This window comes from Salipaludibacillus sp. CUR1, assembly GCF_021028955.1.
In the GTDB taxonomy this organism is placed as follows: Bacteria; Bacillota; Bacilli; order Bacillales; family Salisediminibacteriaceae; genus Salipaludibacillus.
This window is the reverse complement of the sequence record NZ_JAIWPE010000069.1, coordinates 115,344-173,014: the sequence shown is the minus strand read 5'-3', so window position 1 is coordinate 173,014 and position 57,671 is coordinate 115,344. Positions and strand designations below refer to the sequence as shown.

At 41.4% G+C, this 57,671-nt stretch carries 59 protein-coding genes and 1 pseudogene (2 of these 60 cut by a window edge); 18 read left to right on the top strand and 42 right to left on the bottom strand.

Annotated features, from left to right (window positions below; all coding sequences use genetic code 11):
* From K8O68_RS15075 to K8O68_RS15040, 8 genes are all read right to left on the bottom strand, one after another.
* On the bottom strand, positions 1-693 hold the 5' portion of the coding sequence (locus K8O68_RS15075) for a YebC/PmpR family DNA-binding transcriptional regulator (RefSeq protein WP_230897679.1). The gene continues 39 nt to the left of window position 1, outside the view; the window shows 693 of its 732 coding nt (coding positions 1-693); its start codon is at positions 691-693; the stop codon falls past the left edge of the window.
* Positions 694-839: 146 nt separating this feature from the next.
* Positions 840-1,814, bottom strand: a complete 975-nt coding sequence (locus K8O68_RS15070) for a YhcN/YlaJ family sporulation lipoprotein (protein WP_230897678.1) — start codon at positions 1,812-1,814, stop codon at positions 840-842.
* A 67-nt stretch (positions 1,815-1,881) separates the two neighbouring features.
* Positions 1,882-3,021 carry a SafA/ExsA family spore coat assembly protein gene (gene safA, locus K8O68_RS15065; protein WP_230897709.1) on the bottom strand — a complete coding sequence of 380 codons (1,140 nt, stop codon included), beginning with the start codon at positions 3,019-3,021 and terminating at the stop codon, positions 1,882-1,884.
* Between the two features lie 194 nt (positions 3,022-3,215).
* Positions 3,216-4,118, bottom strand: coding sequence for a prephenate dehydratase (gene pheA, locus K8O68_RS15060; RefSeq protein WP_230897677.1), 903 nt, complete (start codon positions 4,116-4,118; stop codon positions 3,216-3,218).
* Positions 4,119-4,152: 34 nt separating this feature from the next.
* Positions 4,153-4,602, bottom strand: coding sequence for an ACT domain-containing protein (locus K8O68_RS15055; RefSeq protein WP_255717255.1), 450 nt, complete (start codon positions 4,600-4,602; stop codon positions 4,153-4,155).
* A 172-nt stretch (positions 4,603-4,774) separates the two neighbouring features.
* Entirely contained in the window at positions 4,775-6,058 is a 1,284-nt protein-coding gene (gene obgE, locus K8O68_RS15050; RefSeq protein WP_230897676.1) for a GTPase ObgE, read from the bottom strand.
* 29 nt (positions 6,059-6,087) lie between these two features.
* The gene (locus tag K8O68_RS15045; RefSeq protein ID WP_230897675.1) at positions 6,088-6,666 is read right to left on the bottom strand and encodes a Spo0B C-terminal domain-containing protein; all 579 of its coding nucleotides are present in this window, start codon (positions 6,664-6,666) and stop codon (positions 6,088-6,090) included.
* Positions 6,667-6,823: 157 nt separating this feature from the next.
* Entirely contained in the window at positions 6,824-7,963 is a 1,140-nt protein-coding gene (locus K8O68_RS15040; RefSeq protein ID WP_230897674.1) for an ATP-binding protein, read from the bottom strand.
* 511 nt (positions 7,964-8,474) lie between these two features.
* On the opposite strand from K8O68_RS15040, the gene K8O68_RS15035 reads away from it, so the two are divergent.
* On the top strand, positions 8,475-9,434 hold the full coding sequence (locus K8O68_RS15035) for an agmatinase family protein (protein WP_230897673.1): 960 nt from the start codon (positions 8,475-8,477) through the stop codon (positions 9,432-9,434).
* Positions 9,435-9,719: 285 nt separating this feature from the next.
* Here K8O68_RS15035 and hemY read toward each other — a convergent pair whose 3' ends face one another.
* The 4 genes from hemY to K8O68_RS15015 all read right to left on the bottom strand — a co-directional run bounded on the left by hemY (position 9,720) and on the right by K8O68_RS15015 (position 15,500).
* Complete coding sequence (gene hemY, locus K8O68_RS15030; RefSeq protein WP_230897672.1) at positions 9,720-11,138, bottom strand: protoporphyrinogen oxidase; 1,419 nt, start codon at positions 11,136-11,138, stop codon at positions 9,720-9,722.
* A gap of 3 nt (positions 11,139-11,141) precedes the next feature.
* Complete coding sequence (gene hemH / locus K8O68_RS15025) at positions 11,142-12,074, bottom strand: ferrochelatase (protein WP_230897671.1); 933 nt, start codon at positions 12,072-12,074, stop codon at positions 11,142-11,144.
* Between the two features lie 12 nt (positions 12,075-12,086).
* Positions 12,087-13,139, bottom strand: a complete 1,053-nt coding sequence (gene hemE, locus K8O68_RS15020; RefSeq protein ID WP_230897670.1) for a uroporphyrinogen decarboxylase — start codon at positions 13,137-13,139, stop codon at positions 12,087-12,089.
* Between the two features lie 192 nt (positions 13,140-13,331).
* Positions 13,332-15,500 carry a transglycosylase domain-containing protein gene (locus tag K8O68_RS15015; protein WP_230897669.1) on the bottom strand — a complete coding sequence of 723 codons (2,169 nt, stop codon included), beginning with the start codon at positions 15,498-15,500 and terminating at the stop codon, positions 13,332-13,334.
* A gap of 197 nt (positions 15,501-15,697) precedes the next feature.
* Between K8O68_RS15015 and K8O68_RS15010 the strand changes: the two genes are divergently transcribed.
* The 4 genes from K8O68_RS15010 (at position 15,698) to K8O68_RS14995 (ending at position 19,517) form a co-directional block, all read left to right on the top strand.
* Positions 15,698-16,444, top strand: a complete 747-nt coding sequence (locus K8O68_RS15010; protein ID WP_230897668.1) for a cytochrome c biogenesis CcdA family protein — start codon at positions 15,698-15,700, stop codon at positions 16,442-16,444.
* Between the two features lie 136 nt (positions 16,445-16,580).
* Positions 16,581-17,759 carry a M20 family metallopeptidase gene (locus tag K8O68_RS15005; RefSeq protein WP_230897667.1) on the top strand — a complete coding sequence of 393 codons (1,179 nt, stop codon included), beginning with the start codon at positions 16,581-16,583 and terminating at the stop codon, positions 17,757-17,759.
* Between the two features lie 401 nt (positions 17,760-18,160).
* Positions 18,161-18,982, top strand: a complete 822-nt coding sequence (locus tag K8O68_RS15000; RefSeq protein WP_230897666.1) for a DUF4397 domain-containing protein — start codon at positions 18,161-18,163, stop codon at positions 18,980-18,982.
* Positions 18,983-19,022: 40 nt separating this feature from the next.
* Positions 19,023-19,517: a class F sortase gene (locus tag K8O68_RS14995; protein ID WP_230897665.1), complete on the top strand. Its 495-nt coding sequence runs from the start codon at positions 19,023-19,025 to the stop codon at positions 19,515-19,517.
* 78 nt (positions 19,518-19,595) lie between these two features.
* Here K8O68_RS14995 and K8O68_RS14990 read toward each other — a convergent pair whose 3' ends face one another.
* Genes K8O68_RS14990 through K8O68_RS14980 form a run of 3 tightly spaced genes read right to left on the bottom strand, consistent with a single transcriptional unit; the run spans position 19,596 to position 22,321 of the window.
* Positions 19,596-20,327 (bottom strand): EcsC family protein, encoded by a 732-nt coding sequence (locus K8O68_RS14990; RefSeq protein ID WP_230897664.1) that lies wholly within the window; start codon positions 20,325-20,327, stop codon positions 19,596-19,598.
* 28 nt (positions 20,328-20,355) lie between these two features.
* A complete protein-coding gene (locus K8O68_RS14985; RefSeq protein ID WP_230897663.1) occupies positions 20,356-21,582 on the bottom strand; it encodes an ABC transporter permease in 1,227 nt (408 codons plus the stop codon).
* Positions 21,575-22,321 (bottom strand): ABC transporter ATP-binding protein, encoded by a 747-nt coding sequence (locus tag K8O68_RS14980; RefSeq protein ID WP_230897662.1) that lies wholly within the window; start codon positions 22,319-22,321, stop codon positions 21,575-21,577. Before K8O68_RS14980 ends, K8O68_RS14985 begins: the two co-directional genes overlap by 8 nt.
* Positions 22,322-22,615: 294 nt before the next feature.
* Here K8O68_RS14980 and K8O68_RS14975 point away from each other — a divergent pair, with 294 nt between their 5' ends.
* The 4 genes from K8O68_RS14975 (at position 22,616) to K8O68_RS14960 (ending at position 26,238) form a co-directional block, all read left to right on the top strand.
* Positions 22,616-23,044: an HIT family protein gene (locus K8O68_RS14975; RefSeq protein ID WP_230897661.1), complete on the top strand. Its 429-nt coding sequence runs from the start codon at positions 22,616-22,618 to the stop codon at positions 23,042-23,044.
* A gap of 192 nt (positions 23,045-23,236) precedes the next feature.
* Positions 23,237-24,322, top strand: coding sequence for a 3-phosphoserine/phosphohydroxythreonine transaminase (gene serC, locus K8O68_RS14970; protein ID WP_230897660.1), 1,086 nt, complete (start codon positions 23,237-23,239; stop codon positions 24,320-24,322).
* Positions 24,323-24,659: 337 nt separating this feature from the next.
* On the top strand, positions 24,660-25,241 hold the full coding sequence (locus tag K8O68_RS14965; RefSeq protein WP_230897659.1) for an HTH-type transcriptional regulator Hpr: 582 nt from the start codon (positions 24,660-24,662) through the stop codon (positions 25,239-25,241).
* A gap of 433 nt (positions 25,242-25,674) precedes the next feature.
* A complete protein-coding gene (locus tag K8O68_RS14960) occupies positions 25,675-26,238 on the top strand; it encodes a DUF3267 domain-containing protein (RefSeq protein ID WP_230897658.1) in 564 nt (187 codons plus the stop codon).
* Positions 26,239-27,019: 781 nt separating this feature from the next.
* On the opposite strand, the gene K8O68_RS14955 is transcribed toward K8O68_RS14960, so the two are convergent.
* On the bottom strand, positions 27,020-27,604 hold the full coding sequence (locus K8O68_RS14955; protein ID WP_230897657.1) for a YpmS family protein: 585 nt from the start codon (positions 27,602-27,604) through the stop codon (positions 27,020-27,022).
* Positions 27,605-27,894: 290 nt separating this feature from the next.
* Between K8O68_RS14955 and K8O68_RS14950 the strand changes: the two genes are divergently transcribed.
* The gene (locus tag K8O68_RS14950) at positions 27,895-28,074 is read left to right on the top strand and encodes a hypothetical protein (RefSeq protein ID WP_093048148.1); all 180 of its coding nucleotides are present in this window, start codon (positions 27,895-27,897) and stop codon (positions 28,072-28,074) included.
* Here K8O68_RS14950 and K8O68_RS21480 read toward each other — a convergent pair.
* From K8O68_RS21480 to K8O68_RS14940, 3 genes are read right to left on the bottom strand one after another with little or no spacing between them, the layout of a single operon-like run.
* Positions 28,066-28,191, bottom strand: a complete 126-nt coding sequence (locus K8O68_RS21480) for a hypothetical protein (protein ID WP_255717241.1) — start codon at positions 28,189-28,191, stop codon at positions 28,066-28,068. The genes K8O68_RS14950 and K8O68_RS21480 overlap by 9 nt on opposite strands.
* A gap of 1 nt (position 28,192) precedes the next feature.
* Entirely contained in the window at positions 28,193-28,279 is an 87-nt protein-coding gene (locus K8O68_RS14945) for a YjcZ family sporulation protein (RefSeq protein ID WP_093048151.1), read from the bottom strand.
* A gap of 42 nt (positions 28,280-28,321) precedes the next feature.
* Positions 28,322-28,408, bottom strand: a complete 87-nt coding sequence (locus K8O68_RS14940) for a YjcZ family sporulation protein (RefSeq protein WP_093048154.1) — start codon at positions 28,406-28,408, stop codon at positions 28,322-28,324.
* A gap of 198 nt (positions 28,409-28,606) precedes the next feature.
* On the opposite strand from K8O68_RS14940, the gene K8O68_RS14935 reads away from it, so the two are divergent.
* Both K8O68_RS14935 and K8O68_RS14930 read left to right on the top strand, forming a co-directional pair.
* On the top strand, positions 28,607-29,515 hold the full coding sequence (locus K8O68_RS14935) for a peptidylprolyl isomerase (RefSeq protein WP_230897656.1): 909 nt from the start codon (positions 28,607-28,609) through the stop codon (positions 29,513-29,515).
* Positions 29,516-29,693: 178 nt separating this feature from the next.
* On the top strand, positions 29,694-29,792 hold the full coding sequence (locus tag K8O68_RS14930; RefSeq protein ID WP_230897655.1) for a YjcZ family sporulation protein: 99 nt from the start codon (positions 29,694-29,696) through the stop codon (positions 29,790-29,792).
* A gap of 66 nt (positions 29,793-29,858) precedes the next feature.
* Here the strand turns inward: K8O68_RS14930 and K8O68_RS14925 are convergent.
* Positions 29,859-29,990 (bottom strand): annotated as a pseudogene (locus K8O68_RS14925) (sporulation YhaL family protein); the annotation flags it as partial.
* A 179-nt stretch (positions 29,991-30,169) separates the two neighbouring features.
* Here K8O68_RS14925 and K8O68_RS14920 point away from each other — a divergent pair.
* Positions 30,170-30,493, top strand: coding sequence for a hypothetical protein (locus K8O68_RS14920; RefSeq protein WP_230897654.1), 324 nt, complete (start codon positions 30,170-30,172; stop codon positions 30,491-30,493).
* A gap of 114 nt (positions 30,494-30,607) precedes the next feature.
* On the opposite strand, the gene yhaM is transcribed toward K8O68_RS14920, so the two are convergent.
* The 6 genes from yhaM to K8O68_RS14890 form a co-directional block, all read right to left on the bottom strand.
* Positions 30,608-31,567, bottom strand: a complete 960-nt coding sequence (gene yhaM / locus K8O68_RS14915; RefSeq protein WP_230897653.1) for a 3'-5' exoribonuclease YhaM — start codon at positions 31,565-31,567, stop codon at positions 30,608-30,610.
* Positions 31,568-31,871: 304 nt separating this feature from the next.
* Entirely contained in the window at positions 31,872-33,248 is a 1,377-nt protein-coding gene (locus K8O68_RS14910; RefSeq protein ID WP_230897652.1) for a sensor histidine kinase, read from the bottom strand.
* On the bottom strand, positions 33,245-33,916 hold the full coding sequence (locus K8O68_RS14905; protein ID WP_230897651.1) for a response regulator transcription factor: 672 nt from the start codon (positions 33,914-33,916) through the stop codon (positions 33,245-33,247). Before K8O68_RS14905 ends, K8O68_RS14910 begins: the two co-directional genes overlap by 4 nt.
* 176 nt (positions 33,917-34,092) lie before the next feature.
* Entirely contained in the window at positions 34,093-37,110 is a 3,018-nt protein-coding gene (locus tag K8O68_RS14900) for an AAA family ATPase (RefSeq protein ID WP_230897650.1), read from the bottom strand.
* Complete coding sequence (locus K8O68_RS14895; RefSeq protein ID WP_230897649.1) at positions 37,110-38,339, bottom strand: metallophosphoesterase family protein; 1,230 nt, start codon at positions 38,337-38,339, stop codon at positions 37,110-37,112. The genes K8O68_RS14900 and K8O68_RS14895 overlap by 1 nt, the downstream gene beginning before the upstream one ends.
* Before the next feature lie 167 nt (positions 38,340-38,506).
* Positions 38,507-38,899, bottom strand: coding sequence for a hypothetical protein (locus K8O68_RS14890; protein ID WP_230897648.1), 393 nt, complete (start codon positions 38,897-38,899; stop codon positions 38,507-38,509).
* A gap of 202 nt (positions 38,900-39,101) precedes the next feature.
* Here K8O68_RS14890 and K8O68_RS14885 point away from each other — a divergent pair, with 202 nt between their 5' ends.
* Positions 39,102-39,287: a YhzD family protein gene (locus tag K8O68_RS14885; protein WP_230897647.1), complete on the top strand. Its 186-nt coding sequence runs from the start codon at positions 39,102-39,104 to the stop codon at positions 39,285-39,287.
* Between the two features lie 54 nt (positions 39,288-39,341).
* Here the strand turns inward: K8O68_RS14885 and K8O68_RS14880 are convergent, their stop codons facing one another.
* The 4 genes from K8O68_RS14880 to K8O68_RS14865 form a co-directional block, all read right to left on the bottom strand.
* Positions 39,342-39,767, bottom strand: a complete 426-nt coding sequence (locus K8O68_RS14880) for a PaaI family thioesterase (RefSeq protein WP_230897646.1) — start codon at positions 39,765-39,767, stop codon at positions 39,342-39,344.
* Between the two features lie 327 nt (positions 39,768-40,094).
* Positions 40,095-40,949, bottom strand: coding sequence for an HAD family hydrolase (locus K8O68_RS14875; RefSeq protein WP_230897645.1), 855 nt, complete (start codon positions 40,947-40,949; stop codon positions 40,095-40,097).
* Positions 40,950-41,057: 108 nt separating this feature from the next.
* Positions 41,058-41,417: a YlbF/YmcA family competence regulator gene (locus K8O68_RS14870; RefSeq protein WP_093048182.1), complete on the bottom strand. Its 360-nt coding sequence runs from the start codon at positions 41,415-41,417 to the stop codon at positions 41,058-41,060.
* A 127-nt stretch (positions 41,418-41,544) separates the two neighbouring features.
* Complete coding sequence (locus K8O68_RS14865) at positions 41,545-42,687, bottom strand: DUF445 domain-containing protein (RefSeq protein WP_230897644.1); 1,143 nt, start codon at positions 42,685-42,687, stop codon at positions 41,545-41,547.
* Positions 42,688-42,867: 180 nt separating this feature from the next.
* Between K8O68_RS14865 and K8O68_RS14860 the strand changes: the two genes are divergently transcribed.
* The 3 genes from K8O68_RS14860 to K8O68_RS14850 all read left to right on the top strand — a co-directional run bounded on the left by K8O68_RS14860 (position 42,868) and on the right by K8O68_RS14850 (position 45,335).
* Positions 42,868-43,086: a DUF5342 family protein gene (locus tag K8O68_RS14860; protein ID WP_230897643.1), complete on the top strand. Its 219-nt coding sequence runs from the start codon at positions 42,868-42,870 to the stop codon at positions 43,084-43,086.
* A 30-nt stretch (positions 43,087-43,116) separates the two neighbouring features.
* The gene (locus K8O68_RS14855; protein ID WP_230897642.1) at positions 43,117-44,013 is read left to right on the top strand and encodes a PucR family transcriptional regulator; all 897 of its coding nucleotides are present in this window, start codon (positions 43,117-43,119) and stop codon (positions 44,011-44,013) included.
* 230 nt (positions 44,014-44,243) lie between these two features.
* The gene (locus K8O68_RS14850; RefSeq protein ID WP_230897641.1) at positions 44,244-45,335 is read left to right on the top strand and encodes an ABC transporter ATP-binding protein; all 1,092 of its coding nucleotides are present in this window, start codon (positions 44,244-44,246) and stop codon (positions 45,333-45,335) included.
* Positions 45,336-45,501: 166 nt separating this feature from the next.
* On the opposite strand, the gene K8O68_RS14845 is transcribed toward K8O68_RS14850, so the two are convergent.
* The 12 genes from K8O68_RS14845 to nadB form a co-directional block, all read right to left on the bottom strand.
* Positions 45,502-45,720 (bottom strand): alpha/beta-type small acid-soluble spore protein, encoded by a 219-nt coding sequence (locus K8O68_RS14845; protein WP_230897640.1) that lies wholly within the window; start codon positions 45,718-45,720, stop codon positions 45,502-45,504.
* Positions 45,721-45,879: 159 nt separating this feature from the next.
* Positions 45,880-46,530: a 3-oxoacid CoA-transferase subunit B gene (locus K8O68_RS14840; RefSeq protein WP_230897639.1), complete on the bottom strand. Its 651-nt coding sequence runs from the start codon at positions 46,528-46,530 to the stop codon at positions 45,880-45,882.
* Positions 46,531-46,546: 16 nt separating this feature from the next.
* A complete protein-coding gene (locus tag K8O68_RS14835) occupies positions 46,547-47,239 on the bottom strand; it encodes a CoA transferase subunit A (RefSeq protein ID WP_230897638.1) in 693 nt (230 codons plus the stop codon).
* A 16-nt stretch (positions 47,240-47,255) separates the two neighbouring features.
* A complete protein-coding gene (locus K8O68_RS14830) occupies positions 47,256-48,785 on the bottom strand; it encodes an acyl-CoA carboxylase subunit beta (RefSeq protein WP_230897637.1) in 1,530 nt (509 codons plus the stop codon).
* Positions 48,786-48,813: 28 nt separating this feature from the next.
* Positions 48,814-49,590: an enoyl-CoA hydratase-related protein gene (locus K8O68_RS14825; RefSeq protein WP_235788513.1), complete on the bottom strand. Its 777-nt coding sequence runs from the start codon at positions 49,588-49,590 to the stop codon at positions 48,814-48,816.
* 2 nt (positions 49,591-49,592) lie between these two features.
* Positions 49,593-50,495 carry a hydroxymethylglutaryl-CoA lyase gene (locus tag K8O68_RS14820; RefSeq protein ID WP_230897636.1) on the bottom strand — a complete coding sequence of 301 codons (903 nt, stop codon included), beginning with the start codon at positions 50,493-50,495 and terminating at the stop codon, positions 49,593-49,595.
* 11 nt (positions 50,496-50,506) lie between these two features.
* On the bottom strand, positions 50,507-50,725 hold the full coding sequence (locus tag K8O68_RS14815; RefSeq protein WP_230897635.1) for an acetyl-CoA carboxylase biotin carboxyl carrier protein subunit: 219 nt from the start codon (positions 50,723-50,725) through the stop codon (positions 50,507-50,509).
* Between the two features lie 26 nt (positions 50,726-50,751).
* Positions 50,752-52,080 (bottom strand): acetyl-CoA carboxylase biotin carboxylase subunit, encoded by a 1,329-nt coding sequence (locus tag K8O68_RS14810; RefSeq protein ID WP_230897634.1) that lies wholly within the window; start codon positions 52,078-52,080, stop codon positions 50,752-50,754.
* A gap of 83 nt (positions 52,081-52,163) precedes the next feature.
* Entirely contained in the window at positions 52,164-53,312 is a 1,149-nt protein-coding gene (locus K8O68_RS14805; RefSeq protein WP_230897633.1) for an acyl-CoA dehydrogenase, read from the bottom strand.
* 184 nt (positions 53,313-53,496) lie between these two features.
* Entirely contained in the window at positions 53,497-54,600 is a 1,104-nt protein-coding gene (gene nadA / locus K8O68_RS14800) for a quinolinate synthase NadA (protein WP_230897632.1), read from the bottom strand.
* A complete protein-coding gene (gene nadC, locus K8O68_RS14795; RefSeq protein WP_230897631.1) occupies positions 54,593-55,441 on the bottom strand; it encodes a carboxylating nicotinate-nucleotide diphosphorylase in 849 nt (282 codons plus the stop codon). The genes nadA and nadC overlap by 8 nt, the downstream gene beginning before the upstream one ends.
* Positions 55,407-56,933: an L-aspartate oxidase gene (gene nadB, locus K8O68_RS14790; protein ID WP_230897630.1), complete on the bottom strand. Its 1,527-nt coding sequence runs from the start codon at positions 56,931-56,933 to the stop codon at positions 55,407-55,409. Before nadB ends, nadC begins: the two co-directional genes overlap by 35 nt.
* Positions 56,934-57,024: 91 nt before the next feature.
* Here nadB and K8O68_RS14785 point away from each other — a divergent pair, with 91 nt between their 5' ends.
* On the top strand, positions 57,025-57,671 hold the 5' portion of the coding sequence (locus K8O68_RS14785; protein WP_230897629.1) for an IscS subfamily cysteine desulfurase. It continues 484 nt past the right edge of the window; the window shows 647 of its 1,131 coding nt (coding positions 1-647); its start codon is at positions 57,025-57,027; its stop codon lies off the right edge, out of view.

Sequence of the window (57,671 nt, the reverse complement as noted above, 5' to 3'; positions counted from 1 at the left end):
GTCATCGTTATCTTCCAAAGCTTCAATAAGCTGAAGGACTTCTTCTGCCTGAGTCTCACTAACAGGAGTGTAAGTATCAGGAATCATAGAAACCTCCGACACCGAAGGATCCGTTTCCAAAGAATCAATTAGTGCTTTTCTTACTTGCTGCAATTCCTCAGGGGTGGTGTATACTTCAAACGCTTCTTCTGAAAATATCACATCTTCTGCACCGGCATCAATTGCTTCAAGCATAAATAATTCTCCGTCGAGGCTTTCATTTTTCTCAAATAAAAGTACTCCTTTTCTTTTGAACATGAAGCCGACACAGCCACTTTCACCGAGATTTCCATTATTTTTATTAAAAGCCAGCCTGACTTCTGCAGCTGTCCGGTTTTTATTATCAGTCAAAGCTTGCACGTAAACCGCTACTCCATGAGGCGCGTACCCTTCGTATGTAATCTCTTCATATACAACTCCTTCAACATTGCCAAGCGCTTTGTTTATCGTTCTTTCAATATTATCGTTTGGCATATTAGCTTGTTTCGCTTTATCTATAGCTAATCTTAAATTGTGGTTGGTTCCCGGGTCATCCCCGCCTTGTCTCACTGCCTGAAAAATTTCTTTAGATAATTTAGTAAATATTTTCCCTTTTTTGGCATCCTGCCGGCCTTTCCTGTGTTTAATATTACTCCATTTCGAATGTCCAGCCATCTTCCAATTCCCCCTTGCACCAGCTTAAACTCTTTTTTTCTGTTTTTACTATAGCACAACACGAAGAAAGTCAAAACTGGCAAAGCAAAGTAAAAGGGTATCTCCATTTTGTAAACGGGATACCCTTCACCTTTTGCAGTTTATAATTATCTGGTTCGTTCAAATGGACGCTGAATAGCATCTCCAAGGTCATCAAGCATCGCATTAAAAGTAGCACCGACTTCTTCAAATGGCTGGCCATCTCTCAGCCTGTCTTCCATGCCCTGAATTCGCTCCACACCTGAACGCTCGGTAACGACAAAGATTTGGTTATCGTCATCCATATTTGCTACAAGAGATCTTACTTCATCTTCGATTTGTTCGTTATTGCCTCTGGCTTCCACTGCGATTACAACATCATTGTCTCTGACAATCACGTTAGCGTCTCTAACGCCTTCAATATCTTCTACGCGATTCTCAATTTTTCTTGCGGCTCTTCCTTCATCAGTGTCAAAGTAACCTCTTCCGTCTTGCTGTTGAGTGCGCCCGGCCATGCCATCCATTTGGCCTCTGGTGCCTCTGTTCAATTGGCCGTCTGCCTGGTGCTGGTTGAAGCCTTCAGTTTGAGTAAAACCTTCAGTACGGTTTAAACCGCGAAGACGGCCGTTTATTAAGCCATTGCTGTCAACCATACCCGGTCTGTCATTACCTGTAATACCTCTGGAAAACCCTCCTGTAAAGCCTCTTCCACCTTGGCCTCTGCCAAAGAAACCTCCACGGCCGTCAGCAAATCCTTGCTGTCCGCCGAACTGGCCTCGGCCTTGGCCTTTGCCAAACATCCCGCCACGCTGATTAGCAGCTCCCTGGTACCCGGTCATTTGGTCTTGGCCTCCTGGAGTGTTCATGCCGTAACGCTCTGTTTCTCTGCCCATCATTCCGCGCTGGCCATAATTTGCACCACCCATGCCAGTGCCATCCATGCCAGTGCCACCCATGCGGTGGCCATCAAAACCTGTTTCATAACGGTTCTGACCGCCAAAACGTTGGCCTTCAGCGTTATTAGCATTGTCCATGTCTCCACAACCAGTAATACCTGTGAACATTAATGTAGCAAGTGATAAACATAAAGTCATCTTTTTCATTCATTCTCCTCCTTTCACCATTTAGGGTGATCGGAAAAGAATAAAATAATCCTGTTAAATAAAGGTATTAAGCCTCTTCATCCTCCTCATGTGCCTTTTGTTCTGTAAAAGTCCTCTGCAGAGGAGGATACGTCCACGGCATCATTCCGTAATAAGCGTCGTAAGGGGGAGGAGTATGCTGATATGAATAAGCAGGCGGAGTTCCCTGGCCATAGGCGTCATTTGTTAAATCGCCATATTCACTGTTAGTCCTCTCTTCTGTTTCGACCTGATCCTGACCTTCTTCACTGTCTGTATCATGCCTCATCTGAGTGTGGTGATCGTATTGCTGCTGATGGTGGTAAGGGTGTTGGAAATACGGCTGCTGCATATGCTGCGGATGAGGCATCTGATTCATCTGGTGCATTTGGTGCATAGGCATCATCGGCATCATTGGCTGCATACCCATCTGCATCATATGCTGCGGATAGTAAGGCTGCTGATACATACCATGCGTAGTTCCCTGAGCCCACATTCCGTGCGGGTGATAAGCACACAATTGTTCAGGAGATAAACACCCTTCCATTGGAGCCATAGGCATAGGCTTTGCATACGGCTGGGGCATTGGCTTTTTCATTTCGGGCTGCGGCATCGGCTTCTTCATTGCAGGCATAGGCGCTGGTTTAGGAGCCGGTGCTGGTTTTTTCTTTTCAGGCATTTTTTCCACTGGAGTTGGCATAACTATCTCTTTCGGCTTTGCTTTAGGCTTTTCTTTAACAGGCTTTTCTTTTGGCGGCTTTGGTGCCGGTGGTGGAGTTGGCATCTTTGGATAAGAAGGCTGCTTATATACATTGACATTCATTTTAGCCTGCTGCATGTGATAAGACGGCTGAGGCTTTGGCTTAGGTTTTGGCTTGGGCGGCGGCATTGGCGCCGGAGCCACTGCTTCAGGCTTTTTTTCTTCTTTTTTTACAGGTTTTTCTTTAACAGGCTTCTCTTTAACAGGCTTTTCTTTTGGCATTTCTTTTTTTACAGGGGCTTCTTTTGCCGGCGCTTTTACCTGCTCTTTTTTCATAGGCTTTCCGGCTGAAGGTATTTTAATCTTCATTCCCGGCATAATCATATCCGGATTAGCTAAATGAGTATTTGCCTGTTTAAGTTTTTCAAAGTCGACCCCGTACTTTTTCGATAACTTCCATAAGGTGTCACCTTTTTGGACGATATGCATTTTCACTTTAAAGATCCCTCCCATACTATGTCACTTTATCCTATGCACACTTGGGCGAATCGTCACTATAAATACGCCTATGACAGTTTACTTCACAAAAATATATGTACCATCCTGATGTAATAGAAGTGAAAATAAAAAAACTGTGACACCAAGGCTGTAAGCCGTGGCGTCACAGTCATCAAAAATGACGGTTAAGTAACTTCTTTTTTTATCATTTCTTTTTGAAACCTGCTTAACTCTTCCCATGTAAAGCATGGATAGCTTCCTAAAATTTGCACTTCACACCCTAAAGTTTTTAATTCCTCACAAACGGAAGGAATGAGAATGTCATCCTGCTTCATTGCAGCGTCGATAATGAAGAAGTAATTCCCTAAGCCTGTTTTAGTAGGCCTGGACTCTATTTTCGATAAATTAATTTTTCTCCAGGCAAACGCCGCAAGTACCTGATGGAGAGCTCCTGAATAGTCTGACGATAATCCTACCATCATAGTCGTTTTATAGTCTGTTTTAGCTGAAATAAACCCGTTTGTGAATGGAGCTTCTTCATTGGTAAAAAGCATAAACCGTGTCCGGTTATTTTCATAATCATTAATTTTTTTCTGTGCTATCTTAAGCCCGTACGCTTCTGCCGCAATATCATTCGCAATAGCTGCTGCATTTTCCAGCTGATTTTCCTGAATATATTTTGCGGCAGCTGCAGTTGAGTTGACGTAAGAAATTTCCGCATCAGGCAAGTATGTTCGTAAAAATTGATGGCACTGGGCAATGGCATGAGGATGGGAATAAACCTTTTTCACCCTGTCCCATGATTTTAGATGTGATGGAGCAACAAGTAAATGCTGCTCAATCGGAGCAGATATTTCAGCTGCCATATTCATCCTCTGATGATGAATAAAATAATCGAGAGTAATATTTACCGAGCCTTCAATAGCGTTTTCCATAGGTACAACAGCGCGGCTGACAGTCCCTTCTTTCACAGCATCCATTGTATCTGGAATAGAACGGAAAGGCACCCGTTCATCATTTGGTACAAGAGCCTTGGCTGCCGCTTCTGTAAATGATCCTTGCGGACCTAAATAACCTGTTCTTTCCACACCGTTCCACTCCTTTTACTGACTTGCAGATAATTTAAGCACCGGAACCTATAAGTTCAACTTTCACTACAGGTTCTAGCGATCCAAGTTTTTTTAATAACACCGTGACATCTGAATTCATAGCAGCTGTTTCAATAGTTAATGTAATCGTGGCTCTCCCCTGAAGAGGAATCGTCTGATTTATTGTTAAGACATTCGCGCCCGTTTGAGCAACCGTCGACAAAAGTTTGGAGAGTGCTCCCGATTGATCTTCCAGATGCACAGATAAAGTAATAATTTTCTCTTTTACCATTGTATGAAAGGGAAATATCCCGTCTTTATACTTATAAAAAGCACTGCGGCTTAAATCCACCTGCTTTACTACTTCATTAATTTTATACTGTTTCCCGCTGTCCAGAATTTTTTTGGCCTCTGCTGTCTTCAGCATAGCATCCGGCAGCATATCTTCTCTTACTAAATAAAACTGGTCTGTTCTTTTTTTCAAATTGTTCACCACCTGATAAGGAACCTATTTCACCATTATAAAGTCAGATTAAGAAGTTGACAACACTGGCACTAACGATTTCTGAATATTCAATTCAGCAATAATACATAAAAAGCCGTGACAGTCCCCTCGTACCTATAATAACAGTACTTAGGGCTGTTACGGCTATCTTCTATTCAATAAATTCAAATTCATAATTGAGGATGCGGACCGTATCGCCGTCTTCAGCACCTAAATCCCTCAGTGCCTGATCGATCCCCATCCGTCGCATCTTTCTGGAAAAGCGCTGAACTGAATCATGTCTGTTGAAATCAGTCATTTTAAATGATGTTTCAATTTCATGTCCTTCTATAGTAAACCCGCCATCATCATCTTTAATAATTTTGAACGGATCTTCTTTTTTAGTGTACTTATAAACGACACGCTGATCTATTTCTTCCTCTTCATACAAAGGAAACTCAGGTGTAGACTCTACTTTATCAGCGATGTTTCTCAACACTCCCGCAAGACCTTGTTTTGTAACTGCGGAGACAGGATAGATTTCAACATCTTCTCCAGCCATTTCCTTAAAAATTTCCAGGTTCTCTTCCGCTTCAGGAAGATCCATTTTATTAGCCACAATAATTTGCGGACGTTCTGTCAGCCTCATATTATATTGTTTTAATTCTTCATTAATTGTCTGGTAATCTTCATAAGGGTCCCGTCCTTCGATACCGCTCATATCAATGACATGCACAATGACTCTTGTCCTCTCAATATGGCGCAAAAACTGGTGTCCCAGTCCTACCCCGGAGTGAGCCCCTTCGATAAGCCCCGGAAGATCTGCAAGAACGAAACTCCTCTTGTCATCTGTTTCAACCACTCCCAGATTTGGAGCCAATGTAGTGAAATGGTAATCTGCAATTTTCGGTTTAGCAGCTGAGACTACGGACAGGAATGTAGACTTTCCAACACTTGGAAAACCGACAAGGCCTGCGTCTGCAAGAAGTTTCAGTTCCAGTACCAGCTCTTTTTCCTGGCCTGGTTCCCCGTTTTCAGCAATTTCAGGCGCCGGATTTGAAGGAGAAGCAAATCTTGAATTACCTCGACCGCCTCTTCCTCCTCTTACAACAGTGGCTCTCTGGCCGTGTTCTGTTAAATCAGCCAAGACCGCCCCAGTCTCTTCGTCTGTTACAGTTGTTCCCGGCGGGACTCTGACAGTCATTGCATCCCTGCTTTTGCCATGCTGGTTTTTCGGACGTCCGTTTTCACCGCGGTCAGCCTTAAAATGACGTTGGTAACGGAAATCCATTAGGGTTCTTAAACCTTCATCCACTTCAAATACGACGTCAGCCCCTTTACCTCCGTCGCCGCCAGCCGGACCGCCATCCGGAACGTATTTTTCTCTGCGGTAAGCGACAATTCCATTTCCACCGTCGCCAGCTTTTACATAAATCTTTACTTTATCAACAAACATACTATTCACCTCTTCATCCAATGCTGCTGTTAAGGCTGTGTATAGCCGCCTTCCGCGTACTTTCTCTGATTAACTCTTTCTACACAGAACCTTACATAACATTCGGACTCATTCCACTCAATTTCATCAATTTGCTGTCCATAAGCTTCTTCTAAACGGGTTAATTTCCTGTGCAAGTCGTTATCTACACAAAGACTGCCCTGAAAATCTATTTCCAATACTTTTTCTTCAATATCATTTATCATTAAGAAGACATTCTGGTCTTCGCCGAATTTAGTGTATTCATCAAACAGACTCATCAATTCCCGAAAAAAAGATACGATCATTTCTTCCCAGTAAGACCAATCATCCGCTTTAGAAAGCACCTCAAATTTTAAATGAAAAGAATGCGCTTCCCAGTTAAAGGTCAGCACTTCTTTTGCAAACTGATTCATATTTAAATTTGATAACTGGCTTTCATTCTTAGATTGTCGTACTAATTCGTCAATTAAACTTTGGACTTTTTCAACTTTCCCCATTGCTAAATAACCATTAATTAACTGAATATGGTTTAACAAATCGTGACGATAATGGCGTAAAATGCTGATAACATCCCATTCTTTCTGCATATGAACACTCCTAAATCATACTTGGCTGCTCTCTGTCTTTTACAGCCGCCCTGTGGTAGTCTTCTGGAAAAAAATTAGTGTGATTCGCCATTTATTTAGAATAAACCATAACGTTTATCATACCATATTTTCGACAGGAAAACTAATTAATTACTACTTACTGCGTGACTTCTTTCTCCACAGGGAAACGGAGTTTAAAAACGGTCCAACCTTCCTTTGAAGTATAATTAATATCTCCCTCGTGCTTTTTCATTAACTGCTTTGAAACCGCCAGTCCTAATCCTTTTCCCAGCTCTTTAGTGCCTACAAAAGGTTCAAACATCGATTGTCTGATTAGCGCCGGGACTGGAGGACCATTATTTGAAAAAGTAATGAGGGCATCAGCATCTTTTTCAGTAAGCCATATTTTCAAACACCTGTTTTTTTCTTTCATTATCAGGGCATCATGGGCGTTCTGCATTAATTTATAAAGTACAAGTTTAATTTGTTCTTCTATACCTAACGTGGTGACGTTTTCACATAAGTTCAGTTCCACATTTATTTTATTCTGATAAAACAGGGGCTGAAAATAGTCTACGGCGTCATATAACAATTGGTTTAAACTGACAGAAGTAAAATATATATCCTGATGATTTTTTTCATGAGACAAAAATAAAATCTGATTTACCTGCTGCTCGAGTTCTTCCATTTCATTATAAATATAACTAAAGTAGTTTTTTTCCTCCACCGGTGTCTCCATGCGCTGTTCAATCAATTTTATAAAACCTTTAATGGACGTTAACGGATTGCGGATTTCGTGAGCAAAACTCGACGACAGCTTGGAAAGTATCTCCATCCGGTCGTTTTTCAATTGGGAAAGCTGATCATCTTTATGTAGCAATTCTTTATTTTTTTGTTTAGCTGTTTCTAAATAAGCCTCTTTTTGAAGGTCCAGAAAAAACCGGTAAAGTTTTGCAATGGTTAATGTTTTGTTTGTTTCATCTACTGGCATTGAGGATATATGACTTTCCATGACCACCCTTATCTCATCAAACCTTGCAAGAAAGTCTTCCACTTCCATATCATACCGGGACATAAATTCCTGGACCCTTGCACCAAAATCAGCGGTATTCAAACAGGTATCTGACGAAATTTTCAGTAAAAAGAGATCAAACAAAAATGATATTCTTAATTTTAACGCTTCGAGATCTTCTTTACTGCGTAAAATATCTTTAAAAGGATACACCGTATCCTTTAAAATGTGTTCTTTTTTATCTCTTAACAGTTCTACCATGTGTCTAATTGCAAGCTTGTCCATAGTACAGTCCCCTCCCGTTCTGTTTCTTAATTAGTATAATTTACTACGGCAGTTTATCGCACAATGACTTTTAGACATTTTTCTTGCCCTGCACTCTTTTTTCGACTAATTTCAATATCAAATATGTCTATCTTTGCAGTATCTTTTTTAAACTAGGCAAAGCTCGACAAAAACATCATATTATTAGGTCAAATGATTTATACAGCTTCCTCTTGTTGAGTTTGCCTTTGATTTTTTGTGAAAAAATGACTACAAAAACAGGGTTTTTATGAATTGGTCAGGTTAAGTTTCTAAGTTATTTCCGGTTTATGGCTCTCTCACTTGCCGGGGGGCGTGCTGAGTGAACCTTATTACTTAATTAAAGCCGGAGAGGAGCCCTGGGCTTTTATACGGCTATGGAAAAAAAGCTCCAAGCTCATCCCCTGCAAAGCGTATTTTTAATAATTGGTTTAGCAGGTTTGAAAAAAGGAAAATTAACAGAGAGAGCACTTTTACAGAGGAGGATCTGATAATGTCTACACCTTTTATTTATGGTAATACACCCTGTTTTTTAGGCGCTGAAAATTTAGTCCGTCATCCCGACAAAGAAAAGGATATGGATGTGACTGTATATGGCGTTCCATGGGAAGGAGCGGTAACCTGGGGAGACTATACAGGCTGCGAACTGGGCCCTAAGGTCATCAGGCTAAGTTCAGCAAGGTACAGCGGCTATTTACCGGAATTGGACCACATAGATGTCTTTGAACATTTGAAGCTTGGTGATAAAGGGGATGTTGCCGTTACCCCTGCTGAACCGGAAGATACAATGAAAAAAATCCGGGAATTCTCTAAAAACATATGGGAAAAAGGCACCTTTCCTATTGCTTTTGGAGGCGATCACGGAATTACTTATCCTATTATGGAAGGGTACATCGAAGCGACCGGTAAAAAAGTCGGCATTATTCATTTAGATGCCCATTATGATAATAATAATGATTCAAATGGCGACCCATATGGAAGAGGAACCCCATTCGCGCGTCTTTACGAAACCGATGGAGTAGTAAATGAGTCTCTCGTTCACCTGGGAATCCACGGACCAAGAAACAAGCCTGAAAATGGCCGTTTAGCGCAAAAAGCCGGAACAACCACCTTAACAATTGAAGATATCCGGCAGGCTGACCATGTCAGGGAGATCGCTAAAAGATCATACGAGATTGCTTCTAAAAACACGGACGCAGTTTATCTCAGCATCTGCAGCGATGTGCTGGACCATGCCTTTAACCCGGGAGGCCCGGTAGACGGCAATGGACTAAACTCTTATGAGCTGTTAAACATTGTGCATGAAATTTGCTCCCTTGGTGTCATTGGAATGGATTTTGTTGAAGTCTATCCCCAGCAGGACGGCAATGACTTCAGTTCTCACTTCGCTTCATTCGTCGCCCTGTACGCATTGGCAGGTCATGTTACAAATATTAAAAATAAAAAAGTTTAAAAATAAGGTTTAATCATAAAATACGCGGGTATTTAATATTATATAACTCCCCCCACTTTCTCATATTTTCCTCTCCCTGTGGAAGCCGTACGTATTAAACGTACGGTCTTTTTTTGTCCCATGACAAACAGAGGCTAAGACTGGACTAACCCCCAAAAATAACCCAAAAATCCGAAGATATATCGTAAGTGAACTGCCCTCATGTCAAGTAGATACGGAGCAGTTCAACTCTCAAATATTTCTTCGGATTTCTTTAATGACTATTTTTTTGTTTCTGATTTCACTTTAATTTCCACCAGCTAATATATCCTCAACTGCTTTTTTACCCTGATCGACGCAATCAGGAAGACCGATACCGTGATAACTGGCACCTGTTAAAGTAACTTGCGGATAATGCTCAGCCAGTTTGGTCTTCACATAGTGAAGTTTCTCCACATGCCCGACCTCATATTGCGGCATTGATTCTTTCCAGCGCTTAATACGGTAAAAGTGGGGTTCCCCTTCAATGTCCATAATATGATTGATATCTTCTTTCACTTTAGCCAGGATCGATTCATCCGGCTGATCTACGATTGCATCATCGCCAGCTTTACCTACGTATGCCCGTAGTAAAGCATAATCTTCCGGAGCAGCATGTTCCCATTTCTTATGCGTCCACGTACAGGCGGTAATGGTATAGTCAGATTTTTTGGATACTACAAACCCTGTACCGTCAATATCTTTCTTAACAGCTTTTTTAGGATAGGCAAGTGCAATAGTTGCTACTGATGTCGAAGGCATGTCTCCTAAAGGCTTCATAAACCCGTGTCCGTTAAACAGCTCATAAGCGTGCTGATGAGGCGTAGTCAGTATAACTTCGTCCACTGTATCTTCTGTCCCGTCACTAAAAATAAGACGGCAACGCTCATCTTCATTTTTAATTTCTGTTAACGCTTTTCCTTTTTGAACGTTTTCGTTGTCCAAATGTTCTTCCATTCGGTCAACGAGCGACTGCAGACCGCTTTTGAAGGTTAAAAACATCCCGGACGGCTTTTTCACAGGTTCATTAGAAGAAGGAGAAGCACTTTGACGCTTGGCCATCGAAGTTTTCATTCCTACGATGAGACTGCGGTACTTTGCTTCAATTTGCCTGAATTGCGGGAAAGTCGCCTTAAGGCTTAGACGGTCGATGTCTCCTGCATAAATCCCTGATAAGAGAGGTTCAATTAAATGATCAACCACTTCGTTTCCCAGTCTTTTCCGGAAAAATCTTCCCAGAGACTGATCATCATCTCCTTCCGCTGTCCGCGGAATTACAAGGTCCATAGCCGCACGGGCTTTTCCTGCCGGCGAAAAAAGGCCTGTCTTAATAAATGGCATCCATTGGGTTGGAATACCCATTACGGCCCCTTCAGGCATAGGGTAGAGTTTATTATTATGAAGAATAAAAGAACCTGATTTATTATCAATTAAGTCGTCTTCCATTCCTAATTCCCGGGCAAGCTTAGTCATGCTTGTCTTTCTGGCTAAAAAAGAATCCGGTCCCTGCTCAATAATAAATCCATCAGTGTAATCCGTTTCGATTCGGCCGCCCAGCTTGTCTTTAGCTTCATACAGGACAAATTCCGCATCAAGGTTATCCTCTTTAATTCTCTTTTGTAAGTAAAAAGCGGCAGAAAGACCTGTCATACCGCCGCCAATCACAGCAATTCTTTGTTTAGGCATAGGTTATACATCCTTTAAAGTTTTTTCAACCACTGTAGCAAGGGCATCGATGAATTCGTCTTTTGCATTTGGCATTTCAGGACGGTAGTAGCCTGCGCCAACTTCATCTGTTACCACTTTACATTCATAATCGTTATCGTATAACACTTCAAGATGGTCAGCTACAAAGCCTACCGGACAGTACATAAACGCTTTATATTCGTGCTTCTCATATAAATCTCTTGTGAGATCCTGCACATCAGGACCGATCCAGGGATCCGGCGTATTTCCTTCACTCTGCCAGCCTATTTCATAATTATCCACCCCTGCTTTTTCAGCGATTAATTCAGCGGTTTCTTTTAGCTGATCAGGATATGGGTCGCCATTTTTCAAAATTTTCTCAGGAAGGCTGTGCGCGGAAAAAATAACGACGTGATGGTTTTTTTCTTCCTCAGACATGGTTTCACGTGTTTTCCTGATTTCTTTGGCCCAGTAATCAATAAACTCCGGCTCATTATACCAGCTTTCTACACTTTTAATTGATGGACCGTTTATAGATTCAGCCTCTTCTTTCGCTCGGCCATTATATGATTTTACACTGTAGGAAGAATAATGAGGCGCAAGAACAATACTGACCGCTTCGCTTATTCCGTCTTCTTTCATACTGTGCACAGCATCTTCAACGAAAGGATCAATATGTTTCAGGCCTTGATAAGCTTTGAACTGAACATCAGAAGAACGCCGGTTTAATTCCTGTTCCAGCTTTTCTGTCTGAGCTGTCGTAATTTTAGCTAACGGAGAAATCCCTCCAATTGCCTCGTAACGTTCAGTCAAATCATCAAGCTGCTCCTGTGAAGGCTTTCTTCCTCTTCTGATATGGGTATAATATGGTTCGATCTCATCCATGCTTCTTGGTGTTCCGTAAGCCATAACTAATAAACCAATTGTTTTCTGCATAACATTCACCCTTTACCGGTTAATTTGAGCTAATTTCTCAGCTGAATACTCATGGACGAATGAAGTAAGCCGTTTTAATACAGCCGGATCGATCTCCGGGAAAACACCATGACCTAAATTAAATATAAAACCAGGCTGCTTGATTCCCTGATCAATAATATGTTTTGCCTTTTCTTCAATAACAGACCAGGGAGCCATCAGCACACAAGGATCAAGGTTCCCTTGAACCGCTTTAGTAATCCCGTCTGCCCGCGCTTCCTGAATAGGATATCTCCAGTCCAGTCCAACGACATCGAGTGGAAGGTCATGCCAGTCCATTGTGAGATGTCTGGCCCCTACGCCGAACATAATAAGAGGTACCCCTTCTCCTCTTAACTGGGAGAATATTTTCTCCATAACCGGTTTGATATATGTCCGGTAATCCTCCCGGTTTAAAGCCCCAACCCAGGAATCAAAAATTTGAATGGCCTGGGCGCCTGCTTTTATTTGAGATTTGACATAAGTTACGACCATATCGCCAAGTTTTTCCATCAGCAAATTCCATGCTTCAGGCTGAGAATACATCATAGCTTTCGTCTTATTATAATTTTTTGAAGGGCCGCCTTCAATCATATAGCTCGCAAGTGTGAAAGGAGCACCGCTGAAACTGATTAAAGGAACGTTTAACTGTGTACGGAGGATTTTAATTGTTTCCAGAACAAAATCCACGTCCTGTTCAGGCTGAATACTAGTGAGACGCTTAACGTCATCAAGATTCCTGACCGGGTTTCCAATAACCGGTCCGATTCCTTTTTTAATCTCTACGTCCACTCCCATGGCAGGTAAAGGTGTCATAATATCTTTATAAAGTATGGCTGCATCATTGTTATATTGATCAACCGGCAGTTTAGTTACCCATGCACAGGTTTCAGGCCGGTGTGTAATCTCTTCAAGACTGTATTTTTTCTTTAATTCTCTGTATTCTGGCTGTGATCTTCCTGCCTGCCTCATATACCAGACAGGAACGTGGTCAATCTGTTCTCTTTTACAAGCTTTCAAAAACTGATCATTAAACTGAACGGTCAATGGTTACACCTCAAATCATAGGATAACTTCTGTCTATTAAAAGTGTCCCAATAAAAAAGAACACTAAGGTAAATTTTACACTACATCCCGCATCCGGGTATAGTGCAGATGCTCTTTTGTTCACACATTTATCACATTTCTTACTATATCCTTCCAAATGCCCCTGTCTGTCATTATTTCTGAAATCGAGCTTCAGGAAGCGTTATCCTGGGAAAACAGACGAAAACGTGCTTCAGCAACGTTCGATTCGGACCCTTCTCTGTCAATTTGGGGATTGTAAGGAACTACCACATACTGTGAGGACGAAAACAAGCTAGCCCCTTGAACAGTATACTCCGTTTCCCCTACTACTTCATCTATTAACGTTTTCCCGTCGCCTGTTCTTTTATAAACCCGGTAATGCACCCGATTATCCCCGCTCCCCGACCATTCCAGGTCAACTTGTGCTCCTCTGAAACCGACAGAAAAATCTGCCGATAAGTCAGTAATGTCAACCAGCCGGATGGGCTCGGCCAAATCTTCTACACCGGAAGGTTTCTGAAACGCCACAGCAGTGTCACTTCTTTTGTCATTAATTTCTCCTAAAATCGTTTTAAACGCTTTGACTGACACAGCACTCGATTCAGTCAAATAGTGATCGGCATCTGTCCGGTCGTATCCCATCCAGACCGCTCCTGTCAGGTCAGGGGAATATCCTGCGAACCACAAATCCCTCGCAGCTCCTTCCACTGATTCAAAAGAAGTCGTTCCTGTTTTACCTGCTAAGGCCCCTTGATAATCGCCGGCACTTCCAGTCCCCTCTTCAACGACAGATTCGAGCATTCTGGTCATATACCAGGCCGTCTGGGGTGAAATAACCTCCGTTTCCTCAGTTTCATTCTCGGCAATTAAGTCACCGTTTCGGCTGTAAATCTTTTCTATAAAATATGGATCGGAGTATTTCCCTTCATTAGCAAATGTACGGTAAGAAGCAGCCAGCTGAACAGGAGTGACTCCATTCTCCAGGCCTCCTAATGCGATACTAAGCCCTTCATCTTCAAGAAGAATATTCTGTTTTTCCATGTACGCTTTAGAAGTCTCCACCCCAAGCTGCTCAAGTGCCCAGACAGCTGGCAGATTTACGGAGTTTTTAACTGCGTCAAACATCGTCACTTCGCCTGCGTAGCTCCGGTTAATATTCCTCGGACTGTACCCCTCAAAATCCATTTCTTCATCTTTTAATAATGAGAACGGATTAAACAGATTTTCTTCCATGGCAGGAGCAAACACTGCAACAGGTTTAAAAGCAGAACCCGGCGAACGTTCTGCCAAAGCACGGTTAAAGCCTTTCCTCACATAATCACGTCCGCCCTGAACTGCAGCTACGCCTCCAGTTTTATTATCAAGAAGCACGACACTTCCCTGAACATCCTGTCCGTCTTTAGAAGCCGGAAATAAATCATCTTTTTGGAAGTTATCATATGTCGTTTGCTGGGCATCCGCATCCATCGCTACGACTATTTTATAACCGCCTTTCAGCAGCTCATTTTCACTAATACCGTATTTTTCTTCAGCTTCCAGTAAAACCATATCAATATAAGTTAAATACGCGGGGTTTTGTGTAATCTTCGTCTGGTCGGAAGGCAGTGTGCGTCCCTGCAGGCTTACTGCTTCCTCAGCTGTAATAAAATCGCGGCGCTCCATCACATCCAGTACGAGATCTCTTCTTTGCTTACTTCTATCCGGGTCCAGGAATGGAGAATAATGGTTAGGAGCTTTTGGCAAAGCGGCAAGCAAAGCGCCTTCTTCTATAGAAAGTTCTTTGACAGGCTTATCAAAATACAGTTTAGACGCCGCTTCGACCCCGTGGGCCCCGTGGCCGAAATAAATACGGTTTAAATACATTTCAAGTATTTCCTCTTTTGTGTACCTTCTTTCGAGATTCACAGCAATCAAAACTTCCTTAGTTTTTCTCATCCATGACTTTTCGTGGGTAAGAAAAGCGTTCTTGGCTAATTGCTGGGTAATGGTGCTTCCTCCTTCAGCTTTAGACCGGGAGATAATATCCCTGTATAGAGCACGCCCGATCGCTCTGAAGTCTATGCCTGTATGCTGAAAAAAACGGTGGTCTTCCACAGCAATAAACGCATCCTGAACATGCTGCGGAACTTCCTCTAAGTCCACCACTTCCCTGTTTTCCAGAAATAATTTAGTAATTTCATACCCTTCCTGGTTAACAACCGTCGTTGATTCATTAAAAACCAGCTCTTTTTCATCAATGGCATAGTTTCCAAATATAATGATCCCTGCGTAAACAGAGAATCCGATAATAAAGAATGATAGAATAAATACAATGCCCAGCATCATTTTTCGTTTCCACATGATGGTTTCACCCCCCATTCTCTAACCATTATACGCCACGTCGAAAAAATTGACGAATATTCACACCTCCAGTTTACGGGATAAGGTTTCCAGTGGTTTCAACAAGTGTGAACAATAAGTGAAATTCATTCTAACTTACTAAATTTTCGTGTATAGTATTAGTGGTAACTGTTTTTAATTGGCTGGGGGTTATAGAGATGGATTTAATGAGTATTTTTGTTATAAATGAAGTGACATTTTTGTCCTTATGGATTGCTTTACTTGCAGGAATAATTTCTTTTTTGTCTCCTTGTGTGTTCCCGCTCGTTCCTGCCTATATTGCTCAGCTGACAGGGAGCGGAATTGCAGATAATGAAATTGCAGCTGACCGGAAACTGATTTTCACGAGAAGTATAGGCTTTATAATCGGCTTCACTTCCATATTTTTAATTCTCGGTGCCTCTTCTTCATTTATTGGTACCCTTTTCTTTCAGAACCAGGGCCTGCTTGAACAACTCGGGGGAATCATTATTGTCTTATTCGGGCTTCAGCTGATGGGCGTATTTAACCTTAATTTCCTGATGAGCGAAAAAAAGCTTATGAAACCTACTAAATCCACAAGCTTCGGCCGGTCTGTTTTATTTGGTTTAGTGTTCGCTGCCGGCTGGTCGCCTTGTATCGGTCTTGTATTAGGTTCTATTCTTACCTTAGCTGCTCAAAGTACAGATACGTATGGAGCTATGCTGCTTTTATTTTTCTATTCTATCGGGATCGGTATTCCGTTTTTAATTGTAGCCATGATCTACTCAAAATCAATTAATAAAATCCGTAATCTGAACCGGTATCTGCCTGTTATCCAGAAAACAAGCGGGGCGATTATGATTATTTTAGGCGTAATGCTGTTTACCGGCATATTCGCCAGAATGGCTGCCTACCTGTCCCAGTATATCCCCTTTAATATTTAGCTTTTTTCAGACTCTCATTTCCTTTTAAAAAGGAATGAGAGTTTTTAAATAAAGGAGATAGCCCGTCCTGTCCAGAAATATTTTTTAAGATGAAGAATCTATAAGTATGAATTTTTTTACGAGGAGAGATAGGAGAATGTACAAACAACTAAGTGAAAAACTTGCAGCTTATTATGAAGAAATGGTGGATATCCGCCGTCATTTACACCAGTATCCGGAACTGTCTTTTAAAGAAGTTAAGACACCCGAATATATTGCCCAATATCATAAACAATTAGGACATGAGGTAAGAGAAAACGTTGGGAAAAACGGGGTCACAGCCGTTCTTAAAGGTAATTCCCCAGGCCCCACGGTGGCTTTAAGGGCCGATTTTGACGCATTGCCTATCCAGGATGCGAAAGATGTCCCTTACAAATCACAAGTACCCGGAGTTATGCATGCTTGCGGACATGATGCCCACACGGCACTTCTTCTCGTCCTGGCTAAAGCATTAAATGAGATGAGAGGCCAGCTGCAAGGGAATGTGGTCTTTATCCATCAGTATGCAGAAGAATTAGCTCCAGGAGGGGCAAAACCGATGATTGAGGACGGGTGTTTAGATGGGGTGGATGTCATTTACGGAACCCATTTATGGGCGACAACTCCTTTAGGAACTATAGATTATAATGAAGGCCCGCTTATGGCAGCTGCTGACCGCTTCAAAATCAAGGTGCAGGGTAAAGGCGGCCATGGGGCACAGCCGCATTATACAAAAGACGCTGTATTAATCGGCTCCCAAATTGTTCAATCGTTACAGAACATTGTCAGCAGGCGGGTAGACCCACTTGACGCCGCTGTCATAAGTATCGGGGCTTTTGAAGCAAAAAACGCCTTTAATGTCATAGCAGATACGGCCACCATGGACGGAACTGTCCGGACATTCAGTGAGGAGGTCCAGGAGCAGATTCAAAAGGATATGGCGGAAGTCATTCATGGGGTGGCAGCGAGCTTCGGTGCTGAAGCCGACTTTAAATATTTCAAAGGCTACCCTGCTGTTATAAACCATAAAAATGAGGCAGATTTTTTAAGAGAAACCGCCTCTGAAACAGCAGGAATAGAAAAAGTGGTGCATGCTAAACCTCAAATGGGAGGGGAAGATTTCAGCTACTACCTTCAAAACGTCAGAGGAGCTTTCTTTTTTACAGGCGCAAAAAATCCTGAATGGGAAACAGCCTACCCTCATCACCACCCGCATTTCGATATAGATGAACGCTCCATGCTTCATGGAGCAAACGTCCTTGGCAACCTTGTCTTAAAAACATTTGAAAATAATTAATTTAGAGGCTGGGACAAAAGAATAGTAATCATAAAGAAAGCCGAACAAAATTCGAAAATTTTGTTCGGCTTTTCTTTTTGAGAAAAGGTGGATCACTTTTAGTTTTACTAATTATTAAATAGCCTCAGCTTTTTTATTGAAGGACAGAAGGCGGTGACGCCACAGGGGTTAAGGCTGAAGATCCAATTCAACGAAGCTCCAGGCTGAGTTGAATTTAGCTGAAGACAAGCCCCTGGGCAAGCGTCCGCCTGGCGGACTGAAATCACTTAACCACGAGATTGTAAAAGACGAACAACAATTTTATAAGTTTCCCAGCCCTTTTTTATTACAGTATACATAATTACCCAGTGATTAGCTCATCCTACCAAATGTAGTAAATAATCACTCGAGGAGATGAAAAGATGAAGAAAAGAAAAGTAATGCTTCGCATTGTAACTATTTTATTTGTCCTGGTAACTTTCACAAAAATGGTTTCAGCGGACGGAATGGAAAATGCCATGGTGAGGATTGTGCATGCTTCTCCTGATGCTCCAGCGGTAGATATTGCAGTTAATGGCGATGTTGTTGTAGAAAGCCTTGATTTTAAAACACCGACTGATTACTTAGAACTCCCTGAAGGCACACATACGGTTGAAATCTTTCCGGCAGGAGACTTAGAAACTGCGGTACTAACGAAAGACTTATCGGTTGAAGGCGGACAGGCTTATACTGTGGCAGCAATTGATAGATTGGAAAACCTTCAGCTGAAAGTGATTGAAGATGAGACTGCTGCAACAGAGGGTATGACTTGGGTACGTGCCGGCCACCTTTCACCAGATGCGCCGAGCGTTGACATTACAGCTAATGGAGAGGTTCTTTTTGCAGGTGCTTCATTCCCTTCAGTAACGGATTATGCAGAAGTGTCTCCAATGACTGCCGATTTAGAAGTCAGAGTTGCAGGCACCGAGGAGGCTGTCCTTGAACTTCCTCAGACTCAGTTAGAAGCAGATACGCTTTATACAGTATTAGCTGTTGGTTTAGTGGAAGGCAAGCCTGGATTGGATGCTATTGTTCTCGCTGATCCATCTATGGACCGCATGCCTTCTGAGATGCCGGCTACTGGAATGGGCGGCGCTTCCTCCTATTCAGATAACTCTACTGTCCTAGGCGGCTTCTTAATGATTTTAATCGCACTTGGCTCAATCTTTTTATTATTTCGCCAGCCATGGCAAACAGAAAACTAATCAAAAGGTCTTTATGTTAATGGCTGGAGGTGTTCTGCTTTTGGGATCGAACGTACACGCGTCAACATCAGCTGAGGGACTAACTGCTCAAGGTGTGACGCCTGTACTCATCCATATTCCAAAATTTAATCTGTCTGTGACAGTGGAATCCTGCAGTTTAAAGAAGGACGGCTCCCTCGAATTGCCGGAATCCGGGGACGTCGCCGGCTGGTTTACGAATTCTTCTAAACCGGGAGCTTCAGGAAATGCTGTTATTGCAGGGCATGTGGATGACTTTACCGGACCTGCTGCTTTTTTCCCTTTAAAAAACCTGGTTGCTGGTGATGAAATAATCGTAGAGTCCGCTGACAGCCAGACGCTTGTCTTCCAAGTGACTGATTTGAAAGCATATCCAAGGGAAAATGCACCTATCCAACAAATATTCGGTTATTCCAGTAAACCTCGCCTGAATTTGATCACATGCCATGGTTTATTTAACCGGGACTTGAAAACGCACGAAGAGCGTCTCGTCATTTTTACAGATTTAAAGGGTTAAACCCATCTTAAAAAGCCTGTTTGGGAACTGTCCCCAAACAGGCTTTCTGATGAGGCGGAGACAAAAAGAATAGTCTCTTCAGCCATTCAATAGACGGTGTCTGTAACTGTTTTTCGCATGATAGGCGAGAATATCCAAGTAGTGATAATTAGCCGTAGCTCCTACAATAGCACCAAAGCCGGGAATTAACTGCAGCGTTTTCGGCAAGTCAATAAAATCCCGGTATTCGAGCTGGAAAGATCTCCAGTCCAAATCCCTTAAATCAGCTGCTTCACCTTTTAAACTCCGGACGTTTTCTTCCCAGTTCGTAATCTTATGAAAAACTTCTTTCTTCTTTTCCTCTCTTGAAAAAGCCAGTTGAAAGACGTGCAGTAAAAACATACGTTCCTCAATCTCGTCGACATTAAAACCGTAAATTTTTCCTGCATCAAATAAAAATTTCATTTTTATAGTCAGCAGCAGCGGAAAGTCTGCAACCCCGAGTAAAACCCCTCCGAAACCTGTGCCTGCCCCTTCTACTGCCGCTGTCCGCTTATAGGTGGTGACCCGTTTATCGAAAATTGATTCCCGCTCTTCAAGCGGCACATCCTCAAGCTTATCCAAATCGGATAAATAATCACTGCTCACTAAAGCTGCCTGAACCATTTGCCTTACACTCTCCGTAACCACTGCATGAAACCTTTCCGGCAGCCTGCTATTAATTTTGTTTTGCCATCGTTTACTGACTTTAGCAGGCATTGATGGTTCACGGCGTGTTTTATGTTCCCAACGCTGCATCTCACGCTCGACCTTCTCCATATACTCACTCATCTCGGTCCCTCCTTACTTATATTTTACGTTAAGACCGGGAGAGAGTTTCGTACTTTTTCGGAAGTCTTACCATCAGATGGTAAGAATAAACTGCAAGTGACAAGGCTAAGATGATAAGCCCCTGTCCGGCTCCGTAAGTAAGTGAAGCCGTGATTCCGAAGATAAGCGACTGAATAATTCCGAGAAATACAATCCAGAACTTATGCCCGGCCTGCTTATTTTCGGTCTGGAGAGGATATAAATCAACCATTTGGCTCGTATCATAGTGGTTCTTTAATGTTTCTATCTGAAGGGCTGTCATATAGGCAAATAAGGCGGCCACTAACCAGCGTCCCCAATCAAGCTCTACAATCGATATGAATAACCCGCCAATAATTGTCAGCCTTAAAAATATTCCAAAATAATCATTAGCTCGGAAAAAAGACCGGGCGAACATGTATTTATAAACATTTTTCTGCTCGAAGCTGACAAGGTTATAGAGGGGATTCAACCAGCGACGGAACCTTATTTTTGATTTTAAACTCGGCACATCAGTAAAGCTGTTAGCTACCCGGTAAAAAGTCATCACGGTCTGGTTTTCAATCTCAACGAGCCTTTCCCACTTTAAACTGTAAGTTCTTGCTATCGCTCTGTAATACCCAATATAGAAAATAATCAGCGCGCCAGCTATAAAAGCGAAAAGCCACCAGGGTTGCTGGGAAAACAGGGCATAGACAGCTACAGCATTAAGTCCTGCACGAAGGAATGTATGGTTTGTGTACTGTTTTCTGTCGAGTACTCTTTGTTCTTCAAAGCCGGCAGCCAGATTCCATAATTTTAATCCGCTTAACAACAATAAAATAAGAATAAAACTGGCTCCTGCTTCACTGACCCTGTCAAAAAACAACGGGGCAAGGACGAGCATACTTAAAGTCAGCCAAAACGTCTCCATAATCCAGCTGTACCGTATAGAGGAACGAATATATCCTGAGAGGTTTCCTTCCAGCGGTGTAAGAAAAATCAGGTCGCCTTGCTTAAAGAACGTTCGCACCCGCCCTCTCGTTGTTAGCCAGGTAAAGATCAGCGTAAAAAAGATGACAGCTGGAAACGTTTCCGGGAGCCATTGCAAAAACTGCCCATAATAATAGCTGCCAAACACAAATAATAAATAAATTGTAAATAAAAATCCGCTGTTTCCAATAAGGCGCAGATATCTTACCGCCATTGTCCAATAATCACTGCGCCTTTTATCCCACAGTTCCGCCGCATTAGTCATGTCGATCTTCCTTCGTCATTTCAACATAAATATCGTCCAGATCTGCACCGGGCATTTGAGCCTGCTCCTGCAGCTCATCCATCGTTCCCTGTAATATAATTTTTCCCTGGTGAAGAAACAAAAAACGGTCGCAATATTTTTCCGCCGTCGCTAATATATGGGTAGACATAAGAATTCCGCATCCTTCTTCCCTAAGTTCAAGCATTCTGTCCAGAAAAGATTTTATTCCTATAGGATCGAGACCCACAAAAGGCTCATCAGCAATGTAAATAGAAGGCCTGATTAAAAAGGCACTCATAATCATCACCTTTTGCCGCATTCCTTTTGAAAAATGGCTCGGAAACCATTTTGCCATTTTAGTCATCCTGAATTCTTTCAGCAAACGGTTTGCCCGTTCTTCAAAAACCTCTTTTTCCAATCCGTAAGCCATAGCTGTTAACTCCAAATGTTCCCATAAAGTCATTTCTTCATATAAAAGAGGAGTTTCAGGAATATAGGCTAAATTCTGCCTGTAATCGGTTTTGTTCTCTGCCATCGTTTTTCCAAGGATACGAACCTCCCCTTCATGAGGTTCCATCAAACCAAGAATATGTTTAATTGTCGTACTTTTTCCGGCCCCGTTAAGGCCAATTAATCCTACCATCTCATTCGGATGGACGGAAAAAGAGACATTATGTAAGACCGGCTTATTTTTTTGATACCCGCCTGAGATCTGCCGAACATCCAACAATTCACTCATCTGCCAATTCCTCCTTCTCTTAACCACATCTTATTCCATTCTTTACTATATCTAAAACACTTAAACTTGAAAAGCAAGCGCCGCAAAAATATGATAATATGTTAAGAAAGATTTTTATTTGGTGATGTTAAAGCCCGGCAGGGGGCAGACTGTATGACGTTCAATTTCTAAAAACTTGCGGTCTCTGTATAAAATACCTTCCCAGTAAGCTTTAACTGATCCTGATCTTCTATGCTTCCCTAAGCATACATAAGTCCTTCCGCTTAAGCCATCCTATTAAAAGAGGTGATAATTATGCACGCACAAGAAGACTGTATTTTTTGTAAAATTATCGCAGGTGAAATTCCTTCTGCGAAAGTGTATGAAGATGATGATGTTCTGGCTTTCCTCGATTTAAGCCAGGTAACAGAAGGTCATACGCTGGTTATTCCGAAAAATCATGAAGAAAACCTTTATGAGTTGTCTGAACAAACAGCCGAAAAGGTATTTAAAGCGGTCCCTAAAGTAGCTAATGCTATAAAGAAGGCGTTTAACCCTATCGGCTTAAACATGCTTAACAATAATGGGGAAGCTGCAGGCCAGTCTGTGTTCCATTATCATGTCCACTTGCTTCCGCGTTATGGTAAAGGGGACGGGTTCGGCGCTGTCTGGCACGACCACAGCAGCCAATACTCTTCCGAAGATTTAAAAAATATTGCAAAAACGATTCAATCAAAACTGTAAAGGCACCCGAAGCAAATCGATTGTACGGGAACGATCTCTCGTACAATTTATTATTTAGCTTTGTTAAAGGCAGGTGCTGATTTTAAAGAGCGGAGCGGCCCCTTTTTTAAACTCAGCATCCCTAATGCAAAGCCCATTATTTTAAAAAGGATTGTCAGAAAGTTTAAAGAATTTATTAGGAGGTTTTGTAAAGTGACAACAGTTTATAATTTTAATGCAGGGCCCAGTCCAATACCTGCGCCCGTTTTAGCCAAAGCCAAGGAAGAAATGTTCAACTTTGAGCAATCCGGTATGGCTGTGATGGAAATGAGCCACCGGAGCACTTTATACGAAAAAATTCATTTTCACGCAATGGATCAGATTAGAAAAGTTCTTCATATCCCTGAAGACTTTGACATCCTGTTTCTGCAGGGAGGTGCCACCCTTCAATTTTCTATGGTTCCAATGAATTTTCTCCCTGAAGATAAATCGGCTGCCTACGTATTAACGGGATCATGGTCTGAAAAAGCGCAAAAAGAGGCAAGTGCGATCGGTAAGGTTGAAACGTTCGCCAGCTCAAAAGATAATGATTACCGCCATATTCCTTCAGTGGACTTAGGGGGGTTGCCGGAAAACACGGCTTATGTTCATTTAACATCCAATAACACTATTTTCGGTACTCAATGGCCTGATTTTCCAAAAAGAAACCATTGCCCTGTCATCGTAGATATGTCCAGCGATATATTGAGCCGGAATATCCCTTGGGAAAATATAGATATGGTATATGCCGGAGCCCAGAAAAACGCAGGTATGTCAGGAGTGACATTAGTTATATTAAGAAAATCTTTGCTTGAAAAAGCTAACAGCCAGCTGCCTCCCTCTTTGTCCTATAAACAGCACGCTGATAAACAGTCACTTTATAACACACCGCCAACGGGAGCAGTCTATATTACCGGCTTAGTTGCTGACTGGATTGATGAACAGCATGGCGTTGAAGGAATGGCTCAACTGGCAAAAGAAAAAGCAGACATGATTTACAACCTGATAGACGAGTCTAATGGTTTTTATACAGGCCATGCCAGCGTTCCATCGCGCTCCATGATGAATATAACTTTTCGTCTTCCATCGGAAAATCTTGAGAAAAAGTTCCTCGAAGAAGCAGCAGATAAAGGTTTTGTTGGATTAAACGGGCACCGGTCTGTTGGCGGATGCCGGATTTCGAATTACAACGCGGTACCTGTTTCCCATGTTAAAATCCTTAAAGACTTTATGATCGAATTTATGAATAGACACAGCTGATTATTTTAAACTTCCACTTTAACGCTTTAAACCAATTCTACCTCTCTATAATATTGACGTTCTTCATTAATATAATAGCCAGGAAAAACAAGCCTGTTTTTCCTGGCAAAACTTACTTATTAATTTGTAATTAAATGGAATTAGTTTAAAAAACGGACAACATAAAGCTATTTTGCGGGTATAAAGGTCCATTAGTTCCCTAATTTAATTTTCAGAAAATACAGAATGATATTGAGAACCAAACATTTATTATGTTATGATGTTAATATCATTTTCCTAGTAAAATAATGAATTTTTTGAAAATATGAAAATTTAACTTTTCAGATGGAGGGAAACTATGGATCAACAATCATCGCAATCCATGAAACAGTCTATAATGTTCAGTCATAAAATAGCCCAGCTGAGCAAAGCCCTATGGAAGTCTATTGAAAAGGACTGGCAGGCCTGGATTAAGCCTTTCGATTTAAACATTAATGAACACCATATTTTATGGATCGCTTATCATCTGGAAGGTGCATCTATCTCCGATATTGCAAAGTTTGGGGTTATGCATGTGTCTACCGCTTTTAATTTCTCTAAAAAATTGGAAGAACGAGGGTTATTGACTTTTTCTAAACGCCAGACTGATAAACGGAACACCTACGTTTATCTCACTCCCGAGGGTGAAGAGCTTCTACTGGAAACGTTTGAATGTTATAACCCGCAGACCTACGGGGTTTACAGCGGCTCGCTGCCGATTAAAGACCTCTATGGAAAGTTTCCTGAATTCTCAGAACTGATGAGTATTGTTAAACATATTTACGGTCCTGATTTTATTTCAATTTTCGAGAAATCATTATCCAAATTTGAAGAAGATTTTACTGAAGAAGATGGGAAACTTCGTCCCGTCCCGAAAAATAAAGAAGCGTCGTCCTCTTAATAAAAAAGCAGCCAATTTCTCTGCTGCAGCCCCAAATTTCAGCCGCGAGCTGAAATTTGGGGCTTTTATTTATACCTGATTCCATGAAGTAACAATTATTTCATCATACTTTAATAATTTTATGGGGTTAAATCAGGGAATATCATCGCACTAATGTTATATAAAAACTAATGTGTCACAAACAGTTCATAAACAAACTTCCAAGCAGATGAAGTCGATATCCAAAGAAAATCGAAGGATTCAGAAGGACAGAAGATGTGAACGCTTCACAATAAACAAAAAGCTGAAAAATTAATATTTTTTTTGATAAAAACTATTGATTTCTTTTCGATTTCATCGTAAATTACTATAGTGCTTGATTGAAACTCACCGTATTTAAAAAATACATATTTATATCTTCAATGCAGGCAACAGCTTTGGGAGGTGGAAGCAGGTGAACTGTCTAAAAACTATTTCGGTTGAAACTCAATTTGGTAAAATGCGTCTCTGGTTTTTATCATCCCTTATTATGATGGGATACTTTTTAATATTCTTTATGGTTTTCAGAACCTTTTTCTCTGCGGCACCTCTCGTAGATTACGGAGCGTTTTTTCTGCTTCTTTCTCTTGCTGTCGTTTTGCCGCTTCATTTAGTTTTACACTGTCTTCCTATATGGCTCGTCGGTAAAAAAGCAACTTTTGGGATCAGAAAAAACCAATGGCCATATTTCTATTACTCAACAAAACAGCCGCTTTCGAAGCATATGAGTTTATTGTCAACGGCTTCCCCTGCTTTTTTATTAACAGCTGTTTCAATAGCAGGAGCGTTTTTATTTCCTCATCTCGTTCATTATATTGCTATGATGTCTGCTTTGAATGTCGGTATTTGCGTTTATGACTTTATGAATTTTAAACAGATTAAAAGTGCACCTAAAGAGTGTTTAATTGAAGAAACCCGGGACGGCTTTTATGTCCTTTATCCAACTTTTACTGAAAGCTGGAAAAAAGAACCCTCTTAAGGTTCTCGAGGCTGGGACAAAAGAATAGTAATTATAAAGAAAGCCGAACAAAATTTGAAAATTTTGTTCGGCTTTCTTTTGAGAAAAGGGGTGATTTCAGTCCGCCAGGCGGACGCTTGCCCAGGGGCTTGTCTTTTTAATCTGCCGGTTCACTTCCGGCGAAGGCTTACACCACAGGCATAAGTGCAACATAGGTCATCAGGAGCTTCGGCTAACCCCTTCACGTCCTGTGAAAACGCCGAAGTCACCACATCCGTGTGGAAGTTCGCTGTGTTTTCTTTACCCGAGGGCTTGTCTTCAACTAACTTTCCCGAAGGATTGCTTCGGGAAAGTGGATTTTCAGACTTCGCCAATCCTCCGGGTGTCCTCGCCTTCGTTCACCAGAAAAAAAGTATTTAGCGGGTGCGTTTTTTCTACAGGATTAGCTAAAATTAACTCAGCCTCGAGCTTCGTTAAATTGGATCTTCAGACTGCGCTTAACCCATGTGGCGTCGCCGCCTTCTGTCCTTCAATCAAAAAAGCAAAAAAATGATGAGGTTTAAAAATCACGAGACGCCTGCAGGAAAAGCATCTTCTGAAGATCCCGCAGGCGATCTTTACCGAGGAGCTGAAGAGATGCCTGCGGCAAGCGAGTGCATTTATGAACCTCATCTCATCTTATGGTCTATTGTGAATTCATTCTTCGGTTATCCTAAATTTAATTTAGTTTTGCCCCAGCCTCTCCTCGACAATCTGAGAACCCTCATAAAGGGTTCTTTTTCAGGTTTTTTTCTTCAGTTTTTTACCATTCATCGTACGTGATATGGATTTCTATATCATTGTTTTCCAGGTCAAATGATTGAATTTGCAATACCATGTCCTCAGAGACCCCTTCCCTGACATTAACATAGAATAAGCTCTCTTCAGGGACTACATAAATCCAATCCGGCAGATCTACAGTAGCACTGATTAACTGGAACACACGGCTTGAAGGAAGATTAATATTACCTACTCTGAATGATTCTTCCCTCAGTTCCAGATTTCCTTCCTCTGTCACATGTGGCGACAGAACCATTTCTATAGGGATAGTGACTCCAAAAGCTTGAACTGTTGTTTCCATATAGACAGCATCTTCTATATATAACTCATACTTATCTGAATCCTCTTCTTTTGCCAGTTCCTGCTGAAGCCAGTAGTTTAAATCCTCTCTCGTCGTATTTACGGTAAAGGAAGCCCCTTCACGATCTTCAAACTCATAAGCTTCAAATCCGCGTTCTCCCTCCTCAGGATCTGGAAAAGTATTATTCACCCAGACGATTCCTGTAATTAAAAATATAATAATTAAACCTGCCAGAATAAAAAACGCAGCTTTCCATTTATTAACCATAACGCCCTCCTACACTGATGATTTATGAATAAAAGAATGTTTTACACCTTCTTTTAAAAATAGGTTATTCTTTATCGACTTTAAACAAAGTGCGGACCTTATGCAAGTTTACTAACATACCAGTTTCTTCATTTCACGGAAAGGGAAATCTCTGTTACAATGGTCATATGATGATTAAAGACACTCATCCTGCCTTTCAATGTTACAGGATCATATTTTTCCCTGTTCAGTCACTTAGATTTTAAATTCAGTAGGATAGAAGTCTACCTTAAATGGAGGTTACTTACTTGATGTATTTACCTTTTTTTCTTTTTGCTACACTGTATCTTTTCATTATTAATTCTATGACAAACTCGTTATGTATTCAAAAAGAAATACCTGAAGAGCGCCAAGGGAAGGTTTTCAGGACTATTAATGTCCTTATAACCATTCTCATTACTTCTTCATTTTTCAGGATATTTTTAACTTAGCATAACCGCTCCTGGTTTGTTAATAATTATGGTGAAAGCCATACTTACTTTTAACAAAACTAACATCAAAAGAAAGAAAAACTTGGCAAAGCGCCAAGTTTTTCTTTCTTTTTTCATTTTAATACCACCAGGAAGCCCCTACAATCACGAGAAGGATAAATAATACCACAAGTAAAGCGAAACCATTATGATGTGAATAACTCATATGAACACCTCCTCTTGACATTATGCAGAGCTCTCCAATAATTTAGTAACCCCAGGACGCCCCTATAATTACCAGCAGAATAAACAATACAACTAATAATGCAAAACCTGAATGATAAGAGTGAGACATTTAAATTCCTCCTTGTTTTAACGTTCCATACATCCTATTACGAAAATAAAAAAATGTATGGACGTTTATCACGGTTTTATATAAAAGTTGAATAAGTAGGTAAGGTTAAGAAAATATTCCAAACTGATTTTGTTTATGCTATATTTATACAGAACCTTTATAAATCTAATGTAAAATAACATAGGAGTGACGGGTAAAGTGATAAAACGAACGGTATTATTTATTTTTACTGGGCTTGTTATGCTGGCGGGGTGCACGAATGATTCAGAGGCAAATAACCTGGCCAATCCAGATAACGGAGAAACCAACGAGCAGATTATTGTGGAAACTGATGCGGGAGATGTGACTGAAGAAGAATTTATTCAGACATTAAAACAAAAATACGGAGATCAGGTACTCACAGAACTTGTTCAACAAAAAGTAATAGAAGCTGAAGCAGAGAATTTAGGAATAAATGAAGAAGATGTCCAAAATGAAATTGATTCTCTTATGGAAAACATGGGCGTCACAAATGAAGAGCAGTTTTATGAAATGATGCAGATGCAAGGAGTAGCCGGTGAAGAAGAACTTAGGGAACGCATCGTAAACCACCTCGTTATGCAGCATCGTGTTGGTCATGTCGGTGAAGTCAGCGAGGAAGAACTTGAAGAAGAATTTGAAAACGGAGAAGAAGTCGAAGCCAGACACATTCTTGTTTCTGACGTTGAGACAGCTGAAGAGCTCCTTAACCGTCTAAATGAAGGAGACAATTTTGCCGAGCTTGCCGAGGAATATTCCGAAGATCCTGGTTCAAAAGATGAAGGCGGCAGTCTAGGCAGTTTTCGAAGAGGGACGATGACTCCTCCTTTTGAAGCAGCAGCATTTAATCTGGAAATCGGAGAAATAAGTGATCCAGTTGAAAGCCAGTTTGGATACCATATTATTGAGGTCACTGACCGTATTCCTTTTGAGGATGACTTTGACGAAGTAAAAGAACAGCTGAGGGCAGCATTTAACGAGCGAAAACTTCACAGAATGAATAAAGAACAGGAAAATATGATGGATAACATTAATATCGAAGTCCACTCTGAAAAGTATGAGCATCTTTTTAATACTGAAACCGAGTAAGACTCCCTCGACCTCGTAATGGATTCCATACACAATTTTGACCCACTCAGTTAAGGCACTGCCTGCTGAGTGGGTCTTTACTTATCTATTGCCGTTTTGTTTTCACCTGATCCTTCAGGCTTTCATACAGTAAATATAGGTTAATGACCTAATTCCATTAAGGAAAGGGTGAAGTAGAATGTCAGGCAATACCGCTTCTCCTGAATATTCAAGTTTTACATTAATTGCAGTTTTGTTTATTCTTCTTATTATTATAGGCGCTGCTTACTTGTATTAGTTTTTTCCTGAATAAACCGGGCTCCCATCGAAAATTAAATGTGGGAGCCTCTCCCTTCTGCTTTTCATAAGCTCTTTCTTTAATGGCCATATATCCGCTTGCAATGACCCCCAATAGCAGAATATAAATCCACCACGGCTGGTTAAACAACCAAGTACCTAAAGACGTCAAAGAAATAATACGGATCGTAATGACCATAAAGACTGCTCCTGCCAGAGTTAAGACAACTGTTAACGGGTTCATGAAATACCTCCTTATACTAAATGGTTTTCTCTATTAAAAGGTATGAGTAACTCTATTAAAAAATGATAGATGTTTTGAATTTTTTTATAAGGGTAGATTAACATTACATTACTTAATACGGAGGGTACTTGAACATGAGAAATATTCAGCTTAATGAAATGACATATGGCGAATTTCAAGAGCAGCTTGTCCGCCACGTAATGAAAAAAATCGAAGAGGAAAAGGATACATCTTCCCTTATTTATTTCCCAGTGGTACATGAAAGAGTGGAAGCATTTTTACTTGCTCACTGGCAGCAGGCATGGCAGGAATGTAACCAGTTAACATGGAATGAATGGTTATTATCCAGCTGTTATACTATTTTTGAAAATGAAGTACTCGATGATATTTTAGCACCGGATCACATTTTTGATCTTACAGAGCAGACAGAGGAAGTGAAACCGGTTGAAAACAAATAAGCTGTCCAGAAACATTAAAGTCCACCAATCTTAGTAACTATGGAAGAAGAGGTATGACATAGTTACAGAGTGGTGGACTCTTTTTATATTCTTTTACTTTATGTATCTGCCGGTCTATAAATCGATTGGCTTCTGATGAAAGGCTGGCTTATAAAATGAACGGTTGTCCATAGCAAAGACCCGCTCGGAAAATTCCCCTGGCATAACTCTGTCTAACGCTCTATCCATCATATTCATTTTCGCATCTATATTATCAATCATATGTAACATTTCCGCTTCCCTGATCATCGGTGCTTTAGGGCTCCCCCACTCGCCTTTAGAATGGTGTGAAAGAACAAGATGCTGAAGAACCATAACTTCTTCCCCTTCAATTCCCAGTTCTTTTGCAGCTTCTTCAATTTCATTTACCATCATACTGATATGGCCTATAAGTTTCCCTTCAACTGTATATTGAGTAGCCATAGGTCCTGACAGTTCCCTGACCTTTGCCATGTCATGAAGAATGATGCCGGCATACAGTAAATCTTTATCTAAACTTGGGTAAAGCTGGGCTATTCCTTTAGCCAGCTGAAGCATAGAAACAACATGATAGATAAGTCCCGAAACAAATTCGTGATGATTTTTCGTCGCTGCCGGAGATACAGAAAAGGCTTTTTGATGCTTTTTAAAAAGGTGCCTCGTAATCCGCTGAACTTTTGCATTTTGCATATCAAAAATATATTGGGTAATCTCTTCAAGCATTTCTTCCCGGTTTCTCGGCGCTGAAGGTAAAAAGTCGTCCGCTTTTACTTGATCCATTCCGGAAGTCGGACGAATAGCCTTTATTTTGAGTTGCCTCATTCCCCTGAAATCCTGAACTTCTCCCTGAAGGTGGACAACCGTTCCACTTATGAAAGTAGCTTCATCTTCCGGAGAAATGCCCCACAGCTTCGCTTCAATTTCTCCTGTTTTATCTGTAAGCTGAAGAGTCAGAAAAGGTTTCCCGTTGCTGGCAATCCCTTTTTTTGATGTTTTAATTAATAAATAGGCATCGACTTGTTCACCTATTTGATGATGGTGTATTCCTTTTTTCATTCCGCCAATTACCTCCAGTTTTTACTTTTCCCAATTATAACATAAGCGGCTTTTTCTAACGATAAACATCTGTAAGCAACCTTCCCTAAGATATGCTTCGGCAAAGTTAGTACAAGACAAGCCCTCGGGTAAAGAAAACACAGCGAACTTCCACACGGATGTGGTGACTTCGGCGTTTTCACACGACGTGAAGGGGTTAGCCGAAGATCCTATAACCGATGTTGCACTTATGCCTGTGATGTAAGCCTTCGCCGGGGGTGAACCGGCAGATTATGCTTCCAAAAAAATACCGGCTCCAGCCTCATTAAATTTGAGACTGCGAGCCGGATCCGTCATTTTTCTTAGGTATGACCATTATGAAGACCACACCGTCTTCTTCATTTCTTACTTTAGGATACCCTCCGTGAAGTTCGCAAATCCTTTTCACGATAGCAAGCCCCAGTCCAAATTGTCCTTTGTTCCCTTTTCTGAATGGGGTAAATAAATGATCCAGTTCGTCTTCAGGTATTTTTTCGCCATTGTTCTTTACTTCAATATGAATGTAATTATCGTCTATATCTTCAGCTCTCATTTCAATCTCATCTACCGCATAGCGCAACGCATTTTCTACTAAGTTTTCCATAAGCACGCGCATCTGTTCTTTATCCGCATACAACATTGTCTGGTCTCCCTGGACAGAAATTGACACACCGTCCCTCGCCAGACGGAACCTTTCTTCTACATGGTAAGCAATTGAACCAAAAGGAAATTCCGACATTTCCATCGGAGCTTCTTTCAGTGAATCAAGCTTTGTATAATAGAGCATATTTTTTACACGTTTTTCCATCCGGTTTGATTCTTCTATAATAACATCCATCGTCTTTTCCATGTTATCTTTCGGCATGATACCGTCTTTAACAGACTGTGCATAACTTTTAACCACCATTATAGGCGTTTTAAGTTCATGGGAAGCGTGTTGGATAAACGTTTTTTGAGCAGAATCGTACTTAATTAAGTTCTGCCTCATTTCTTCAAACTGGTTGGACAGCTTTTCGAAATCTTCATCACCTTCCCAGTGAAAGGGCTCCTTCCAGTTGCGCTCAGCAATTTGCTCAAAATGGTTTCCTAAGCTGGTAAGAGGCGACTTTAAATAATGCTTCAGCCAGAATGCGGGCACTAAGCTCATGAGACTGGCAAAGAGCATGATGTAACTGAGCCGTCCCCACAGCCTGTTAACCATCTGATCACGGTAGGTGTCCCACATATACGAAATATGGTACATTTCGCCGCCTGTCGTATATACTTTATACACAACATAGAACAGAGTCGCTTCATTATAAGTAAGCTCGTATCTTCCCCTGCGGGTCATCTGATTTTGAGCCCTGTCTCCCATCTCCCTCAATACTTCACTGGGAACAGGATCCCCCTCGATTGTACCGAATTGATTCATTAAGAAGAAATGAAATACAGACCGTTCCGCTTCCCGCCTTTCTATAAAATCCAGCTCAGATTGAGGCGGAGCGATATACTCCCCGGATGGGTTTGCAAAACGGGTCTGTTCCTGTTCAATAATACGGTACGTTTCTTCAGTCAGAGTGCTTTTCAAAGAAATAGGATAAATAATTCCAATGAGCAAAGCCACCATCAAAAGAATAGAAATAAAAGAAAACCAGATCCGCTGGGTTAAGTTCAACCTGATCATGAAGAGAGAACCCTGTACCCATAACCATATAATGTTTCAACATGGATACGCGGAAGTTTTTTTCTCACGCGCCGGACCACGTCATCCACTGCACGCTCTGAACCGAAATAGTCAGCGCCCCAAACGTATTCAATAATAGTTTCTCTAGATAATGCGTTCCCCAGGTTAGAAGTAAGAAGAATGACCAGGTCCATTTCTTTTGTAGTTAATTCAATTGGTTCTTCCCCATCGAACACTGTTCTGGATTTGGGATCAACCAGATACCCGTTTAATTCAATAGCATCTTCTTCCTGAACTTCCGGTGGATACACCCTGTCCAGAAGTTTTTTGGCTCTTATAAGCAATTCCTCAGGCAAAAAAGGTTTAGCAAGATAATCATCACTGCCTAACTCCAGCCCAAGCACCCTGTCCAGATCTTTATCACGAGCAGAAATAAATATAACCGGAGTATCCGCTTCACTCTTAATTGATTTTAAAAGCTGATAACCATCCATTCCAGGAAGCATAATATCCAGAATCCATAAATGCGGCGGGTTTTGAATTTCGTTATACGCTTCTCGCCCGTCAGTAAAATGTTTAACTTTCCAACCTTCTTTTTCCATATAAGCTTTGATGACTTCACCTAAGTTTTCCTCATCTTCAACTAAATAAACTAGAAACTCACCCATGTGATCATCCCTTTTATAATTAATTTTCTATTTAATCTCAGTCTCCATCTGCCCCGTTGAATGAAAATTATATAGTCTGCATAGTTATTTTGGCCTGTGCAAAAATGAAGGGCATCACGTTTAGTTTAATATAAATTTAGTAAAAAATGAAACGGAACGACATTTTTACACATAATTCAGTATTGCTCCTCAAATTTAAGATCATTTAAGTAAAGCACTGGTAAATGAGGAGATGTCTCTTTAAATTCATCCCTTAGATGGTTATGGCAAGTAAAGAAAAGGATTTGCCTTTCCTGAGCGACACTATGCAGCATCCTTATTACTTTTTCCCTTCTATTTTTATCCATATTAACTAACGTTTCGTCCATAAACAAAGGAAAAGCAGTTTTCGTCTTATCTTCAATCGCCAGCCCTAAGCGCAAAGACAAATAGAGCAGTTCGCCTGTTCCCCTGCTCAATTCTGCAGGATCAAACCTTTGTCCATCGGATCTTTCAACAATAAACCGCTCCTCTCCAAGCGGGGCAAATAAAAACAGGTAGGAGCTGGAAGTGAGCTCCCGGAAGATGCTCTGAGCCCGCTTCATTACTTTTGGCTGACGTTCTTTTTCATAGACCTCTTTTACTTTACGAATCATATGCTGGCTTGTTTTTAACACTGCCCACTCTTTAGCCCATTCATTCAACTTCTCTTTCATACTGATATAGCGCTGCTGAAGCTCCTCATACGTCCCTCTTTCTTCCATTTCTTTCATCTCGTTTACTAATTCTGTTCTCTCAGTTATAAGCTGATTCTTGTCTTCTTCTAAAACTGACGCTCGTTCAAGAAGCCTTTCCTGCTCTCCTGTTTCATCAATGTCTTCTTGAAGCACCGCCCTAATCAAGCCTTCTCTTTCAGCGGGAACAGGTATAATTGATGTCATTTGAAGCCATAAGTCGTTCATACGTTCATTCGCCTGCTGCTGGTTATCATAAAGTTTGGCTTTAGCCCTGAAATCCTCTTCTTTTTCAACTCCGGCATGTTCAAAAAGCTTTATTTTTTTATTATTTATGATGTCTCTTTCCCGCTCTGCTTTGAGTAGAGCCTCTTCACGATATTTAATCTTTTCTGTTAACTGCTGAATATTTTCTTTTAGTGTATTTTGATTTTCTACATATATTTTTAAGGCCCTGATTCTCTCATCAGCCGGCTGGCTGTCTTTTCGTCCAAGCGAAGAAACACTTAAGCGAGAGAGCCAATTTTCATACTTTTCAAGTTCATTTATTAAAGTCCGGCGTTTATCTGCAATCACCCGGTGATGGGCATCAAGACTTTTCCATTCTTTAACGTCATTTAGAAGGCTGTCGTAATAAAGAATATCTTTTCCTTGAGGTAAGGATGCTTCTTCCTGCCATCCTGCAAGTTCCTCTTCTGCCTGTTTCCACTCTTCGTGCAGCTCCTCCCACTCTTCTTCCCATTGTTCAATCTGACGTTTTATAAATTTGAGTCTCTGTTCAAGGGTCCCTATCCGCATGTTTCTTTCTTTATGATTGGCAAGAAGGTTCTCAATTTCCTCTTTATTTGAGCTGCGGGATGACTGAATTTCTTCTTCGATTTCCTTAACTTTTCTTACAAGCTCTTCTTTTTCAGCAGGCATGTGACTGGAGCCTTCTCTTTTTTGAATGGAAGATATTAAGTAAGCTCCTGTACCTGCAGTTAAAAATAAAAAGGTAAGAATTACAGCAGGGGATGCTGTAAAGAAAGAGACTACTGCCGCAATCAGCAAGATCAGGCTCACACCAGCTAATTGTTTAATTTTTAAAGTTTCTGATAGTCTGACTTTCTTTTCTTCATTTTCCAGCCATTCAATCTGATCTTTGAGTAACTTTTTCTCCGTAGTTAAGGCACCGGGATGATTCTGTAAAGCAACTGTTTCCTCAAACTCTTTCACTTTGTCTTCGTCCAGCAAAAATGTTTTTTCTGTTTCCAGCTGATCTGTGACGGTGTTTTTTTCTTTTTGCTGTTTTTTTTCTTCTTCAACAAGCTTTGTTTCTTTCGTCATTAATGTATGCCATTTTTTCTTCAGCTGGTCCAATTTCCCAGTGATATACGTATTAACCGATGCGTTGTTAAACGCTTCATCAGTCAGCTGCCACTCTTCTTTTAAACCGGCCTTTTGATTAATAAGGGATTTTTCCTCAAACTTCAGCTGTTTCAATTCTTCTTTTGTTTTCTTATAAACCGGATAAATTTCAAATGCTTCTGACAGCTCGCGGGCCAAATCGTCTGTTATAGAAACTTCCGGCAGCTTATTACGCTCGCTTAATAACTTCTTAACGGCCTCTTCTTCATGATTCAGCTGAACTTCTTTTTCTTCAAGCTGGTTATTTATCTCTTTAAGACGAAAGATGCCTTCAGCAGGAAAAGTAATTTTTTCGTCGTTTTTAGCAGATTCTTTTAAGGCAGACCATTCGTGGACCAGCGGAGATAAAGAAATTCTTTTGTCCAGCTCCCGGACCTGCTGCTGAATAGTTTTTTGCTCCATATGTATCTTGTTGATTTTCTTTTCTTTTTCTGCCGCAGCGGTTTGTAAATATGAATATTTATCTAACCTTGTTTCCCACTCCTGAAGTGACCGTTTCACTCGTGAGATGTCTTCAGCAAGAGCATTAATATCTGTTTTTTTACCTTTAGGTTTGAAAAGCTTGTCTGTTTCCTGCTGGACTGTTTTTTCCAGTTTTGACAGGCGTGATGCACCGGACATTCCCGCGTCATATAGATACCGGTTTAGTTCTTCCGGATTTAAATTCTTCATTTCCTGAAGACCGTCTAAGTCAAAATGAAAAATGCCCTTAAAGCTCCCCGCATCCATGCCTTTAAGTAACTTTTCCAGTTCCCGTTCATCTCCCGTCCTTCCATCAGCATACTGAACGGTAACTTTTCCTTTTTGCTTTTTGCCTGCTGCACGTTCTATAAAAATATTTTCATAAGGCGGAAGATCAATCAGGGCAGATCCTCCATACCTCTCTGTGTCACGAGGGTGATACTGCCCTTCCCTTCTTGGAGGAAATCCAAAAAAGAGGGCATAAATAAAGGCCATTAACGTCGATTTTCCGGATTCATTATCACCATAGATCACCGACATTCCTGAAGGGAAATCCCATTCACAGTCGACCCACTTTCCGAAACCGTAAATTTTTATTTTTTTTATTTGCACTAATATTCCCTCTCTTCCAATAAAGCTGATAAAATGAGCGTTTCTGCTTTTTCTATAATTTCCTCTTCAAGTTCCCCTGTGATTTCATCTATAAAAGGGCGTATTTTTCTGTGGTCTGTTAAGGGGGATAATATGTTTGTCCATTCCCCGTCGTTTCTTAAAGAATCTCCTGTCCGGACCACATCTCCCAGTAAATTATCCTGCGTCTTCCATTGGTCTTTTTTTAATGCAGGAGCAGAATCGACTTTTACGCGGTCAACCCAGGTTTTCTCGCTGGAATACTCTTCATTTAAAAAAGCAATGAGCTCTTCCCTGCTTTTTTTATCAGACAACTGATCGTGAAGATCCCCCGCACCGGTAATTTGCAAGACTAATACGTACTTTTTATGGTCAGGCAAACGGTCAATCTGGTTATTAATTGCTTCAGTCAGATGGTCTATATTTCGAAGTCCGTCAATCGGCACGCGGATATTTTCCCACCTGACAGGTGCTGTATCAATAAACTCCAAATGTGTTTTCTGTTTTGATAATTCTACATACATCGCCCCTTTAGGGCCTTCTTCCTTTCTGTGTGCTCCCTGTATATTGCCCGGATAAACGACGGCAGGATCTTTTTTGAGAATCTGGTGTTTATGGACATGGCCCAAAGCCCAGTAATTAAACGATTTTTCTTCCAGCTCTTTCAAAGTGAAAGGGGCGTAAGGATCGTGCCCTTCCTGCCCTTGCTCCTGGCCATGAAGCATACCTATATGATAGGCGTTTTCATCTTCAATTTTATTATAATAGGGCAAAGGATTTTCTGTATAAGCTGCTTGCGGGTAACTGAATCCGTAAATAACTGCTTTTTCACCGCCCGCTGTATGGCAAACGGTATGTGAGACTTCTGTTGAAAAAATATGTACGTTGTCGGGCATTTCCACCATTTCCTTGTTGCCGAAAACCGGATCGTGGTTGCCATGTATAACGAATACAGGTATATTATTGTCCTTCAGCAGCTCTGCCTGCTTCTTAAAAAACCACTGGGCTCTTATAGCACGGTCTTTCTGGTCGTAAATATCCCCGCTCACAATAATAAAATCTGTTTTTCTTTTAATTGCTTCCTGAACAATAGCCTTAAAAGAAGTATAAGCAGATTCTACCGCCTCTTCTGTAAATATCTCATTCATATCAAGAGCTGTTTTGAATGAGCGGCCTAAATGAAGGTCTGCACAATGTATAAAACGAATCATTCCTATTCCTCCTTTTATAATAAAATTATAACATAAAAGCGAATAAACGTTCGCTAGAAAAAAACGTGCGAATGCCTGTCTCTGTTGTAAAAAAGCTGCAAATTTCATCAGAAAAAACGACTCAATAATAATTGAGTCGCCGCCCCTTATATCGATATGTGAGTTATTTAAAAGTAAGGCAGAATGGATAAAGCGGTTAACGCAGCCAGAGGCAGGATCAGCCTTTGGAAACGCCGCGGGCGGTAATAGAAAGGAGGGTAATAACCATAAGGCGGGAAAGGTTGATAAGGATATCCGTAAGTTTGATAGCCTGGGAAAAACTGGCGGGTCTGTCCCCCTTCGTAATCTCCTGCAAAATCGCCTTCATATCCATACCCGAACCCCTGGTCTCCTTGCGGAACACCCGTATGCATTTCTCCTCCCATCGGCACGGCAAAAGATACATTTTCTTTATCCACAGATTCTATTATTGCATCAAATTGACGCCCATCCTTAGTTGTTACCAGTACATAACGGTGTTTATGATTTTCACAGAGCTTTTTCATTTCCTGGGTATTCATCCCATCGCCTCCTTTACTGCCCAGTTTATTCACCAGGGAGTTAAACGTGACAACAACCCAAAAGAGGCACCAACAATGGTCTTAACTGGAGATGCCCCTCTTAAACAAATAAATAATTTAAAATAGAGGTATCTTTTTGAATAAAAAGACATTCCGTAGTAAAATGAATATGTATTCATTTCTTGAAGGGAGCTGCTCTGAGATGGCCAAATATTTTTTAACTGCATACAGTAAGTCGGGTGAGCATCTGCTAAATGAAATAATTGAAGCAGATTCTGACAATGAAGCCTCGGAGAAAGGTAAAGAAAGACTTGGTGCCGAGAGCTTAAGCGCGAATCCCAGCCGCGTTGTCCGGTCATCGGGAGGGCTTGTACACTTTCACCCATAACAAAAATGAAGCAGGCCTGTTCATAAGGCCTGCTTCATTGCCGGTTTATTTGAACTAAATCGTGTAAAAAGTACCGGTGATTTTGCTGAGTAAACGTCCCTCTTCGTTATGAATTACACACTCTGCAAATTGTACTTGTTTACCTTTTTTTATAAAATACGCTTTTGCTTCTAATTCTCCTGATTTGGCAGATCTGAAAAACTGCGTTTTCAACTCTAATGACACTGATGGTCTGTCTTGAAATGCGGCGCATAAATGACCCATCGCCGTATCAGCCATATATGTAATTATTCCGCCATGAATATAACCGACCGGATTGTACATTATTTCTGATATTGGAGCGGTTATTTTCACTTCTTCATTCTCTTCACCATACTCGAATGAAAAATCAAGCATGGAATACAAAAACAGCTGAGGAGTGCCATCTTCGTGGTCATTTAAAGCCTGTTCAAACCGTTCCCTCATTTTTTGTTTATCCATTAGTTTCCCTCCCTCTGTTTGTTCTTTTTATTATACCTTCTTTAGAGACATAATCAGCGATAAAAAGTAAAAACCTGTCTGCTTAATTTGGAGGCCAATAAAAAAGACATTGGACAATGTGTGTCCGAATGTCTTTTGGTTACTATTCTTTTTGCCAGGCTTACCCCTCCCGCCACTCACATCGTCAACGCAGCGGAAGTACCTCCCATGTTGGACATCCGCCTTGGGAAGAATGGGAAGGACGGTTCATGCGAATAAAAGGTTACTTTCGTCATGAAACTACTAAGATCCCTCTGCAAATTTACTGTAAATTAATCAGTGAATAGTTCACTGGTGCGGTGTTTCTATTCTGAGCTGCTTTCTGAATACCTCTTTCACCATATAGGCGACACCGCTCTGATCATTAGAACGAGTAATCCAGTCTGCTGACGCTTTAACTTCTTCAGGGGCGTCTCCCATTGCTACCCCCAGCCCTGCCTGGGAAACCATATCCCTGTCCCTCATATCCGCTCCTACTGCTACAATTTCGTATGGAGCTATACCCAGCCTGGAGGCAAGATTTTGAAGAGCGAATGCTTTAGAGGCACTCTCATGGTTAATAAACAGTTCTTCTTTTCCGCCTGGGGTGATACGGATTCCTGTAACGGACTCTTCCAATTCTTCTAACGCATCCCTTCGCTCTCTTTTATTCCAGAATTGAGCACGGATATTCAACACACTCAAAGGCTGGTCAATAAGACGGTGGCTTGGGGACTCAACATAATGAACAGGATAAAACAAGGGATCTGTCAACTGAAGGTTCACTCTCGAAATCAGCTGGGCTTTTTGTCTTGTTTTATTTGCAATGACGTATTTTTCGTGAAAAAGTTTAAAGTGGCAATGGTAATTCTCCAGAATGTCTACTACTTGATAGACAGTTTCTGCTCCTATTCTTCTTTCGAAAACCGGCTCTTTTACATGTGAGGCCAGAAAAGATCCATTATGTGTTATGAGGTAAGGGTCGGAAAGTTTGAGAGATTTTGCTACTTTTCTAGCGGATATAAATGACCTCCCTGTTGCAAGCGTAATGTAAACTCCTTTATTTTTTACGTATTCGACTGCTTCTTTCGTTTCTTTTGTTAATCGATGATTCGACTTTAACAGGGTGTCATCGATGTCTAACGCAAGTAAGCGGTATGCCATGGTTGTCAGCCCCCTAATTCCATTGATTGGTACTATATATGAGCAGGGACAAGGGATTAGAACAGAAAAGCGACCCGGATTATTCCGGATCGCTTCGTTCTGAATTAATTATTCACCTTGCTGCTGGTCAACCCCATAAAGTTCTTCAAGAGGCTGTGTAATAATTTTGTTTAGTTCGCCAACAAGCTGGCTCATTTTTTGTTCTTCTTCCATAAGCTTAGAAATCACTTCATGCTGCTGAACAAGTTCAAATTGCTTTTGCGCATTTTGGATTTCTTCTTCAGTAATCTGTTCACCTTGCATTTGTTTTTGTTGCAGTTCCATTTGAACCTGGCGGAAATTATCAAGCATTCTTTTAGCTACTTCATCTCCATTGACTTCGTTATGCAAGTCACGAAGTTTTGTAAACTCTTCGCTTTCTTTTAATTCTCTTGCCAGTTCATTTGCTTTATCGTATGGGTTTGCCATGTGTAATGTCCTCCTTCAGTATTTTACGTGCGTTTCTGTCAAAAAATTTATTTGTTACAGCGCACATATCTGGACTCTTAGAAGACTATAACATGAATTAATTATGAATTCATCCTGCACAGCCATTTTAAATGAAAAAAAGAACAATTATACCCTGGACAAAACCGACAAGAGCACCAATTATTCCTCCCAGCACCGCAATCATTTTTAATTCCCTGTTGGCAATCAATAAAAGCATATGCTCCAGTCTGGACAGGGGAAACTGGTTTACTTCGTCTTTTACAATATCACGAATCCCTATCTTTTTAATCATTGACTTAATATAGCGGGATAAGATCGTAGACGCAGAAGCCATAAAAGATGGAAGAAGTGTCTCCCTTATGACTGACTCATACTTTCCGCTCCAGGCACTTAGCGGCTTGCTCCATTCCCCAATCACAGGTGCTTGTCCTACCACCTGTTCAGTAAAAGTATGAACTTTTTCTTCAATCATTTCATCAGTGATAAATTCCGATGGTGCTTTAGAAACGGCAGCTTTCCACTCATTATGCAGAAGATGTGTCAGAAGCTGTTTCGTATGCGGCTGCCTTAAAAAACGAAGGAGCTCTTTTGTGATAGCAGAAGACAAAGAAAAACGGCTAGCCATTCTGCCAAACATGCTGGTAAAGCTTCCTTTAGACTCGAAAAAACGATCAATCATCGCGTCTATCTGTCTTCTGCCTTCCTCTGACAGCAAGTATGTTTCGGTTTTCTTAAGAATATTTTCAGCTACGTCCGGTATTTTGGATTCGAGTTTCTTCTGCCAGGCTAAAGGCGCCCATTCTTTAACAGGTCTGTCTTTATATTCATAGATCCATGCCGTCAGTTTTGCTTTCATGCCTTTTTCAATAGACATTCTGACTGTTTTCATCTGTTCTTTTTTTTCCAGGTTTATTTCAATCCACTCATCCAGAGTCCGTTCATCCTGCAGCAGTTCTTTAATTCCATTGGAAAGTCTGTCCTCTATTTCCCTAAGCAACACCCCGTCTTTAAGTCTTGCCTGTATCCCTTCAGGGGTCACTAAATGCTCTTCAACTGTTTTACCTAAACTGTCTGCTATTTCTTGTCTTCTCTTAGGAATCAGCCCCGGAGTGAACGGTAAACGGAAAGAACCTAAATATACCGGCTTATAAGGACGAAACAGCATACGTATAGCTATAACATTGGTGCCTCCCCCGATAATAGCGCCGATTAAAACTAGCATAGTTAATAAGATAATGGCATTGCCCATAACGATCCTCCATTACTCACTGGTCGTTTTTGTTAAGTGTCTATTTTTGGTTACTTTTCTTATGTGCTATGGTACATTCATTCCCAAAATAATAATAAACCAATCTCCCTTTCTTTCATGCGTTTTCCCTTCATGGTAACATATAACTAATATATGATATCAAAACAGGAGGGGCTAAGTTTGCTTACTCATTTTCAATTAAAAGAGATAAAGAATAATATGATTAATCAGGAATGGGAATTCTCTTTTTATTATAAAAAAACCCGTTACCGGGGGAAATACTACAAAAACGGGGACATTAAATGGCTGTCCCCCTCTTCTCTTGACGAAGAAGAAGAGAAATTTCTCTCATCTTGCGTCCATGACCTTATGCTTTACCACGTCTATGAAGATCATTAAAAATTAAACCGATGAAAGGACCTGCCAACCATGTTTGACCGCTTACTCAGTTATTACTCGCATGCACTGTCTGACGGCAATCTGCCGGAAGAGCATAAACTTACTCTAAATTTTCCTGACCAGAGCCAAATAATTCTTGATAAATCTCAACTTTCTTCTGAAGAGACCGCTCTCTTAAAAGCACTTTTTGACGGGGAAGAGTCGCCGTTGCTTCCTGTTAGCTATCATGACCGGTTTGTCTTTGAATGGCTCATTGAAGAGAGAGACGTTAATACGGAAGAACTGATCAACATTCTCTCTCCTCCTGTACGGCTGATCCATTTTCATGTTTATGGAGAACTCGGAGAAAAGGAGGGCTTTTCGGAAGCTTTACAAGGTTTATTCCCAGTTACTAAATCCCTTCTATGGAAAAGTCCAACTGAGGGAATCCTCATTCAGCAAATAGACGCTGAATTTGAAGAAGAACTCTCAATAAGATCAATTATCGATACGATTACCACCGATTTTTTTATAAAAATATCTTTTTACATCGGCTCTCCGGTAACAGACCTGCCTCTTCTTAAAGAAAGGTATGAATGGGAAAAAAGCATTTATAACAGCGTAAGAGCTGACTTCCCTAAAAAAAATTACTTCTATGAGCAGGAAATATTAATTTACTACCTGTTACATAACCTCCCGGGTGCTTCAACCGAAAAGATGAAAAAAATGCTGGCTCCAGTCAAGGATGATCAGGAACTGATTGATACTGTGAAAACTTATCTGGAGTGTAATTTGAATACCACCCTTGCTGCAAAAAAGATGTTTATGCACCGCAATACTCTTCAGTACAGGGTAGATAAATTTATTGAAAAGACGTCTATAGATATTAAGCAATTCCCTAATGCCGTTGCGGTGTATGTAATGTTAGCTGCCATAGACCCCCACTAGCCCATATGAACGGGGCTGTCCGGGGCCACACCCAGCTTGTCTCACCTTTAAAAGAACAGACGTGTATTCTCCTAAAATATCTCTGAATCCCCAGAAACTGAAATCGTTTGCAGATGTGCACAAAAACGGTTTCTTTTTTTTGTGCACTTTGTCAATAGAAGTGAAAACCCTTTCACGATATACTGTGATCAGTTAATTAATTAATTGAAGCAACTCAGGAGGTTGTAATTATGGCAGATATTAAATTTGACAGTCTTTACAAAATTTACGATGGAGATGTAACAGCCGTATCTGATTTTAATCTGGATATCGAAGACAAAGAATTTATTGTTTTCGTCGGTCCGTCCGGTTGTGGTAAGTCGACTACTTTACGTATGGTTGCAGGCCTTGAAGATATCTCTAAAGGGTCCTTATATATTGGAGAAGATAAAGTAAATGACGTTGCCCCTAAAGACCGGGATATTGCGATGGTATTCCAGAACTATGCTCTTTACCCGCATATGAATGTATACGAAAATATGGCATTTGGTTTAAAACTTAGAAAATTTAAAAAGGAAGATATCGACGAGAGAGTAAGAGAAGCCGCGCGTATCCTGGGGCTGACTGAAATGCTTGACCGTAAACCGAAAGCGATGTCCGGCGGGCAGCGTCAGCGTGTCGCATTAGGCCGTGCGATCGTCCGAAACCCTAAAGTATTCTTAATGGACGAGCCGTTATCAAACCTGGATGCGAAACTGCGTGTTCAAATGCGTGCGGAGATTATTAAACTGCACCACCGTCTGCAAACAACAACTATCTACGTGACACATGACCAGACAGAAGCGATGACTATGGCTTCCCGTATTGTCGTTATGAAAGACGGATTGGTTCAGCAGGTTGGAGCGCCTAAGGATATTTATGACTATCCTGAGAATGTATTCGTCGGCGGATTTATCGGATCCCCTGCCATGAACTTCCTGAATGGTAAATTGAAAGACGGAAACTTCTATCTTGGAGAATTCCCGGTGAAAGTGCCTGAAGGAAAGCTGAAAATGCTTCAGAAGTATAATAACAAAGAACTGATTTTAGGCATCCGTCCTGAAGATATCCATGATGAGCCTGTATTCCTGGATGCTTCTGAAAACTCCAAGTTTACAGCTACTATCGATGTTGCGGAGCTTATGGGTGCGGAATCCTTCCTTTACTCAAAAGTAAGTGACCAGGAATTCATTGCCCGGGTTGACTCCCGTACAGACGTTTCAAGCGGCAACAAGCTGGAGCTGGCTTTCGATATGAACAAAGCTCATTTCTTCGATCCTGAAAATGAACTGCGTATCCGCTAATCAGCTTTACTTTAATATGATTAAGCCCCTGAAATTTAGATGTTTTCTAAGATTTCGGGGGCTTTTGTATGTATTAATAATTATTTATCAGCGAAAAAAATCAGGGAGTTAAACACAGCAGCACCTGCATGGTGCAGGTGCTGCTACAGCCATGTATTCAGTTGAATTATCGTTGTTGTTGCTGACCGTTGAACTGCTGCTCAGCCATTTGTACAAGACGCTTAGTGATTTCACCACCAACTGAACCGTTAGAACGGGAAGTTGAATCCGGTCCTAATTGTACACCAAACTCTTGAGCAATTTCATACTTCATTTGATCAATTGCTTGTTGAGCTCCAGCTACTACAAGTTGGTTTGAATTTCTGTTGTTATTGTTGTTAGCCATTTGTCTCACCTCCTGTCGTAAGCATAGTTTGTTACAATTGCTCTGAGGTATGTAAACTTAATAATAGTAATTTTTAGGAGGTTTAGACTAAGAAAGTATGGAAAAAATTATAGTAACCATAAAGAAATCCGAACAAAATCTTGTTCGGATTTCTTATAGTTAATTAAGCTGATTTTTTAAAACGGGTTCTGTGACAGCCTGGATCTCGTCAAATGTACTTCCATCCAGAATTTCAACTAACGCTAATCCGTCTTCTGTCACATCCATAACAGCACGGTCAGTAATAATACGGTCAACCACTCCTTTACCAGTAAGAGGAAGAGCACATTGCTTAAGTATTTTCGGTTCACCGGCACGGTTGACATGTTCCATGATAATGACCACTTTCTGGGCTCCATGGACAAGATCCATTGCTCCGCCCATCCCTTTGATCATTTTGCCTGGAATCATCCAGTTAGCCAAATCACCATTCTCCGCAACTTCCATAGCCCCGAGAATGGCTACATCAATATGTCCTCCGCGAATCATTGCAAAAGATTCGGCATTGTTAAAGTAGGCTGCCCCATCAATTGCTGTCACTGTTTCTTTCCCTGCATTAATCAGATCGGCATCCAGTTCTTCTTCTGTCGGATAAGGACCAATGCCCAGGAGGCCATTCTCCGACTGGAGAATAACTTCTTTATTTTCAGAAATATAATTTGCTACCATGGTTGGCATCCCGATGCCTAAATTTACATAAGCTCCGTCGTAAATTTCTTTTTCTGCACGCCGGGCTATTTTTTCTCTTACTGCTTTACGATCTACACTCATAAAGTTCTCTCCTCCTTTATGCTTCCTTGACCGTTTTTCGTTCAATTCGTTTTTCCTGCTCTCCCTGGATTAACTTATTAACATAAATACTTGGCGTATGGATATGATCAGGATTCAGCTCTCCCGGTTCAACTAAATGTTCAACTTCAGCAATCGTTATTTTGCCTGCTGCCGCAACCATCGGGTTAAAGTTCTGGGCGGTTTTCCGGTAAACTAAATTGCCGTATTTATCGCCTTTATATGCTCTTACAAGGCTAAAATCGCCTTTTATAGCTTTTTCCATTACGTATTCTTTACCATCGAATTCGCGAATTTCTTTTCCTTCAGCTATCTTTGTTCCTACTCCGGCCGGTGTATAAAAAGCAGGAATACCAGCTCCCCCGGCTCTCAGCCTTTCAGATAGAGTGCCCTGCGGCACTAACTCCACTTCCAGTTCCCCATTAAGTACCTGACGTTCAAATTCTTTATTCTCTCCTACATAAGAAGCATAAATTTTATCAATTTGTTTGTTCTCTAATAGCAGGCCGAGTCCCCAGTCGTCCACCCCGCAGTTATTCGAAACAACCGTTAAATTTTTTACTCCTTTTTCCCGGAGGGCTTTTATCAGGTTTTCAGGTATTCCGCACAGCCCGAAACCTCCTACCAGGAGTGTCGCACCGTCATGGATCTCATCAACAGCTTTTTCAAATGAATTATAAATCTCTTTCATTTTAATTTCCTCCTCATTAAACAGGATATACCGGGTGTTTACGAGTTGAAAAAATTTGATCTTTGGATTCGTACATTTCAAAACGATCCACCAGCTCGTCCCTTAATTCATCTGCTGGCACAATATTATCAACAATCAGTTCAGAGGCTAACCGGTAAATATCAATGTTTTCCTGATACTCTTTTCTTTTTTCCTGAATAAACGCAGAGCGTTCTTCTTCAGGCAACGATTGAATTTTATTCGCATAAACAGCATTTACAGCTGCTTCAGGCCCCATAACGGCTATTTGGGCAGATGGAAGAGCAATACAGCAATCCGGCTCAAATGCAGGCCCTGCCATCGCATATAAGCCAGCACCGTAGGCTTTACGCACTACGACTGAAATTTTAGGAACAGCTGCCTCTGACATAGCAGAAATCATTTTTGCACCGTGGCGGATAATACCAGCTTTCTCTACTCTTGTACCAATCATAAACCCTGGAACATCAGCAAGAAACAGGAGAGGGATATGGTAAGCATCACATAAAGTGATAAACCTTGCCGCTTTATCTGCAGAATCGTGGAAAAGCACCCCGCCTTTCTGCTTTGGCTGATTAGCTACAATACCAACAGCTTTACCATTTATTCTGGCAAACCCTGTGATCAGTTCCTTAGCGAATAAAGCTTTTATTTCGAAAAAACTGTCTTCGTCAATTATGCCGTTAATAAATTCATACATATCAAAAGGGGCATTCTGATTTTCAGGAATCAGATCCGCCAAGGCTTTATCCATTTGTTTAGGAGCTGCCGGCTCTTTAACTTCAGTTTTTTCTTTAAAGTTAGAAGGGAAATAGGAAATATATTTTTGTGCTTCTCTGATTGCTTCTTCTTCTGATTTTACCAGAATATCACCGCACCCTGAAATGGAACAGTGCATTTTCGCTCCTCCCATTTCTTCTAACGACACTTTCTCGCCAATCACCATTTCGGCCATCCTTGGAGATCCAAGATACATTGAGGCATTGCCGTCAACCATCATAACGACATCACAAAAAGCCGGTATGTAGGCGCCGCCTGCAGCAGATGGACCAAACAAAAGACAAATTTGAGGTATCATACCAGACAGTTTCACTTGATTATAAAAGATTCTCCCTGCCCCTCTTCGGCCCGGGAACATTTCTATTTGGTCAGTGATCCTGGCTCCTGCTGAGTCGACAAGATAGAACAATGGAACCTTTAACTTCTCGGCTGTTTCCTGAATCCTGATTATTTTTTCAACCGTTTTTGCTCCCCATGAGCCTGCTTTTACCGTGGAATCATTGGCCATGACACAGACGGTCTTTCCTTCTACTTTTCCGATAGCAGTAACTACACCATCGGCCGGGAGCCCTTCTGTTTCACCGTTAGCAAACTTTCCGTCTTCACGCCATTCCCCTTTATCAAATAATAAAGCCAGCCTTTTTCTTACGAAAAGCTTTCCTTTAGCTTCATTAGCCTCATGATATTTCGGGGCCCCGCCGCTTTCAATTTTTTTAATTCTTTCTTCCCAGTTCCTGTCTAACTTCATCCGTGTCACTCCTCCTGAACTTCGTCTGCTATCTCCCTTTAAATACGGGGCTTCGTTTTTCTTTAAAAGCTTTCAGTCCTTCAAGACGGTCTTCAGTGGCTATGATTTGCCCGTATGCGTCCTCTTCAATTGTTAATCCCTCTTCCAAAGAAGACTCAATTCCTTTATTTATGGCATGTTTTGCCCATCTGTTGGCCAAAGGCCCTTTTGTACTGATTTCATAAGCTAAATCCAATCCTACATCCAATAACTCTTTCCTGTAAGTCACTCGTAAAAGCAGCCTTTCATGCAGAGCTTCCTGCGCGCTTAACCGCCTGCCTGTAAAAATCATTTCTTTAGCTTTATGAACTCCGATAATTCTCGGAAGGCGCTGTGTTCCTCCTGCTCCCGGGATAATGCCAAGTCCTGTTTCAGCTAAAGAAAAAGTGGCGTTTTCTGAAGCGATTCGTAAATCACACGCTAATGCAAGCTCTAACCCTCCTCCAATAGCTGCTCCATTTACAGCACATATGACAGGCTTAGGAAAATCATAAACAGCCTGTACAGTTGAGCGAATCTGATTGACAGCTTCAGGTACTTCTTCTTCACTCATCTGTGCCCTTTCTTTCAGATCAGCACCGGCGCAGAAAACTTTCTCGCCTGCGCCAGTAATAAGCAATACACGTATATCAGGATGGTCTGTCCATCTTTCTAACTGCTCTCTCAACTCCCGGAGCAGAACCTGCGATAATGCATTCGCTGCCTCCGGACGATTCAGGGTAATAACACCGATAGAGTCTTTAATCTGACTTAAAATAACAGGCAAAATTATGCCCTCCCTTCGAGCAATTTCAGTTGCCGGCCAGGCAGAGGTTTACCTAAAGCCTTCTCAATAAATGAAGCCGCTTTCATAAATTTGTTAAAATCAACCCCTGTATTTATGCCCATTTCTTCGAACATAAAAATTAAATCTTCACTGGCTGCATTCCCGCTCGCACCTTCAGCATAAGGGCAGCCCCCAAGCCCGCCAGCTGAGCCATCGAAAGATGTTATACCGGCATTTAAACCGGCTAATGTGTTTGCCAGCGCTAAACCTCTTGTATCATGAAAGTGAAGAGCAAATCGATCAGCATCAAAATCTTTCACCAGCTCCTCCAAAACCTCACCAACTTGTTTCGGATTGGCGATACCAATGGTATCGCCCAGAGAGATTTCGTAAACTCCCATGCTGAAAAGTCTGTCACACACTTTCTTTACTTCACCGACTGCTACATTCCCATCATAAGGACAGCCGAAAACCGTTGAAACATATCCTCTGACTTTCTTGCCTGCTTTCCTTCCTTCATCCACCACTTCTTTCAAAACTGGAAAGGTTTCTTCAATTGATTTATTAATATTTTTGCGATTATGCGTCTCACTTGCTGACATAAAGACGGCAAATTCATCAACATTTGCTTTCAACGCCCGCTCAGTCCCCTTGGCATTTGGCACCAGAGCGGAATAAGTAACCCCAGGCTGTTTTGTAATCTTACTGAATACTTCATCAGCATCAGACAACGCCGGAATCCACTTTGGATGTACAAACGAACTCACTTCAATATAAGAAAGCCCGCTCTTGCTTAATTGATTAATCCATTCAACTTTATCCTCTGTGGAGACAAATACTTTCTCATTCTGCAGTCCGTCTCTCGGCCCAACTTCTTTCAAGGTAACATTTTCCGGAAGCCTCATTTGAAACCTCCTTATTTATCTTTTAATTTGAACAACACGTCTTCTTCATTAACGAAGGTGCCTTCTTCGATTAGAATTTCTTCCACTACGCCTTCTACTTCAGAAGAAATAGGGATTTCCATTTTCATCGATTCCAATATGACAACTTCTTGTCCAGGAGTCACTTCCTCCCCTTGTGCCACTTGAATTTTCCACACGTTTCCTGCCATTGTCGTTTTAATTTCCTTCACTGCTGATCGCCTCCATCATTTATCTGCTACTGCCCCACAAAATGTGTATTTACTTTTCCATGTTTAAACCGTTCATCTTTCAAAGCTTCTGCAAGCATTGGAATATTTGTTTTAATTCCTTCAACTTCCGCTATTTCAAGACATTCTGTTAGTAATTTTATACAATTGTCTCTTGAATCAGAAAAAGCTATTACTTTACCGATCATCGGGTCATAATACGGAGTGACGACTGTTCCTTCTTGAACGCCAAAGTCATAACGGATTCCATCCATTTCCGGAAAACGCCACGTTTTTAAAGTTCCTGGGGACGGGAAAAATGTCTTAGGGTCCTCTGCATATATTCTTACTTCAATCGCATGTGCCGCTTTATGACCACCTTCTTTTTGCTCAGCAATTAATTGTCCTTCTGCAAGCCGGATTTGCCACTCAACCAGATCAATCCCCGCTGTTTCTTCTGTCACTGGATGCTCTACTTGCAAACGTGTATTCATTTCCAGAAAATAAATATTTTCTTCCTCATCAACCAGAAATTCTATCGTCCCGACATTCGTATAATTTAATGCTTTTCCTGCCTTAATAGCTTCTTCAAGAAGACGCTGATTTCCTTCTTTTGAAAACTCGGGCGGCGGAGCTTCTTCAATTATTTTCTGATGTCTCCGCTGAATTGAGCAGTCACGGCTGCCGACAGCCACGATATGGCCTTCATTATCCCCTGCAATTTGCGCTTCAATATGCCGGGGATGCTCAATATATTTCTCAAGAAAAATATCTGCCGAACCAAAAAATGTCTCTGCCTTTTTCACAACAGATTGAACAGCTTTCATCAGTTCATCTTCATGTTCAACTTTTTGCATTCCAATTCCCCCACCGCCTGCAGACGCTTTAACCATCAGAGGAAAGCCAATTTTTTTTGCTGCTGTAATGACTTCAAATTCTTCTGTGTTTTTAAGTGTCATACCAGGAACGACAGGAACCCCCGCTTCTTCCATCAACTTTCTCGCGTGAATTTTGTCCCCCATTTTATCAATAGCTTCAGCTGACGGGCCTATAAAAATAATGCCTTCCTGCTGAACCTTTTGAGCAAACTCTGTATTCTCAGACAGAAAACCGTACCCTGGATGAATCGCATCCACTTCTGCTTCTTTAGCTGCTTCAATAATTTTCGACTGATTCAAGTAACTTTCATTGACCCTGGCTCCGCCAACTAAATAGCTCTCGTCTGCTTCACTGACATGGACACTGTACTGGTCAGCTTCTGAAAAAACAGCCACGGTTTTTATACCAAGGGACTTGCAGGTTTTAATGACACGGCAGGCAATTTCGCCCCTGTTAGCTATTAATATTTTTTTTATCATACTTAACCTCCTGGTTTAAGGTTTATTTATTTATTTTGTTTTGTTAAAAGGTAGTAGCATACAAACTGTCTCTGCCTAACACGTTATCTCGGGCAACCTATTTCCCGGGCAATGACAAGCCTCTGGATTTCTGATGTCCCTTCACCAATTTCCATTAATTTAGCATCACGTAAGTACCTCTCAATGTGATATTCCCGCATGTAACCGTATCCTCCATGTATTTGCAGAGCCTGGTTACATGCTCTTGTAGCAGATTCAGAGGCAAAAAGTTTTGCCATAGCCGCTTCTTTTTTAAATGGCTTTTTCTGGTCTTTTAACCATGCAGCCTTATAAACCATATTACTTGCCAGCTCCAGCTCCATAGCCATATCTGCGAGTTTGAATTGGATCGCCTGAAAACTTCCAATCAGTTTGCCGAATTGTTTTCTTTCATTGCTGTATTGCAAGGCAGCTTCGTATGCTGCTTTACCTATTCCGAGAGCAAGTGCTGCAATAGAGATCCTTCCGCCATCAAGCGTATATAAAAACTGATTAAATCCCTTGGACGGGTCCCCAAGTATGTCTTCTTCAGGAACTTCCACGTCTTCCAGAACAAGCTCTGTCGTATTTGATCCCCTCACACCCATTTTCTCGTATTCACTCCGTATTGTAAGGCCTGGCGAATCTGTCGGTACAATAAATGCGGATATTTTATTTTTACCCCGGTCATCTTTTCCGGTTACGGCTGTTACGATAACGGTCCGGGCAAAACTGGCATTTGTTATCCAGCACTTTTCGCCATTTATGACATATTTGTCTCCTTTAAGCTCAGCTTTTGTTCTAGTGCCGCCGGCATCAGATCCTGCATTAGGCTCTGTCAGTCCGAAGGCTCCCAGGCTTTCTCCTTTAGCAAGAGGAACAAGATGTTCCTTCTTTTGCTCTTCTGTCCCAAAAGCATATAAAGGAGAGGCTCCGAGAGAAACAGCGGCTGCATAGCTTAATCCTGTACTTCCGCATGCTTTGCCAATTTCCTCAACAGCTAAAATATAAGATAAAGTATCCCCGCCGGAACCACCGTATTCTTCAGGGAAAGGAATACCAAGCAGTCCTAACTCCCCCATTTTTTTAAAGTTTTCAATTGGAAATCTTTCAGTCCGGTCGATCTCTTCTGCAATAGGCGCAATTTCTTTTTGTGCAAAGTCCCTGACCATATCCCTTATCATCAGCTGTTCTTTAGAAAATGAGAAATCCATGTCAACACTCCTCTTATTTAAATGTAAAGGCTTACAAAAAACAATTTAAAACTGACTGAGCATTCGCTCAGACAAATACCAAATAACTATTTCTTATTATAATAAATGAATTTAGAATTGTAAATTAATTTTTAATATTACAAAAAAAGATATGTGGCCGGCTTAAGCTGACCACATATCCTGTTTACACATCCATCATTCTGTTTATTGCAAGTTTAGCTGCTGTCGAAATCTCCTTGTCCACTGAAATCACATTAGGTAACTTTCCATTATAAATCTCATCCAGAGTCCAAACGAAATGCGGTAAATCGATTCTGTTCATCGTTAAACAAGGGCACATCTCCGGATTTAAGGATTCAACAGATTGTTCCGGATAGAGTTTTTTCAGCCTTTTGACTAAATTCATCTCTGTGCCTATGGCCCATTTTGTGCCAGCAGGAGCTTGACTGACCTGTTCAATAATAAACCTCGTAGACCCAGCAAGGTCAGCTGCTTGTGTGACTTCCCAGGAACATTCAGGATGAACAAGAATCTTACGGTCTGGTTCGTTTTCCCGACTCTGATTGACATGTTCAATTCTAAAATTTTCATGGACAGAACAATGGCCTTTCCAAAGAATCATCCGAACCTGGTCTTTTGGAATTTCATCCTCAAGCACATCAAGCAGCGGATTCCATACGACCATGTTTTCCAAGGGGATCCCCAATTCATAAGCTGTGTTCCTTCCAAGATGCTGATCCGGAAGAAAAAGGATCCGTTTCTTTTGAGCAAAGGCCCATTTAAGAACCTCTTTAGCATTTGATGAAGTCACCGTAGCTCCCCCGTGGCTCCCTACAAAGGCTTTAATATCTGCTGATGAATTGACGTAAGTGAGAGGGATAATAGTATCTCCGTAGTAAGCCGTTAATTTCTCCCAGGCTCTTTCAGTCTGTTTTTTGTCTGCCATGTCGGCCATCGAACATCCAGCCCGCAAATCAGGAAGGAGAACACTTTGCCCGTCATTCGTTAGAATATCAGCTGTTTCGGCCATGAAATGAACACCGCAAAACACAATAAAGGAAGAATGCTGATTATTAGCCGATACTTGAGCCAGCTGCAGTGAATCTCCTGTCACATCAGCAAACTGGATGACGTCGTCTCTCTGATAATGATGGCCGGGAATAAACAGATCTTTTCCTAATTGCTTTTTTCTCTGGTGCGCCCGGGCGATAAGTTCTTTGTCGCTCGCTTCCTTGTAACCTGGAGGCAGCTGCGGCTGAATTTCCTGAAATAAATCTGTTTTAAACATAGCTGGTCCTCTCCTTTACTAAAATATCCAGACTGATATCCACTGAGCCGGCAGAGTGAGTCAGGGCGCCAATGGAAATGACATCTGCTCCTGTCTGTGTGAATGCCTCAATCTGACTGATGGTCACACCGCCGGATATTTCAACAGTAATATGTGAAGGAATCATTTTGCACCAGTCAGCAGCCTGCTGAGGTCCGCAATTGTCGAGCATAATAACATCCGCTTCAGCTGCTACTGCTTCTTTAACCTGGGCTGTATTTTCCACTTCTACTTCTATTTTCACCATATGGCCGCCCGCTTGCTTTGCTTTTTTAATAGCAGTGGTGACTGATCCTGCACGGGCAATATGATTATCTTTTATGAGAAATGCATCATCCAGGCCAAAACGGTGGTTAATCCCTCCCCCGCACCGTACCGCATACTTTTCCAGCATTCTGAGGCCTGGGGTCGTTTTTCTTGTATCACTTATCTTTACTCGTGTCCCCGCTGTACGGGATACTGCCTCATGCGTCATGGCTGCAATTCCTGATAATCGCTGAACAAGATTTAGAATCACCCTTTCAGTACTGAGAATGCAGGTGACAGGTCCTTTAACTTTTAATAATGTCTTGCCGGCACTGAAGGATTCACCATCGCGGACAAATAACGTAAAGCCCAGTTCAGGGTAAAGCTCTTTTACAGCATTAATAATCTCTTCCCCGCTAAAAACACCGGGGCCTTTTGCCACAAATACCCCTTCCCCTTGTTCATCTTTAAAAATAGCGTCAGAAGTAATGTCACCGTAACCTATATCTTCCGAAAAAAAATCAGCTAATTGTTGTTTCAGCAAAAACCTGTTCATTAACGCTTCTCTCCTTCCCGTCTTCTCTGAAATGAGCCCCGCAGCTATGCTCGTTTTTTAAAGCAGCTTTAGCAATTAACCATGCCGCAAGGAGCATATTTCTCTGTTCAATCATTTCTTTATTAAATAGAGAGCTGGAATAAATGGAAGAATATTTAAATTCATACACTTCAGCCCATGAAATAAAATCCTGAAGATCTTCTCTATTCCGGCAGACTCCGAGAGCAGAGGAAACCTTCCTGCGGATGACTCCCTTCCCTGGAAGGATGGTCAATCCGCCCTCATGATTGTCCCTGATACTGCCCATATTCATAGCATGATGAGGAGCCGGGTGGCTCAATATATACTCTCCTGTTCTTTCACCGAAAACTACTGCTTCAAGCAGAGAATTGCTGGCGAGCCGGTTTGCTCCATGAACCCCATTCCCGGCTGCTTCACCTACCGCATACAACCCTGGAACAGTTGTCCTGCCATGTTCGTCTGTCCGGACTCCCCCCATATGAAAATGCGCTCCGGGACGGACTGGAATTACTTTTTTCTTTAAATCGATTCCCTGTGCCCTGCAAAGTCGTGATATTTGAGGAAAACGTTGACAGAACCGGTGGATTCGGGAGATATCTAAATAAACATCATGTCCTTCCCGGACTTTTTCATATAGTTTCCGGGCCACAACGTCTCTCGGGGCCAGATCTTTCAAAGGATGGACCCCTTCCATTATTCGATTACCTGTTTCATCAATAAGCCGGGCCCCCTCTCCCCGTAAAGCTTCAGAGGCGAGCCCTGTTGCTTTCCCGTTTGAATAAATAAGAGTGGGGTGAAATTGGATATATTCTAAATCTTTCAGATCTGCCCCGGCCCGCCAGGCCATCGCTAACCCGTCTCCTGTGATTAGACTGTCATTGCTTGTTTCCTGGAAAAGTCCGCCTACACCGCCTGTTGCGAGTATAGTATGCCGGGCAGATATTTTTTTAACACTGCCTTGGTTATCTGTAAACAAGGCACCTCGGCATACTCCTTGATCTATGAGAAGTTCTGCTGCTGTGAGAGAATCATAAGCTGGAATTCTCTCTTTTAACCGTTGACCGAAATAACCCATTACTTTTTCGCCTGTCCGGTCTCCCCCGGAATGAAGAATTCTCCTCATTCTGTGTGCGCCTTCTATGCCGTATGAATAGTCCCCGTCCTCTGCCATATCAAAAGGAAGGCCCTCTTCGATCCAGCGTTTTAACCTTACTTTTCCTTCATGGACCAGGATATTTACCATTTGCCGGTCATTTTTATGGCAGCCTGCAATGAGGGTATCCAGCTCATGAAGAGATGGTGAATCATTTTTATGAAGAGCAGCCGCAATGCCGCCTTGTGCTTTACGTGAATTGCCGTCTTCTTCGGTTCCTTTTCTTACCAGGACCACACTCATATGATCAGCTAATTTTAGAGCCGCCACAGTGGCAGCCAAGCCTCCGCCTATGATCAGCACATCACATTTTCCCATCTGAACCACCTTCATTCTTTACAACTGTCTTGACACCTATATTTACATAATTTTAAACTAATGACAAGACATTTATGAAAGTGGGATATTCATGATATATTTAGACTACGCAGCTACAACACCAATGTCAGATGGCGCTATGGAAACATGGATGAAAGCCAGCCATTCCTATTTTGGCAATTCAAGCAGTCTTCATGAAGCTGGAAACAATGCTCACGAATTGATAAAAACTTGTAAAGAACGGTTTTCTTCAATGGCGGGATGTCCTCCCGACCGTATCTTTTTTACAAGCGGCGGGTCAGAATCAAACCTCCTTGCACTGGAAAGCCTGTATTTAGCAAATAAACATCGCGGAAACCATGTCATTACTTCCTCTATTGAACACCCTTCTGTCCACTCATTTTTTAACCGGCTTGAAAAAAAAGGTGTGGAGGTGACATATCTGCCTGTAGGTCCAAGTGGTCTTCTTCAATTGGAAGAAGTTAAACAAGCGGTTCGTCCAGATACATTTTTAGCTTCTATCCAGCATGTGAATTCTGAAATTGGTGTTATTCAGCCATTGAGGCAGCTTGGTGAATGGTTTAAGGGGCAGGGAATTGTTTTTCACAGTGATTGTGTCCAGTCATTTGGAAAGATTCCATTTCACTTGCCTTCCCTGAATGTAGACGCCGCTTCAGTGTCCAGCCATAAACTGAACGGCCCTAAAGGGGTTGGTGCTGTCTTTTTATCCAAAGACAC

Bases quoted from the DNA above. Each gene is read 5' to 3' on its own strand.
- safA (WP_230897709.1), bottom strand. From the start codon at position 3,021: ATGCATATCGTCCAAAAAGGTGACACCTTATGGAAGTTATCGAAAAAG.
- K8O68_RS14930 (WP_230897655.1), top strand. From the start codon at position 29,694: ATGTCAGGCAATACCGCTTCTCCTGAATATTCAAGTTTTACATTAATT.
- K8O68_RS15040 (WP_230897674.1), bottom strand. From the start codon at position 7,963: ATGGACAAGCTTGCAATTAGACACATGGTAGAACTGTTAAGAGATAAA.
- yhaM (WP_230897653.1), bottom strand. From the start codon at position 31,567: ATGAAAAAAGGAATACACCATCATCAAATAGGTGAACAAGTCGATGCC.
- K8O68_RS14805 (WP_230897633.1), bottom strand. From the start codon at position 53,312: ATGGATTTCTCATTTTCTAAAGAACAGCTGATGATAAGGGATATGGTC.
- K8O68_RS21480 (WP_255717241.1), bottom strand. From the start codon at position 28,191: ATGAAAAAAGAAAGAAAAACTTGGCGCTTTGCCAAGTTTTTCTTTCTT.
- K8O68_RS14965 (WP_230897659.1), top strand. From the start codon at position 24,660: ATGGATCAACAATCATCGCAATCCATGAAACAGTCTATAATGTTCAGT.
- K8O68_RS14855 (WP_230897642.1), top strand. From the start codon at position 43,117: ATGTTTGACCGCTTACTCAGTTATTACTCGCATGCACTGTCTGACGGC.
- K8O68_RS14980 (WP_230897662.1), bottom strand. From the start codon at position 22,321: ATGAGTGAATTGTTGGATGTTCGGCAGATCTCAGGCGGGTATCAAAAA.
- K8O68_RS14940 (WP_093048154.1), bottom strand. From the start codon at position 28,408: ATGTCTCACTCTTATCATTCAGGTTTTGCATTATTAGTTGTATTGTTT.
- hemY (WP_230897672.1), bottom strand. From the start codon at position 11,138: ATGCCTAAACAAAGAATTGCTGTGATTGGCGGCGGTATGACAGGTCTT.
- K8O68_RS14870 (WP_093048182.1), bottom strand. From the start codon at position 41,417: ATGGCAAACCCATACGATAAAGCAAATGAACTGGCAAGAGAATTAAAA.
- K8O68_RS15005 (WP_230897667.1), top strand. From the start codon at position 16,581: ATGTACAAACAACTAAGTGAAAAACTTGCAGCTTATTATGAAGAAATG.
- K8O68_RS14875 (WP_230897645.1), bottom strand. From the start codon at position 40,949: ATGGCATACCGCTTACTTGCGTTAGACATCGATGACACCCTGTTAAAG.
- K8O68_RS14830 (WP_230897637.1), bottom strand. From the start codon at position 48,785: ATGAAGTTAGACAGGAACTGGGAAGAAAGAATTAAAAAAATTGAAAGC.
- K8O68_RS15000 (WP_230897666.1), top strand. From the start codon at position 18,161: ATGAAGAAAAGAAAAGTAATGCTTCGCATTGTAACTATTTTATTTGTC.
- K8O68_RS14890 (WP_230897648.1), bottom strand. From the start codon at position 38,899: ATGAATACCCAGGAAATGAAAAAGCTCTGTGAAAATCATAAACACCGT.
- K8O68_RS14950 (WP_093048148.1), top strand. From the start codon at position 27,895: ATGTATTTACCTTTTTTTCTTTTTGCTACACTGTATCTTTTCATTATT.
- K8O68_RS14880 (WP_230897646.1), bottom strand. From the start codon at position 39,767: ATGGATAAACAAAAAATGAGGGAACGGTTTGAACAGGCTTTAAATGAC.
- K8O68_RS14990 (WP_230897664.1), bottom strand. From the start codon at position 20,327: ATGAGTGAGTATATGGAGAAGGTCGAGCGTGAGATGCAGCGTTGGGAA.
- K8O68_RS15010 (WP_230897668.1), top strand. From the start codon at position 15,698: ATGGATTTAATGAGTATTTTTGTTATAAATGAAGTGACATTTTTGTCC.
- K8O68_RS14820 (WP_230897636.1), bottom strand. From the start codon at position 50,495: ATGAGGCTTCCGGAAAATGTTACCTTGAAAGAAGTTGGGCCGAGAGAC.
- K8O68_RS14945 (WP_093048151.1), bottom strand. From the start codon at position 28,279: ATGAGTTATTCACATCATAATGGTTTCGCTTTACTTGTGGTATTATTT.
- K8O68_RS15015 (WP_230897669.1), bottom strand. From the start codon at position 15,500: ATGTGGAAACGAAAAATGATGCTGGGCATTGTATTTATTCTATCATTC.
- K8O68_RS15035 (WP_230897673.1), top strand. From the start codon at position 8,475: ATGTCTACACCTTTTATTTATGGTAATACACCCTGTTTTTTAGGCGCT.
- K8O68_RS14845 (WP_230897640.1), bottom strand. From the start codon at position 45,720: ATGGCTAACAACAATAACAACAGAAATTCAAACCAACTTGTAGTAGCT.
- K8O68_RS14810 (WP_230897634.1), bottom strand. From the start codon at position 52,080: ATGATAAAAAAAATATTAATAGCTAACAGGGGCGAAATTGCCTGCCGT.
- K8O68_RS14835 (WP_230897638.1), bottom strand. From the start codon at position 47,239: ATGAAAGAGATTTATAATTCATTTGAAAAAGCTGTTGATGAGATCCAT.
- K8O68_RS14920 (WP_230897654.1), top strand. From the start codon at position 30,170: ATGAGAAATATTCAGCTTAATGAAATGACATATGGCGAATTTCAAGAG.
- hemH (WP_230897671.1), bottom strand. From the start codon at position 12,074: ATGCAGAAAACAATTGGTTTATTAGTTATGGCTTACGGAACACCAAGA.
- nadA (WP_230897632.1), bottom strand. From the start codon at position 54,600: ATGTTTAAAACAGATTTATTTCAGGAAATTCAGCCGCAGCTGCCTCCA.
- K8O68_RS14985 (WP_230897663.1), bottom strand. From the start codon at position 21,582: ATGACTAATGCGGCGGAACTGTGGGATAAAAGGCGCAGTGATTATTGG.
- K8O68_RS15070 (WP_230897678.1), bottom strand. From the start codon at position 1,814: ATGAAAAAGATGACTTTATGTTTATCACTTGCTACATTAATGTTCACA.
- nadB (WP_230897630.1), bottom strand. From the start codon at position 56,933: ATGGGAAAATGTGATGTGCTGATCATAGGCGGAGGCTTGGCTGCCACT.
- K8O68_RS14850 (WP_230897641.1), top strand. From the start codon at position 44,244: ATGGCAGATATTAAATTTGACAGTCTTTACAAAATTTACGATGGAGAT.
- K8O68_RS14885 (WP_230897647.1), top strand. From the start codon at position 39,102: ATGGCCAAATATTTTTTAACTGCATACAGTAAGTCGGGTGAGCATCTG.
- K8O68_RS14840 (WP_230897639.1), bottom strand. From the start codon at position 46,530: ATGAGTGTAGATCGTAAAGCAGTAAGAGAAAAAATAGCCCGGCGTGCA.
- obgE (WP_230897676.1), bottom strand. From the start codon at position 6,058: ATGTTTGTTGATAAAGTAAAGATTTATGTAAAAGCTGGCGACGGTGGA.
- K8O68_RS14955 (WP_230897657.1), bottom strand. From the start codon at position 27,604: ATGGTTAATAAATGGAAAGCTGCGTTTTTTATTCTGGCAGGTTTAATT.
- K8O68_RS14975 (WP_230897661.1), top strand. From the start codon at position 22,616: ATGCACGCACAAGAAGACTGTATTTTTTGTAAAATTATCGCAGGTGAA.
- K8O68_RS14865 (WP_230897644.1), bottom strand. From the start codon at position 42,687: ATGGGCAATGCCATTATCTTATTAACTATGCTAGTTTTAATCGGCGCT.
- K8O68_RS14895 (WP_230897649.1), bottom strand. From the start codon at position 38,339: ATGATTCGTTTTATACATTGTGCAGACCTTCATTTAGGCCGCTCATTC.
- K8O68_RS14905 (WP_230897651.1), bottom strand. From the start codon at position 33,916: ATGGGTGAGTTTCTAGTTTATTTAGTTGAAGATGAGGAAAACTTAGGT.
- K8O68_RS14910 (WP_230897652.1), bottom strand. From the start codon at position 33,248: ATGATCAGGTTGAACTTAACCCAGCGGATCTGGTTTTCTTTTATTTCT.
- K8O68_RS15045 (WP_230897675.1), bottom strand. From the start codon at position 6,666: ATGCAGAAAGAATGGGATGTTATCAGCATTTTACGCCATTATCGTCAC.
- nadC (WP_230897631.1), bottom strand. From the start codon at position 55,441: ATGAACAGGTTTTTGCTGAAACAACAATTAGCTGATTTTTTTTCGGAA.